The 57,671-nt window shown below is 44.1% G+C and carries 53 protein-coding genes (2 of these 53 running past the window's edge); 21 read left to right on the forward strand and 32 right to left on the reverse strand.

Features of this window, described 5'->3' with window-relative positions; all coding sequences use genetic code 11:
* The 4 genes from gspG to H9W84_RS08090 all read right to left on the reverse strand — a co-directional run.
* Positions 1 to 424 carry the 5' portion of a type II secretion system major pseudopilin GspG gene (gspG, locus tag H9W84_RS08075; RefSeq protein ID WP_420846653.1) on the reverse strand. It extends 14 nt beyond the left edge of the window, so only the first 424 of its 438 coding nucleotides appear in the window; it begins with the start codon at positions 422 to 424; its stop codon lies beyond the left edge, outside the window.
* A gap of 152 nt (positions 425 to 576) precedes the next feature.
* The gene (gene gspF / locus H9W84_RS08080; RefSeq protein WP_239742920.1) at positions 577 to 1,782 is read right to left on the reverse strand and encodes a type II secretion system inner membrane protein GspF; all 1,206 of its coding nucleotides are present in this window, start codon (positions 1,780 to 1,782) and stop codon (positions 577 to 579) included.
* Positions 1,783 to 1,809: 27 nt separating this feature from the next.
* Positions 1,810 to 2,706, reverse strand: a complete 897-nt coding sequence (locus H9W84_RS08085; protein ID WP_239742921.1) for a hypothetical protein — start codon at positions 2,704 to 2,706, stop codon at positions 1,810 to 1,812.
* A gap of 218 nt (positions 2,707 to 2,924) precedes the next feature.
* The gene (locus H9W84_RS08090; RefSeq protein WP_239742923.1) at positions 2,925 to 3,908 is read right to left on the reverse strand and encodes an AraC family transcriptional regulator; all 984 of its coding nucleotides are present in this window, start codon (positions 3,906 to 3,908) and stop codon (positions 2,925 to 2,927) included.
* 472 nt (positions 3,909 to 4,380) lie between these two features.
* On the opposite strand from H9W84_RS08090, the gene H9W84_RS08095 reads away from it, so the two are divergent.
* The 3 genes from H9W84_RS08095 (at position 4,381) to lon (ending at position 7,974) form a co-directional block, all read left to right on the forward strand.
* Entirely contained in the window at positions 4,381 to 4,986 is a 606-nt protein-coding gene (locus tag H9W84_RS08095; RefSeq protein ID WP_239742925.1) for a 5-formyltetrahydrofolate cyclo-ligase, read from the forward strand.
* A gap of 15 nt (positions 4,987 to 5,001) precedes the next feature.
* Positions 5,002 to 5,202, forward strand: coding sequence for a hypothetical protein (locus H9W84_RS08100; protein ID WP_050325827.1), 201 nt, complete (start codon positions 5,002 to 5,004; stop codon positions 5,200 to 5,202).
* A 291-nt stretch (positions 5,203 to 5,493) separates the two neighbouring features.
* Positions 5,494 to 7,974: an endopeptidase La gene (lon, locus tag H9W84_RS08105; protein WP_239742926.1), complete on the forward strand. Its 2,481-nt coding sequence runs from the start codon at positions 5,494 to 5,496 to the stop codon at positions 7,972 to 7,974.
* A 103-nt stretch (positions 7,975 to 8,077) separates the two neighbouring features.
* Here lon and H9W84_RS08110 read toward each other — a convergent pair whose 3' ends face one another.
* Both H9W84_RS08110 and H9W84_RS08115 read right to left on the reverse strand, forming a co-directional pair.
* Positions 8,078 to 8,626 (reverse strand): ferritin, encoded by a 549-nt coding sequence (locus tag H9W84_RS08110; protein ID WP_007116475.1) that lies wholly within the window; start codon positions 8,624 to 8,626, stop codon positions 8,078 to 8,080.
* 312 nt (positions 8,627 to 8,938) lie between these two features.
* The gene (locus tag H9W84_RS08115; RefSeq protein ID WP_239742929.1) at positions 8,939 to 10,225 is read right to left on the reverse strand and encodes an MFS transporter; all 1,287 of its coding nucleotides are present in this window, start codon (positions 10,223 to 10,225) and stop codon (positions 8,939 to 8,941) included.
* A gap of 363 nt (positions 10,226 to 10,588) precedes the next feature.
* Between H9W84_RS08115 and hisC the strand changes: the two genes are divergently transcribed.
* Both hisC and H9W84_RS08125 read left to right on the forward strand, forming a co-directional pair.
* Positions 10,589 to 11,713, forward strand: a complete 1,125-nt coding sequence (hisC, locus tag H9W84_RS08120; protein ID WP_065253275.1) for a histidinol-phosphate transaminase — start codon at positions 10,589 to 10,591, stop codon at positions 11,711 to 11,713.
* Between the two features lie 5 nt (positions 11,714 to 11,718).
* Positions 11,719 to 11,970, forward strand: a complete 252-nt coding sequence (locus H9W84_RS08125) for a hypothetical protein (protein ID WP_239742931.1) — start codon at positions 11,719 to 11,721, stop codon at positions 11,968 to 11,970.
* A gap of 2 nt (positions 11,971 to 11,972) precedes the next feature.
* On the opposite strand, the gene H9W84_RS08130 is transcribed toward H9W84_RS08125, so the two are convergent.
* Together H9W84_RS08130 and H9W84_RS08135 are read right to left on the reverse strand one after the other, a co-directional pair.
* On the reverse strand, positions 11,973 to 13,487 hold the full coding sequence (locus H9W84_RS08130; RefSeq protein ID WP_239742933.1) for an anthranilate synthase component I family protein: 1,515 nt from the start codon (positions 13,485 to 13,487) through the stop codon (positions 11,973 to 11,975).
* Between the two features lie 96 nt (positions 13,488 to 13,583).
* A complete protein-coding gene (locus H9W84_RS08135; RefSeq protein WP_219331570.1) occupies positions 13,584 to 14,810 on the reverse strand; it encodes a beta-ketoacyl synthase N-terminal-like domain-containing protein in 1,227 nt (408 codons plus the stop codon).
* A 302-nt stretch (positions 14,811 to 15,112) separates the two neighbouring features.
* Between H9W84_RS08135 and H9W84_RS08140 the strand changes: the two genes are divergently transcribed.
* From H9W84_RS08140 to tuf, 5 genes are all read left to right on the forward strand, one after another.
* A complete protein-coding gene (locus tag H9W84_RS08140; RefSeq protein ID WP_239742935.1) occupies positions 15,113 to 16,030 on the forward strand; it encodes an EcsC family protein in 918 nt (305 codons plus the stop codon).
* A gap of 756 nt (positions 16,031 to 16,786) precedes the next feature.
* The gene (gene rpsL, locus H9W84_RS08145) at positions 16,787 to 17,161 is read left to right on the forward strand and encodes a 30S ribosomal protein S12 (protein ID WP_007116468.1); all 375 of its coding nucleotides are present in this window, start codon (positions 16,787 to 16,789) and stop codon (positions 17,159 to 17,161) included.
* 133 nt (positions 17,162 to 17,294) lie between these two features.
* Positions 17,295 to 17,768, forward strand: coding sequence for a 30S ribosomal protein S7 (gene rpsG, locus H9W84_RS08150; protein WP_007116467.1), 474 nt, complete (start codon positions 17,295 to 17,297; stop codon positions 17,766 to 17,768).
* 293 nt (positions 17,769 to 18,061) lie between these two features.
* Positions 18,062 to 20,188: an elongation factor G gene (gene fusA, locus H9W84_RS08155; protein ID WP_201665938.1), complete on the forward strand. Its 2,127-nt coding sequence runs from the start codon at positions 18,062 to 18,064 to the stop codon at positions 20,186 to 20,188.
* Positions 20,189 to 20,376: 188 nt separating this feature from the next.
* On the forward strand, positions 20,377 to 21,567 hold the full coding sequence (gene tuf / locus H9W84_RS08160) for an elongation factor Tu (RefSeq protein ID WP_007117403.1): 1,191 nt from the start codon (positions 20,377 to 20,379) through the stop codon (positions 21,565 to 21,567).
* A gap of 172 nt (positions 21,568 to 21,739) precedes the next feature.
* Here tuf and H9W84_RS08165 read toward each other — a convergent pair whose 3' ends face one another.
* Positions 21,740 to 22,408, reverse strand: coding sequence for a c-type cytochrome (locus H9W84_RS08165; RefSeq protein ID WP_239742937.1), 669 nt, complete (start codon positions 22,406 to 22,408; stop codon positions 21,740 to 21,742).
* Between the two features lie 492 nt (positions 22,409 to 22,900).
* On the opposite strand from H9W84_RS08165, the gene yihA reads away from it, so the two are divergent.
* Complete coding sequence (yihA, locus tag H9W84_RS08170) at positions 22,901 to 23,602, forward strand: ribosome biogenesis GTP-binding protein YihA/YsxC (RefSeq protein ID WP_239742939.1); 702 nt, start codon at positions 22,901 to 22,903, stop codon at positions 23,600 to 23,602.
* Between the two features lie 3 nt (positions 23,603 to 23,605).
* Here the strand turns inward: yihA and H9W84_RS08175 are convergent, their stop codons facing one another.
* On the reverse strand, positions 23,606 to 25,225 hold the full coding sequence (locus H9W84_RS08175) for a M48 family metalloprotease (RefSeq protein ID WP_239742941.1): 1,620 nt from the start codon (positions 25,223 to 25,225) through the stop codon (positions 23,606 to 23,608).
* Positions 25,226 to 25,513: 288 nt separating this feature from the next.
* Here H9W84_RS08175 and H9W84_RS08180 point away from each other — a divergent pair, with 288 nt between their 5' ends.
* From H9W84_RS08180 to thiS, 4 genes are all read left to right on the forward strand, one after another.
* Positions 25,514 to 25,876, forward strand: coding sequence for a sulfurtransferase TusA family protein (locus H9W84_RS08180; protein ID WP_099834301.1), 363 nt, complete (start codon positions 25,514 to 25,516; stop codon positions 25,874 to 25,876).
* 74 nt (positions 25,877 to 25,950) lie between these two features.
* On the forward strand, positions 25,951 to 27,132 hold the full coding sequence (gene rpoH / locus H9W84_RS08185; protein ID WP_239742943.1) for an RNA polymerase sigma factor RpoH: 1,182 nt from the start codon (positions 25,951 to 25,953) through the stop codon (positions 27,130 to 27,132).
* A 5-nt stretch (positions 27,133 to 27,137) separates the two neighbouring features.
* A complete protein-coding gene (locus H9W84_RS08190; RefSeq protein WP_239742945.1) occupies positions 27,138 to 27,506 on the forward strand; it encodes a DUF423 domain-containing protein in 369 nt (122 codons plus the stop codon).
* 47 nt (positions 27,507 to 27,553) lie between these two features.
* Positions 27,554 to 27,754, forward strand: coding sequence for a sulfur carrier protein ThiS (gene thiS, locus H9W84_RS08195; protein WP_060995472.1), 201 nt, complete (start codon positions 27,554 to 27,556; stop codon positions 27,752 to 27,754).
* A 56-nt stretch (positions 27,755 to 27,810) separates the two neighbouring features.
* Here thiS and H9W84_RS08200 read toward each other — a convergent pair whose 3' ends face one another.
* Positions 27,811 to 29,085, reverse strand: a complete 1,275-nt coding sequence (locus H9W84_RS08200; protein ID WP_239742947.1) for a cation:proton antiporter — start codon at positions 29,083 to 29,085, stop codon at positions 27,811 to 27,813.
* A 212-nt stretch (positions 29,086 to 29,297) separates the two neighbouring features.
* Entirely contained in the window at positions 29,298 to 31,091 is a 1,794-nt protein-coding gene (locus H9W84_RS08205) for an RNA polymerase factor sigma-54 (RefSeq protein WP_239742949.1), read from the reverse strand.
* 213 nt (positions 31,092 to 31,304) lie between these two features.
* Between H9W84_RS08205 and H9W84_RS08210 the strand changes: the two genes are divergently transcribed.
* Together H9W84_RS08210 and H9W84_RS08215 are read left to right on the forward strand one after the other, a co-directional pair.
* A complete protein-coding gene (locus H9W84_RS08210) occupies positions 31,305 to 32,342 on the forward strand; it encodes a nitrilase-related carbon-nitrogen hydrolase (protein ID WP_096489229.1) in 1,038 nt (345 codons plus the stop codon).
* Positions 32,343 to 32,359: 17 nt separating this feature from the next.
* Positions 32,360 to 32,818, forward strand: a complete 459-nt coding sequence (locus tag H9W84_RS08215) for a cyclic nucleotide-binding domain-containing protein (protein ID WP_138018622.1) — start codon at positions 32,360 to 32,362, stop codon at positions 32,816 to 32,818.
* An 86-nt stretch (positions 32,819 to 32,904) separates the two neighbouring features.
* On the opposite strand, the gene H9W84_RS08220 is transcribed toward H9W84_RS08215, so the two are convergent.
* From H9W84_RS08220 to lptM, 4 genes are all read right to left on the reverse strand, one after another.
* Entirely contained in the window at positions 32,905 to 33,939 is a 1,035-nt protein-coding gene (locus H9W84_RS08220; protein WP_083710692.1) for a tyrosine recombinase XerC, read from the reverse strand.
* A 24-nt stretch (positions 33,940 to 33,963) separates the two neighbouring features.
* On the reverse strand, positions 33,964 to 34,896 hold the full coding sequence (gene dapF, locus H9W84_RS08225) for a diaminopimelate epimerase (RefSeq protein WP_076773989.1): 933 nt from the start codon (positions 34,894 to 34,896) through the stop codon (positions 33,964 to 33,966).
* Between the two features lie 205 nt (positions 34,897 to 35,101).
* Positions 35,102 to 36,409: a diaminopimelate decarboxylase gene (lysA, locus tag H9W84_RS08230; protein WP_420846654.1), complete on the reverse strand. Its 1,308-nt coding sequence runs from the start codon at positions 36,407 to 36,409 to the stop codon at positions 35,102 to 35,104.
* Positions 36,399 to 36,701: an LPS translocon maturation chaperone LptM gene (gene lptM / locus H9W84_RS08235; protein ID WP_239742951.1), complete on the reverse strand. Its 303-nt coding sequence runs from the start codon at positions 36,699 to 36,701 to the stop codon at positions 36,399 to 36,401. The genes lysA and lptM overlap by 11 nt, the downstream gene beginning before the upstream one ends.
* 337 nt (positions 36,702 to 37,038) lie before the next feature.
* Here lptM and H9W84_RS08240 point away from each other — a divergent pair, with 337 nt between their 5' ends.
* From H9W84_RS08240 to rsfS, 4 genes are all read left to right on the forward strand, one after another.
* Entirely contained in the window at positions 37,039 to 38,214 is a 1,176-nt protein-coding gene (locus H9W84_RS08240; protein ID WP_099834310.1) for an acetate/propionate family kinase, read from the forward strand.
* A 64-nt stretch (positions 38,215 to 38,278) separates the two neighbouring features.
* Positions 38,279 to 40,423 carry a phosphate acetyltransferase gene (gene pta, locus H9W84_RS08245; protein WP_239742954.1) on the forward strand — a complete coding sequence of 715 codons (2,145 nt, stop codon included), beginning with the start codon at positions 38,279 to 38,281 and terminating at the stop codon, positions 40,421 to 40,423.
* Between the two features lie 286 nt (positions 40,424 to 40,709).
* Entirely contained in the window at positions 40,710 to 41,462 is a 753-nt protein-coding gene (nadD, locus tag H9W84_RS08250; RefSeq protein ID WP_239742956.1) for a nicotinate (nicotinamide) nucleotide adenylyltransferase, read from the forward strand.
* Positions 41,463 to 41,606: 144 nt separating this feature from the next.
* A complete protein-coding gene (rsfS, locus tag H9W84_RS08255) occupies positions 41,607 to 42,008 on the forward strand; it encodes a ribosome silencing factor (protein WP_239742958.1) in 402 nt (133 codons plus the stop codon).
* Positions 42,009 to 42,132: 124 nt separating this feature from the next.
* Here the strand turns inward: rsfS and H9W84_RS08260 are convergent, their stop codons facing one another.
* The 16 genes from H9W84_RS08260 to H9W84_RS08335 all read right to left on the reverse strand — a co-directional run.
* Positions 42,133 to 43,929, reverse strand: a complete 1,797-nt coding sequence (locus tag H9W84_RS08260; RefSeq protein ID WP_239742960.1) for an FTR1 family iron permease — start codon at positions 43,927 to 43,929, stop codon at positions 42,133 to 42,135.
* A gap of 106 nt (positions 43,930 to 44,035) precedes the next feature.
* Complete coding sequence (gene efeB / locus H9W84_RS08265; RefSeq protein WP_239742961.1) at positions 44,036 to 45,376, reverse strand: iron uptake transporter deferrochelatase/peroxidase subunit; 1,341 nt, start codon at positions 45,374 to 45,376, stop codon at positions 44,036 to 44,038.
* Between the two features lie 79 nt (positions 45,377 to 45,455).
* Positions 45,456 to 46,358, reverse strand: coding sequence for an iron uptake system protein EfeO (gene efeO, locus H9W84_RS08270; RefSeq protein WP_239742964.1), 903 nt, complete (start codon positions 46,356 to 46,358; stop codon positions 45,456 to 45,458).
* A 203-nt stretch (positions 46,359 to 46,561) separates the two neighbouring features.
* On the reverse strand, positions 46,562 to 47,317 hold the full coding sequence (pstB, locus tag H9W84_RS08275) for a phosphate ABC transporter ATP-binding protein PstB (protein WP_159375112.1): 756 nt from the start codon (positions 47,315 to 47,317) through the stop codon (positions 46,562 to 46,564).
* Positions 47,318 to 47,378: 61 nt separating this feature from the next.
* Positions 47,379 to 48,248: a phosphate ABC transporter permease PstA gene (gene pstA, locus H9W84_RS08280; protein ID WP_188874750.1), complete on the reverse strand. Its 870-nt coding sequence runs from the start codon at positions 48,246 to 48,248 to the stop codon at positions 47,379 to 47,381.
* 17 nt (positions 48,249 to 48,265) lie between these two features.
* Positions 48,266 to 49,216: a phosphate ABC transporter permease subunit PstC gene (gene pstC / locus H9W84_RS08285; RefSeq protein ID WP_096489239.1), complete on the reverse strand. Its 951-nt coding sequence runs from the start codon at positions 49,214 to 49,216 to the stop codon at positions 48,266 to 48,268.
* Between the two features lie 140 nt (positions 49,217 to 49,356).
* On the reverse strand, positions 49,357 to 50,517 hold the full coding sequence (pstS, locus tag H9W84_RS08290) for a phosphate ABC transporter substrate-binding protein PstS (RefSeq protein WP_050324751.1): 1,161 nt from the start codon (positions 50,515 to 50,517) through the stop codon (positions 49,357 to 49,359).
* Positions 50,518 to 50,899: 382 nt separating this feature from the next.
* On the reverse strand, positions 50,900 to 51,262 hold the full coding sequence (crcB, locus tag H9W84_RS08295) for a fluoride efflux transporter CrcB (RefSeq protein WP_239742966.1): 363 nt from the start codon (positions 51,260 to 51,262) through the stop codon (positions 50,900 to 50,902).
* Positions 51,263 to 51,281: 19 nt separating this feature from the next.
* Positions 51,282 to 52,343 (reverse strand): tRNA (adenosine(37)-N6)-threonylcarbamoyltransferase complex transferase subunit TsaD, encoded by a 1,062-nt coding sequence (gene tsaD / locus H9W84_RS08300; RefSeq protein ID WP_239742968.1) that lies wholly within the window; start codon positions 52,341 to 52,343, stop codon positions 51,282 to 51,284.
* Between the two features lie 50 nt (positions 52,344 to 52,393).
* Positions 52,394 to 52,966 (reverse strand): hypothetical protein, encoded by a 573-nt coding sequence (locus tag H9W84_RS08305; RefSeq protein ID WP_239742971.1) that lies wholly within the window; start codon positions 52,964 to 52,966, stop codon positions 52,394 to 52,396.
* Positions 52,967 to 53,023: 57 nt separating this feature from the next.
* Positions 53,024 to 53,749 carry an ABC transporter permease gene (locus H9W84_RS08310; protein WP_096489243.1) on the reverse strand — a complete coding sequence of 242 codons (726 nt, stop codon included), beginning with the start codon at positions 53,747 to 53,749 and terminating at the stop codon, positions 53,024 to 53,026.
* An 11-nt stretch (positions 53,750 to 53,760) separates the two neighbouring features.
* A complete protein-coding gene (locus tag H9W84_RS08315; RefSeq protein WP_007117180.1) occupies positions 53,761 to 54,480 on the reverse strand; it encodes an ABC transporter permease in 720 nt (239 codons plus the stop codon).
* Positions 54,481 to 54,709: 229 nt separating this feature from the next.
* Positions 54,710 to 55,633, reverse strand: a complete 924-nt coding sequence (locus tag H9W84_RS08320) for a transporter substrate-binding domain-containing protein (protein ID WP_239742974.1) — start codon at positions 55,631 to 55,633, stop codon at positions 54,710 to 54,712.
* An 89-nt stretch (positions 55,634 to 55,722) separates the two neighbouring features.
* Positions 55,723 to 56,529 carry an ABC transporter substrate-binding protein gene (locus H9W84_RS08325; RefSeq protein WP_239742976.1) on the reverse strand — a complete coding sequence of 269 codons (807 nt, stop codon included), beginning with the start codon at positions 56,527 to 56,529 and terminating at the stop codon, positions 55,723 to 55,725.
* Positions 56,530 to 56,605: 76 nt separating this feature from the next.
* A complete protein-coding gene (locus H9W84_RS08330) occupies positions 56,606 to 57,412 on the reverse strand; it encodes a transporter substrate-binding domain-containing protein (RefSeq protein WP_239742979.1) in 807 nt (268 codons plus the stop codon).
* Positions 57,413 to 57,667: 255 nt separating this feature from the next.
* Positions 57,668 to 57,671: the final stretch of an ABC transporter ATP-binding protein gene (locus H9W84_RS08335; protein ID WP_186303395.1), read on the reverse strand. The gene runs 791 nt beyond the window's last position; the window shows 4 of its 795 coding nt (coding positions 792–795); its start codon lies beyond the right edge, outside the window — the gene reads right to left on this strand; its stop codon occupies positions 57,668 to 57,670.

A 57,671-nucleotide genomic window follows, 5' to 3' on the forward strand; every position in this document is an offset into this window, starting at 1 on the left:
AAATGTCTGCGTCTTGACCTTCGCCGCCTTCTTTGCCATCAGCGCCCAATGAGAACAAATCATAGGTTCTGCCTTCGGTACCTGGGATAACGTATTGTAGGTCATTATCCCAGCCATCTTTCGGGAAACCGCCTTTAATATACCCGCCCTCTGGCCAGTTTTTGGCGCCTTGTGGTGGTTTATTTAAGGCTTCTAAGCCTTCTTGGGTGGTGGGATAGCGACCATTGTCCACTTTAAACATATCAATGGCATTTGAGGTGGTGGATAATGCCGTTTCGGTGGTTTTGACGCGGGCTTTGTCACTTTGACCCACCACTTTGGGTACCACAAGACCGGCCAAAATTGCCAAAATGACAATCACCACCATGACTTCAATTAAGGTAAAACCCGATTGACGATTTTTTGATACATGAGTACAACACATACGAATTTCCATTTTTTAAATTTTTAGCGCTTTTGATAAGGTGTTAGGATTTTACACGGCTTTTTTGACAATTTGCATACCGATTTGGTTAATTTTGTCGGATGATTTAGCCATTAATTATTTGGCGATTAATTGTTTGGCGATTTTAGGGTTTAGCCTGCCAAATCATTCATATTGATAATCGGTAGCATTACTGCCATCACAATGGTCATGACAATCACCCCCATCAGTACCAACATCAGCGGCTCAAGTAGCGACAATAGCGTGCTAATCATATTGGTGGCTTCATTTTGCTGCATCGCTGCTGCACGCGTCAGCATGTCATCAAGCTCGCCTGAATTTTCACCGCTTTTAATCATCTGTACCATCATCGGCGGAAAATAATTACTGCGCTCAAGCTGGCTTGATAGGCTCGCGCCTTCGGTGACTTTTTCTGTGGCGTTCACGATGGTATGTTTGATATGGGTATTGGTGGTGACTGCCGCGCCGATGGCTAGTGCTTCCACCAACGGCACCCCTGAACGTACCAAAATCGCTAACGTACTGGCAAAACGTGATGCGTTCAGATTTCGCGATAATCTGCCAAACACCGGCAACCGCAAGATAAATTGGTCAAAAGTGGCTTTGCCTGCCACCGTTTTAATAAACTTCACAAATAAAAAAACCGCACCGATTAGCCCGCTTAATATCAGCCACCACCATTGGGTTAAGAGGTTAGACAATGTCAACACCACTTGGGTGATCCATGGCAGCGCTTGCTCGGATTGTTCAAACACTTTGACAATTTTTGGCACGACAAAGCTCATCAAGCCCACCACCACTGTCACCGCCATCATCAGCAAGATTATCGGATACACCATCGCGCCTTGTACCTTTTTTTGCATGGCAAAGCGATTTTCGGTGTAATCGGCTAACTGGTTTAAAATCAAATCCAAATGTCCCGAGCGCTCACCTGCGGCAATGGTGGCGATATAAATCGCTGGAAAATTACCAGAGTCTTGTAGCGCGCTCGCTAGGCTATAGCCTTCCAATACTTTGCCGCGTACGCCATGCATCAACGCTTTGACATGCGGTTTTTCGCTTTGTTTGGCAATCGCTTGCAACGCTTGTTCAATCGGTATGGACGCTGCCAACAACACCGACAATTGGCGGGTGATTAATGCCAAATCATACGCACCCACCCCTTTTTGCCACAATCGGTTGCGACTGACATCGGTTTTTTGTACAGGTGAGACTTCGACAGGCAGTAAATTTTTATCGCGCAGTTGTTGGCGGATTAGCCTAGCAGAATCGCCCTCAAGAATACCTTGGTGTGACTTGCCTTGGGTATCCATGGCTTTGTACTGAAATGCGGGCATGTGAGTTCCCAACGGGTAAAATTAGCGTTATTTTAAAGGCTTAATAGGCTGAAATAAAGACTCGTTTTCATTGGAATCATATTGTACCAACACCGATAGCTCATCGCGCAAGTCTTGTTTGTTAAAGCTATTGACCTCAGTAATCAGCATTTTTTCGATTCGTTTGTCAACGGCGTATTCACTGATTTGCGCACAATAGATGGCTAATTGATAAACTTGCGCTTTGAGTGACTCATCGAGTGATTGCAATAGTCTCACCAATTCTGCCACATTGATGACTTGGTAAGGGTAATTGAGAATCGCCGCCTCTTTTAATGGCGTGACTGAATAGTTGACACCGAGATGGGCAAAATAATAACAACTAAATAAATAACCTAGAATATGCCCCACAAAATAACCCCGGTCGTTGTGATAGCACGCCACGCCCAAAAACTGAATCACGGTTGCCGCCAAACTATGCTCAAGACCGCGAAATTCAGCGGATGATGGCATCAAGCCTACGGTTGGTAAGTTCATTAAATTTTTGTTTTGGCTGACAACCTGCCAACCAATCGGTCGCTGCGGCGGTAAATGATGGCTAATCGACATCACCAAATCATCGACGATATGTAAATTATTGAACAAATGCTGCAGTTGCATCAGCCCAACATTATCGCGCATGTTTAAATATTTGGCGACTTGCAGTTTTTTAGTTTCAATAAACTGGGATTTTTTACTGGAAATATAAAATAACAGTTGGTTGGGATGGGAGTGCTCAAAATACTGGGTTACCGCGTTTTCTTGGGCATGAAACACGGCCGTATATTGGCTGGTCACATCCATTGGGTTAACACCACGATGGTCCATCGCAGGGTCTTCTGGATTGGGCTTGATGTGCAAGCCATGTGCTTCGACAGGTTGACCTTTGGTAGTTGAAGTTTCCATGTTGGCAATCGCAGCTGATAAAATATGGGACAGTGCTTGTCACTATATCATACCCCTATCGACATAACCTAACAGATATTGCTATGAAAATAGACTGGGCATTCTTAGTTGCGATAAAACTCGTCATAAGACATAGAGCTTGCTATAAAAGTAGCGATAACCACAAAACCGCAGCAAACCTGCTTTTTTGTGGTTACTCAGGGTTCTCGACTACCGACTTATTCCTCGCTCAAGCTATCAGCAAAATGTACACCATCGATTCGAAACGACTGGCGATATTTTCGTGGTGACATTTTATAGACGCGTTTGAATGCTTGGCTAAAGGTACTATCGGAGGCATAACCCACTAACTCACTGATACGGCTGATGCTATTTTCTTGTAGCCGTAAATAACGCGCCGCAAGACGAAGTCGATAGTCCGTTAAATAAGTTAACGGCGGCACCCCCACCACTTCACGAAAATGCTCGGCAAAACTACTGCGTGACATCCCGGCGACTTCAGCTAACTTATGAATGGTCCAATTGGTCTCAGGTCGATCATGCATGACTGCCAACGCCTTGGCAAGGTAAGGATCTTTCACAGCTTTTAGCCAATTATCCGTCGCTTCGGGCAAGTCCTCAATATAATTGCGCACACACTCAATCATCAAAATACTGGCGATACGATTGATAATGGTCATTTTACCAAGTCGGTTCTGCTCAGACTCTAATGCCAAAAATTTGACACCCAAATCAAGCATAATCATTTTTTGCTCATCGTTTGATTCGCTTTCTGGCAAAATTTCTGGTAAAGCGCTGAGTAACGGGCGCGTAATCTCTCGATCGTAATGGCACACAATCGCCACCATTTCAGTTGTTTGCGCTGGCTCATCACCTTTGCTATGAATGGCGGGTTTACCCAAGTTGATAGTTTCAACAGTCTGGTTGCTTAATAACGGAGCAATGTCAATTGATGGGATATCCGATTGCCCCACACCACAAATAAGGTGTTTTTTGCCGCCTGGCACCATGACCACATCGCGCGCGCGTGCGTTGCGATATACATCATCGACTTTAATACTAATCCCACCTGTGGTAACCAAATAAAACACGATACAATCTTTTTTATCTAACTCAAACGACCACTCCCCAGTGGCGTGTATATAGTGATACTGAGTTTGATACAAATGTATATCTTCAAGCAACATACTGAGTGCATCCATTAATTTTTCCTAAGTTATCAACACAGCAATTTAAAAAAATGCAACATAAACTACAAACCAGCTAACTTACAAGCCAAACTTTAGTAATTGGACTTGAGATAAAAATTTAAAGACGTATACATAAACCGTCATCCTCGTTATCAGCAATCATATCATCTTTTACAGGCGCTGCTAGTTAAGTTTGAGTCCGTAGGGCTACTAAAACTCAGTATCACCGTCCGCAAAAATGCTTTATTTTTCAAATATTTCAAAGGGAATGGCATAACAGGTAGTGGACACTTGTTATGGGTTGTACACTATCGGTAGGATGTTTGGGTGTTTAAGCAAATAAATAAGTGAATAAATAGCTAAGCAACTAAACCTAATTAGCCAAATCAGCCATTTGGCTTTCTTTTGATTTTGATTTATTATCATGCTTTATTATCAATGGCTTAACTATAATCTATAACCATTACATCATCGCTGTGAATCTATGAATGCTCATCACTTGCGTAAACAGTTACGTCAACAACGTCTACGCTTATCCAAGCGCCACCGTAATCGCGCCGCTTATCAAGCACGACGAGGTTTAAACCGACTACAGCATCCTGCTTTAACTGGCAAAAACGTCAAGATCGGGATTTTTGCAGATGCCTTTGGGGAGATGCCTACCCAACCGCTGATGGATTGGGCAAGGCAGCGCGGTTATCGTATTTATTTACCTGTCGTCACCGGCAAACATCAGCCGCTTGTATTTATCGAGTTTACTCAAAAAACTTGGCGACAATCTCGCCTACCCAAACATCCACTGGGTATGCGCCAACCTGAGAAAGGAAAAATGCTTAACGTAGCGGCGCTTGATGTATTATTTATGCCGTTAGTGGCAGCGGATAAAATTGGCAATCGTATGGGGATGGGTGGTGGTTACTATGACCGCACCTTAGCCAAGGTTAAAAGCAAACCGCTTAAAATTGGCTGGGCTTATGATTTTCAATTGGTTGAAAAATTAAATGCTAATCCTTGGGATATCAGGCTTGATGCCCTTATCACGCCGAGTAACCTATGGATATTCCGACGCTATTTGGTGTCTAAACAATAAATGGATAATAATTAGATGAACGACAAAAAAAACAATGACAGCATTCCAACTACCGCTTCAGACTCACCAACTAATAATGCCGAATTAACTGAAAATCTTAATGAATTAAGCGATGCAGAAATTGCCAGTGTCATGAATCCCGCTAGATTAACGCAACTTTTAACCCAAGCTGATGCCTTTACCCGAGTGAATTCTGAAGACTTGGACGACTTTTAGATACGTATAAGCTAGACATGCATAAATTAAAGACGTATCAACTAGCCTAAAAAATTAGATAAATATAAATCAATATTACAGCGGCATTAGGCTCAGTGCACGATTGCGGTGGTTATTTTTAGCACTTGTTTACCATTTTATCGCCCTTGGCTGGTCGTTTTTTCCCCCTTTGTGTGACCAGCCTTGCAATTTTTTGCATTGACGCCATTTATATTTTTAAGTCTATCAGCAAGCCATCATTTGCTCACAAATGGTCAGTTGCTTGTTGTGTTATTTAAGGGGACATAGTATATGCAAGATGATGTTTTAATGACAAATCCAGAATCATCTGAATCGCAAGAATTCACTACGCTACCATTGTTAGCTTTACGTGACGTTGTGGTGTATCCACAAATGCAAATTGCTTTATTTGTGGGTCGTACGCCTTCAGTCAAAGCAGTCGAGCTTGCGCAGAATGAATTTGACAATAAAGTATTGGTGGTGGCACAAAAAGACTCACTATCTGAAGACATTGATGCCAGTAATCTATTTGAATATGGTACGGTGTGCCGTGTGGTCAATACCATGCCACATGAAAATGACGAAAATTGCATCAAAGTGCTGATTGAAGGTCTGTACCGTGCCAAATTGGTCGATATCCAAGACAGCGATGAGGAAGAAGCGGTATTACTGGCCGATTTTGAAAAAGCGCCTATCACCGTGGATATGACGGCTAAAACGCAAAAATCGCACAAAGAAGCGTTAGTTGCTTTGTTTAGCAAATACGCAGAAAATCGCCTACGTAACTCACGCGAGTTGATTCGTGTGGCTGAGCGCATCACGCAACTTGAAGAGTTGGTATATTTCATTGCGACGCGTGTCTCACTCAATTTATCGATTAAACAAAACTTTTTGGAAGTCGATGATTTGACTGCGCATATCAAAGAGTTGTCAGACTATTTGATTCAGCAAAGTGCCGAGCACAATATCGAGCAAGAATTACAAGAAGCGGTACGTCGCCAGATGGAAAACAACCAGCGTGAGTATTTCTTAAATGAAAAAATGAAAGCGATAAAATCTGAGCTTTCTGACCTTCATGAAGAACGCGGTGAAAATTATGAAGATGATGACATTGCTGAGCTAGAAAAACGCTTAGCGGAAGCTGATTTGCCAGAAGCAGTGCGTAAAAAAGCAGAAAATGAGTTTCGTAAACTCAAAACCATGCCTGCTGCCTCTTCTGAATCATCGGTCGTACGCAACTATGTCGAGTGGATTTTAGATACGCCTTGGAACAAAACCAGCGATGTCTCAATTGACCTCAATAAAGCCCATGACGTGCTTGACACTGACCATTATGGTTTACAAGACGTGAAAGACCGCATCTTGGAGTTTTTGGCAGTGCAATCTCGCGTGGATACCTTAAAAGGTCCGATTCTCTGCTTAGTAGGTCCGCCTGGGGTGGGTAAAACTTCTTTAGGTGAATCTATTGCCCGTGCGACAGGTCGTGAGTTTATCCGTATGGCATTGGGCGGCGTGCGAGATGAAGCCGAAATTCGTGGGCACCGACGTACCTATATCGGCGCTATGCCAGGTAAAATCGTACAATCACTTTCAAAAGTGGGCGTAAAAAATCCGCTATTTTTACTCGATGAAATCGATAAAATGGCGCAAGACTTTCGTGGTGACCCTGCTTCAGCGTTGCTTGAAGTGTTAGACCCATCGCAAAATCATAGCTTTAACGATCACTACTTGGATATGGATTTAGACTTATCACAAGTGATGTTTATCTGTACCGCCAATAGTATGGATATTCCGCCTGCCCTACTTGACCGTATGGAAGTGATTCGTCTGCCAGGTTACACCGAAGATGAAAAAATCAGCATCGCGGATAAATACTTAGTACCAAAAGCGATTCAGCAAAACGGCTTAAGTGATACTGAAATTGATATCACCGATGAGGCACTCAAAGCGATCGTACAGCGTTATACCCGTGAAGCAGGTGTGCGTAACCTTGAACGTGAAATCAACAAAATCGCCCGCAAAGTGGTGAAACAAAACGTTGAATCATTAGGCAAAGACAAAGCGGAAGATAAAACCGCGGCACACAAATTAACAGTCGATAGTTCAAATGTCGCTGATTACTTGGGTGTGTACCAATTCGATTATGGTTTGGCGGAGCAAGAACCTGAAGTCGGCCGTGTCACAGGTTTGGCTTGGACACAAGTCGGTGGTGAGCTATTGACCATTGAAGCGGTTGCGGTGCAAGGTAAGGGTGAACTAAGTTTTACAGGTTCACTAGGCGATGTGATGAAAGAGTCAATTCGTGCGGCGATGACGGTAGTTCGCGCCCGTGCTGATAGCTTAGGCGTCAGCTACGATAAGCTCAAAGGCACAGATATCCACGTGCATATGCCAGAAGGTGCGACCCCCAAAGACGGTCCATCCGCCGGTATTGCGTTAACGCTTGCGTTAGCCTCTGCGATGACGGGTATTGCTATTCGCCCCGATATTGCCATGACGGGTGAGGTTACTTTGCGTGGCAAAGTGCTACGTATCGGTGGCTTGAAGGAGAAACTGCTTGCAGCGCATCGTGGCGGTATCAAACACGTGTTGATTCCAAAATCCAATGAGCGTGACTTGATTGATATTCCTGACAATGTCAAACAGGGCCTAAGCATCCAGCCAGTAGAAACGATTGATGAAGTATTTAAAGCGGCGTTGGTATCACAGCCTGTGGCATTAAAACCCAATCAATTGCCAGTCGATGCCAGTGACGTTAGTTTAAAAAGTTAATTCACAAAGCTAAGCTCACACTGAAGTAAAAACTGAAATTAAATAATAATGAAATACAAAAAAAGCTGAGATTGATTCTCAGCTTTTTTTATGCAGGCAAAAATTATTCCACCGATTTTTCACGCGGCAAATCACCTTCTTGAGAGGCTGATGCCATGTCTTTATCCAACTCATAGAAGTTTTGATTATCCGCCTTATCTTTTGATGCCAAGGCAAATTTATCACGTAGATTATTGATTAACGCTTCTTCTTCGATTTGTTCTTTGACAAACCATTGTAAAAAATTAAACGTTGCCCAATCGCGCTCTGCCATGGCTTGGTCCACAAGTGCATAGATTTTTTTTGAATTTTCTAACTCATGTTGCCAGACGTCTTCGATACAGGTTTCAAGACTGACAGGGTTGTCACGCGGTGCGGGAATCGCTTCAATTTTAGCTTCGCCACCACGCTCGTTGATATAAGCTAAAAATTTGAACATATGATTACGTTCTTCAGCCGAATGCTTGTAGAAAAAATCTGCAATACCTGGGTAATTATTCACTTCCGCCCAGCTACCTAGCGCAATATACGCCTGCGCTTGTGTGGCTTCTTCCATCATTTGCTTGTTTAGCGCTTGTTCCATTGCGTCTGAAATACGTTTATCGTTTGACATATTATTTTCCTCTGATGATTTTTTTTGTGGCTAATTTTATAAGATGGCTAATCTTGACTAGACAACGTTATCGCCTGATTGGCTATCATGGCTGGCTACCAAGATTGGCTATATAGTTGTTAAAGATAAAATAGAGCATTACCAATACTATTGCCGTTGTTTGCCGTTAATTGCATTGGTAATGACGCTCACAGTATAGATAAAAAGCTGGCAATAAACAGGATTTTTTACTCAATTTAGCTGAAAGATACACAAGCCTTTAACATAAAAATACGAGGTAAAACGCGCAAGGTTACCGCAAATTTTTACTTGCTATTCAATCGCTTTGTTTTGTGTTGCCAACCAACTAAACACACAATTAAGTACCATTAAAATCGTTAAAAACCCCATCGATAGTGTCCAAGTATGACTCAAGTCTTTAAGCCACCCTGTCACAATCGGACCGGTTATCGCGATACTATAACCCACTGTTTGTGCCATCCCCGACAGTTCAGCGGCTTGTTGACTATCCTTTGATTTTAAGGTAAAAATCATCATACATAAGGTGAAAATCACCCCACATCCAAAGCCTGATGCAATACTCCAAACCCATACCCAGCCTTGCAGGGGCAAAAACCCAAAGCCAAACACACCCACCAAGTTTCCCACTGCGGCAAGCAACGCTAACGTGCGTAAATTCCACTGACTAGAGACCCATTTGGTCAATAGTAAAATCGAAGGAAAAGCGACCAATTGAAACACCATGCCCACATTGCCGGCTTGCGCTTTGCTCAGCCCTTTATCAATGAGTAACGACGGTAAAAAACTGGCGAGCGTATAATAAAGTAGTGATTGCAAACCCATAAACGCACTAATCCACCACGCCATCGGGATTTTCCAGACTGATTTTCGGCTTGGTTGTGCTGCTTCGGCAACCGCTTGATTAATGACTTGAGCATCATGGGTGCTAATTTTTTGCCGTAACCGCAAATGAGCGACCATTAGCCAAGCCGCTACCGCTGCCACGGATACCCAGCCCCATACACCCAGTGCAAATTGCCAATTGGACAAGCTGACAAGCCACATCGCAATGCCTGACGCAAAGCCAGCAAATACCGACAAAAACATCGAATAGCTTCCCATCACCAGCCCAATGTGATTGGGAGTGTATTTTTTGATGACGGCAGGGATTAATACATTGCCGAGTGAAATCGCCAACGATAGCAGCACCGTGCCCGCTAGCAAAAACCCTAATTGCGGATGCGCCACTCGCACAAAAATACCGATGGCAAGCAAACTGGTTGCCAAAATCATGGTGTTTTCTAAGCCAATCCGCCGTGACAGCATAGGCGCAACAAACGAACTCGATGCAAATGCCATGACAGGAATCGTACCAATCAAACCAATGGTTTTGGTCGTTAACCCCAAATCCTGCTGAACCAGTTTTGCTACCGCACCAAACCCAATAATGGGCGCGCGCATATTGATAGCGAGGAGTAAAATGGCAATGACTACCGTGATAATTAATGCCTTGGTCGGGGCAGTCGCTACCGAAATCTGAGACGCGTTAGCAGCAGGGTGAATATTCGACTCGCTCGATTGCGACGCTGAGAATTTCATACATCTTCCAAAATTTTAACTAGGTAATCTATTAGCACGGGTGATTTAGTAAGCTTATTTTCATGGGCTTAATTTAACGGGCTTGATTTAAAAGGTTATCTTTTAACACATTCGTCAAGCCAGCGCACGGTTTATTCACATAACGGCTAAAAATTCACTGTCTATCAGCCTTGCTCAACCGTTAGCCCAAATTTTATAATATCAGTGGACTACGATGGATAAATTTTCAACCAATTTATGCTACTATGTATTGTTTGTGCCAGCCTTTGGCGCATTGGTTTGGTAACTTAATTTGGTAAATTGACTTAGCAAATTGACTGGCCACATTGATTTAACACATTGATTATCTTGTAAGGATTTGTCATGGTGGATACGCTTACTTCAAACGCAGATGCAACGCCCGAAATCAACACTCGACTATGGAGCACTTTGATTCGCAACCTAACGCCCTATACACCGGGTGAACAGCCCAAGCATGACAATTTGTGTAAGCTTAATACCAATGAAAACCCTTTTCCACCTTCCCCCAAAGTCGCTGAAGCCATCGCACAAGTTTTGCTCAATCAAGCCGATCATTTAAAGCGTTACCCTGCCCCAGAATCCGATGAACTACGTGCGGTGATGGCACAAGTTTATGATGTAGCCCCCAATCAAATTTTTGTCGGTAATGGCTCTGATGAAGTTTTGGCGCATATTTTTGCTTGTTTTTTTGTCAAAGACCGTTCGGTATTAACCCCTGATATTGGTTATAGTTTTTATCCTGTGTATGCCGATACTTTCCATGTGAACTTGGTGACCATTGCGCTCAAAGCCGATTTTAGCATTGATGTCGATGACTATCGCCGCCCGTGTAGTGGCATTATTATTGCCAATCCCAATGCACCAACGGGCGTGCTTTTGCCGCTAGCGGATATTGAAAAACTTCTACAAGAACATCGCAATGCGGTCATTGTGATTGATGAAGCGTATATTGATTTTGCAGACACAGCCAATGCCTCTGCGGTCAGTTTGATTAACAAATATGATAACTTAGTGGTAACCCAAACCTTTTCAAAGTCTCGCTCATTAGCAGGGCTGCGTGTCGGCATGGCGTTTGCCAATCACTCACTCATTGAAGCGTTAAATCGGTATAAAAATAGTTTTAACAGCTATCCCCTAGACCGTCTTGCCCAAGCAGGCGCAGTTGCTAGCTTGCAAGATAACGACTATTTTGTTGCCTGCAACCAAAAAGTCATCGCACTACGCCATGATGTCACTCAAGCTTTGACCCAATTAGGCTTTACTGTCTTGCCTTCACAAGCCAATTTTTTGTTTGCCAAACCACCTGCTTCAATGGGGGAAACCATACAGGTATTTGAAAAATTGCGGGCGCAAGGGGTGATTGTTCGTCATTTTAACAAGCCAAAAATTAGCGATTATTTGCGTATTACCATCGGCACGGCAGAACAAAATCAGCGCTTACTAGATACCTTAACAAATTTGGTTTGACCGTCATGAGTGACCCTATTATGCAGTTTTTTATCAAATGCCAAAATATCGAAACAGGCGAGGTGGTGACTTATCGCTTCGCGCATCAATCTGCATTATTGGCATTTAGCCCGCAATTGGGTCGCAAAAAATTGGCGATTGTGGATACCCATATCGCCTTTTATGATATTGACCTAGTGTTTAATCTATTTGAGGGCGAAAGCGTGCCCATCAGTGCAGCTGAACTCAATACCGCACTTGATGGCAGGTTGTTGTAACTTTACTGGTGCAATATTTTTAGTAAATTTCCTACTTTATCAAAACATTCTTGGTATTCTGCATCACAGTCTGACGCAATCGTGATGCCGCCGCCTGCCCACAGACTGACATTACTATCTGAAGCTTGTAGCGTACGAATCAGCACATTCCATTGCCCTGTGCCATCAAAATTGAGATACCCCATGGTACCACAGTAAGCCCCGCGCGGCTTAGCTTCCAATTCATTGATGATTTCTACGGCGCGCTTTTTGGGTGTACCCGTGATTGAGCCCGCGGGCAGACTTTCAAACAATACCGTCCAAGGGCTAATGTCATCTTTGAGGGTGGCGGTAATGGTGCTCACCATATGGTGCACATTGCTAAAACTTTCGATATCAAACAGTTTTGGGACTTTTACCGTCCCAGTCTTGGCATATTTGCCCAAATCATTGCGCAGCAAATCGACAATCATGACATTTTCGGCGATGTCTTTTTCGCTGCTAGCAAGTTCATTTTTATTGGCTTGGTCAGCAGCTACGTTTTGTCCGCGTGGGCGCGTGCCTTTTATCGGTTTGGTAATGATGCAATTTTCGCCTTGCGCGTTTTTTGCAAAGGTAAAAAACAACTCTGGCGAGCAGCTTAGTAACTCGTAATTGCCGAGTGCTAGATATCCTGCAAACGGCGCCTGGGTGGACTGATGCAAGCTTGGCAAATAATCGACCAACTGCTGATTGGATAACTCACCTTGCCAGCACTGGGTTAAATTAATCTGGTAACAGTCCCCTGCTGTTAGGTAGTCTTGGATTTTGTTAAAAGCTTGGTGGTACGCAGATTTTTGCCATAAAGGTAACAAGCTAAGCGGCTTTGGTGTAGGAAGCTTGACGTCACTGACTAAATCATTTAGCCAGTTTTCGATGGTGGCGGCTTGCGCCATGGCTTCCTCAGTGGTTGTATGTAAATGCCACTTCTGGTGCTGATAGGTCAAATAAATATCGTAATGTCCCAAAAATAGCTGCGGCTGATTGGGCGTTAAGTAACTAGATTCTACGTGATGTGCCCTTGTTTGCATGTGGTTTGCATTTGCTACACGGTTTGCATTTGCTAAATGATACGCTGATAAATCGTAGCTAATAAATCCCATCAAGCCATCTTGGTAGCCCACATTAGCCGTATGTTGGCTAGCAGACTGTTTAAGTGATAGCTGTTGATAAGCCTCAAGCGCAGCAGTTAATTCGCTAATATCAACACCCTTAGCTGCCCTATTAGCGGTAGTATTAGTCGCAGTATCAGCCCTAGTATTAATCACGATATCATAGTACCCAAAATCATCGAATGGGCAATTTTGACGTTGCTTTTGGGTAAGCTGATTTTGAGAATGTATTTCAAAAATTGTTTTTGGCAATAAACCGATGACATTTTGACCCTCGTTATTGAGCCAAATCGGATAGATTGCATGATTATTGGTCGTATTAAACTGCTGTAACAGGGTGATGAGTTGAGAGGGCGCAAGATGTTGTAAACTTGGCATTGGGTACATGCTTTACCTTTATGATTATATTTAGCGTCAAAAAAGCGATAACAATCGGGTAACTGTCATCGCCTATTTTTATCAATTATGATCGTCCATCAGTATTTATTCAACAAACTTTTTGATGATTAAACTTGCATTGGTACCACCAAAGCCAAAGCTATTGGTCATTATAGTGTTTAAATTGACTTGACGCGTTTCACGGACGATATCAAAATCTGTGGCTTTCTCATCCAAGGTTTCAATATTGATATTGGGCGCAATAAAGCCTTGATTGAGCATCAATAAACAATAAATCAATTCTTGCACCCCTACCGCACCCAAGCTATGACCTGTCATTGATTTGGTCGAGCTAATCGGTGGCAACTCACTTCCAAACACTTGGCGAATCGCTTCAAGCTCAGTGATATCCCCAATGGGGGTACTAGTGCCATGAGTATTGATATAGTCAACGGAGTTTAAGCCTGCTTGTTTAAGCGCTTGTTTCATACAGTTGACCGCACCTACCCCACTGGGTGCCACCATATCCGCCCCATCAGAGCTTGCGCCATAGCCAACAATCTCTGCCAAAATAGTCGCGCCGCGTTGTTTCGCAGAGTCTAGGCTCTCAATCACCACCATGCCACCACCGCCGGCAATCACAAAGCCGTCTCGATCTGCATCGTAAGGGCGACTGGCGAGTTGCGGCTTGTCATTATATTGTGTGCTCATCGCACCCATACCATCAAACATACAAGATTGTGTCCAGTCTTCTTGCTCGCCGCCCCCTGCAATCACGATGTCTTGCTTACCCAATTGAATCAGCTCCATGGCATGACCCACACAATGCGTTGAGGTCGCGCAAGCTGATGCAATAGAGTAGCTAACCCCGCCAATCTTTAATCCCGTTGCAACACTGGCTGATACCGTACTTGCCATGGTTTTTGGCACTGCCATGGCGCCGACACCGCGCAAGCCTTTTTCGCGCATTGCATCAACCGCTGCCGCCACATCGGCACTCGATGCCCCACCCGAACCTGCTACCACGCCGATATTAGTGTTATGAGCAATATCTGTTAATGACAATCCTGCTTGCTCGATTGCTTGTAGCGCACTTAGATAGGCGTATAAACTGGCTTTTGACAGAAAGCGTTTAAGTTTGCGATCGATATGCGAGGTATCTAGGTTATCGTCATCAATACTACCTGAGATACAGGCTTTAAAGCCTTTTTCTTGATAAATGGGATTAAATACCAACCCCGATTTGCCTTGCTGTAGCGACTCGCTGACTGTGGCTAAGTCATTACCAATACATGAGATAAGTCCTGCCCCTGTGATTACAACGCGCTGCATATACCATTCCTTTTGGTTTAATCAATTGATGATAAATATCATGCTATTGTACCCCTCTCGATTTCACCTGCCTAGTTTTTCCCCAAAAATGTTACAAAATATTTCTTAGACCACGACTATGGTTAGTTATGTTGTCTTAATCCAATATAGCTACACGCACAACATTCAACTAAATCGACAAAAGATATCATTGTGTAACGTCTCTTTACGCATTAAAGTTGAAAAGTGCGGTCACTTTCTTTACGCTGTTTTACTACGACAGTATTTCCCAATAAAAAAGCATAATATTAAGGATAACTCTCATGTCAGCCTCCACTTCTATTAGCCGCCGTGTCTTTGAAGCGCTAGGTCATAAATTAGCACAACTGAGCGCAAAAGATACGATACAAAACAAACCATTAGCGGATATTGATTTTGATAGCCTTCAACAAGCGTTATCAAATGATAAAAATGCGTTTCATGAGCATATTCCCAAACTATCAAAAAAACTACTTGGTAAAACCCCATTTGGCAGCTATAGCAAAATGGCAACCTCACTAATCCCCAAGGCGATTTTTGATAAAGCAACGGATGCGGTTTTTTCCCAAGTCGGTAAACTGTCGCAAAATTGGGCGAATTTTGATTTGGCGCGTGATGGGCGTTTTAAAGACACTTTGGTTGCTAGTGAGCGACAAGCCCTAGCCCGCAGTATTGGCGATCAAAACCGTGTTTTAGCTACCTTGGGTGGACTTAGTAATTTGGCGGGTTTGCCCGGTATTTTGGTAGATACAATGTGGTTGTTGGCGGTGTGTTTGCGGACGATTTTCCAAATCAGTGCAATCTATGACCGTCCGTTGACGGGACAACAAGGTATCGCCATCGCTTATGAAATTTTAGCTAAAGTGGATCTCAATAAATTGCAAGAAAAGCAAACTTTGCTGGCAGGCTTGGGTATATTTGAAGCGATGACCGACCAGTCGATTGAAGAGTATAGAACGGCAGTACTTGCCGAAGAAGACAGCCAATCAGCGATGGGCATATTAACCAAACTAGAAGAACTATCGACGCAGTTTAATATTAACATTGAGCAGTTTAATTTCGGTTTTTTACATAAAGTCATTCCACTCACTGCGGTTGGTTTGGGTACGGCTTACAACAATATTATTATCAATGAAGTGATTGAAATTGCGATGTCGGTATTTGCCCCCGCGCCAAAGTTGACCCATATGACTGAAGAATAATTTTGCGCTCATATAACAAGGTAAAAGCTAGCTGTCTGGCTTTTGCCTTTTTTATTAGTTTTAGCTAGTGCTTATTAATTTAAGGCTAGTTACGATAAAGTTCGTTACTTTAAGTCATGTTACACAAACTTTTACACAACCCGTCAGCAACGTCACATTTTTAGTTATCAATATCAACGTTATTCACCAAACCTAAAAAGACTAACCCGCTTAAATTTGGCAAAATAGCTTTAACAACGGATGACAAGCTTAATAACCAATAACGATGATAACCCCAATAAATAAAAATAAAATGTCAGTACATCACGTTGTTAATTTAAAAAAATTATAAAAAAAATAAGAAATTTAAAATTACAATTATTTAAAATCACCATCATTAAATTGAATTTTTTGGAATCATTGAATAACAACAATAAATAATAACTGAGCTAGAACCGATGCGTTGACTTTTAACCGATAAGTTTCTTAAGGTTTTCAAAGTTAACGCATTGGTTCTTTTAGTTTTAGTCTTTTTTATTTTAATCTGTTGTGATGTAATTCACAGTGGGCTTGAACCCAGTATGCTTGATAAACACAATGTTTGATGATTTGCCTTCCCCTACTTTTCTTCAAATTTTGCTAATAATCATCATCTACATTATCTAGGTGATTTTTTAGTTGATAAAACCAACAAAAATCTCTATAATACGCTGTCCTAAAAATAGCTTATTAGCGGTTTTTAGAGATTTTTTGACAACAAACGGGAGAGAGTGCCTTATGGCAACTACAAATCAATTAATTCGTAAAGGTCGCAATACCATTACTGAAAAATCAAAAGTGCCAGCTTTAAAAGCTTGCCCACAACGCCGTGGCGTGTGTACCCGTGTATACACTACCACACCAAAAAAACCAAACTCAGCGATGCGTAAAGTATGCCGTGTGCGTTTGACGTCAGGTTTTGAAGTATCAAGCTACATCGGTGGTGAAGGTCACAACCTACAAGAGCACAGTGTTGTACTTATCCGTGGTGGTCGTGTAAAAGACTTACCAGGTGTTCGTTACCATACCGTTCGTGGCGCACTTGACTGTGCAGGCGTAAAAGATCGTAAACAAGGCCGCTCAAAATACGGCGCAAAACGTCCTAAAGCATAATTTTAGCCGTTTTTAACCCCATTTTTTAACATTGTTTGCATAGTTGATTATAGTTTTACAACACTATGCAGTAAGGCTGGTGAAAAGCAACCGCTTAGCTACCAGACTACCCTGAATACACAAGGAAATTATCATGCCTAGACGTCGTGTCATCGCTGCCCGTGAAATCCTACCAGATCCTAAATTTGGTAGCAAAACACTTGCTAAATTCATCAACCATGTAATGGTTGACGGTAAAAAATCAGTTGCAGAATCAATCGTATACGGTGCATTAGACCGTGTTGTAGAAAAAAACTCGGGCGTTGATCCTGTCCAGTTTTTTGAAGATACGTTAGAAAGAGTTCGCCCAATGGTGGAAGTAAAAGCTCGCCGTGTGGGTGGTGCTACCTACCAAGTTCCTATGGAAGTACGTCCCTCCCGTCGTACTGCATTAGCAATGCGTTGGTTAGTTGATGCGGCTGCAAAACGTTCTGAAAAATCTATGGCTTTACGTTTAGCAGGTGAATTGCTAGACGCGGCTGATGGCAAAGGTAATGCACTGAAAAAACGTGACGAAGTTCACCGTATGGCTGACGCAAATAAAGCGTTCTCACACTATCGTTTCTAATTGATACTGATTGCTATCACCTAGGTAGCAATTAGCTTATAATAGATAGATGATATTGGGCGACTTGAAGTTTGCAAATTTAGCCCAATATTGCATATTGAAAAAGAAGCTTGTCATGCATTTGTCATGGCAAGCTCTTATCATACAGCACTTATGTCAAGAGTAAGGCTTTCTTTTATCTAGTTGGTTGTCGATCTTTCAATCAAACGTTAAAACTAATTATTATTCATGTTAAGACATAACTGTTTATTGATAATGGAATAATTTTAATCTTTAGTCCTTAGGAATTAACTATGGCACGTACAACACCCTTGAATCGCTACCGTAATATCGGTATCTCTGCACATATTGATGCGGGTAAAACGACAACAACTGAACGTATTTTGTTTTATACAGGTAAAAACCATAAGCTAGGTGAAGTGCATGAAGGTGCTGCAACCATGGACTGGATGGAACAAGAGCAAGAGCGTGGTATTACTATTACCTCAGCGGCAACGACTTGTTTCTGGTCTGGTATGGGTCATCAATTCCCAGAGCATCGCATTAACATCATTGACACCCCCGGTCACGTTGACTTCACTATTGAAGTAGAACGTTCAATGCGTGTACTTGACGGTGCCTGTATGGTTTACTGTGCAGTTGGTGGTGTACAGCCTCAGTCAGAAACAGTATGGCGTCAAGCAAACAAATATAAAGTACCACGTCTTGCGTTCGTAAACAAAATGGACCGCACAGGGGCAAATTTCTTCCGCGTTGTTGACCAAGTAAAACAACGTCTTGGTGGTAACCCAGTACCTGTGGTTGTGCCAATCGGTGCAGAAGATACCTTTGAAGGGGTTGTTGACCTTCTAGAGATGAAAGCCATCATTTGGGATGTGGCTTCTCAAGGTATGAAATTTGAATATGCAGAAATTCCTGCTGACTTGGTTGATACCGTCGATGAATGGCGCAACAACATGGTTGAGGCAGCTGCTGAATCTTCAGAAGAGTTGATGGATAAATACCTAGAAGAAGGTGATTTATCACGTGAAGATATCGTAGCAGGTTTACGTGCACGTACCTTAGCGGGCGAAATTCAACCAATGCTTTGTGGTACTGCGTTTAAAAACAAAGGCGTACAACGTATGCTTGACGCGGTTATCGAATTCTTACCAGCACCAAATGACGTTGATGCGATCAAAGGTGTGTTAGATGACAAAGCTGAAACTGAAGCAACTCGTGAATCATCGGATGATGCACCATTTGCTGGTCTTGCGTTCAAAATTATGAATGACAAATACGTGGGTAACTTAACTTTCGTCCGTGTATATTCAGGTGTTGCTAAACAAGGTGATTCTGTTTATAACCCAGTGAAAATGAAACGTGAACGTATTGGCCGTATCGTTGAGATGCACGCTAACTCACAAAAAGAAGTGGATGAAGTTCGCGCAGGTGACATCGTTGCATTTGTAGGTCTAAAAGATGTAACCACAGGTGATACCCTATGTGACGAAAACAATATCATTACGCTTGAGCGCATGGAATTCCCAGATCCTGTTATTTCATTGGCAGTGGAACCAAAAACCAAAGCTGACCAAGAAAAAATGTCAATCGCGCTTAACCGTTTGGCAAAAGAAGACCCTTCATTCCGTGTTCACACCGATGAAGAATCTGGTCAGACTATCATCAGCGGTATGGGTGAGCTTCACTTAGAAATTCTTGTTGACCGTATGAAACGTGAGTTTAGCGTTGAAGCCAACGTGGGTGCACCACAAGTCGCTTACCGTGAAACGATTCGTAACACCGTTGAGCAAGAAGGCAAATTCGTACGCCAAACTGGTGGTCGTGGTAAATTCGGTCATGTATGGTTACGTCTTGAGCCACTTGACACAGCTGATGGCAAAGAATATGAATTTGCTGAAGAAGTTGTTGGTGGCGTGGTACCAAAAGAGTACTTTGGTGCGGTAGACAAAGGTATTCAAGAACGTATGAAAAATGGTGTTCTTGCAGGTTACCCAGTCGTTGGTATTAAAGCGACACTGTATGACGGTTCATACCATGACGTTGACTCAGATGAGCTGTCGTTCAAAATGGCAGGTTCAATGGCATTCCGTAAAGGCTTTATGAATGCAAACCCTGTTCTACTTGAGCCAGTCATGAAAGTAGAAGTTGAAACACCTGAAGACTACATGGGTGATATCATGGGTGACTTAAACCGTCGCCGCGGTATGGTGCAAGGTATGGATGATATGTTTGGCGGCGTTAAACAAATCCGTGCTGAAGTGCCACTAGCCGAGATGTTTGGTTATGCAACCCAATTACGTTCAATGTCTCAAGGTCGTGCAACCTACTCAATGGAGTTTGCAAAATACGCTGAGACACCACGCAACGTTGCTGATGAAATCATCAAAAAATTCACTCATAAAGATGATGACGAATAAATTTGATGGGCAATTTGATTGTTAAAACCAGTCAAATTCTTCTATCCTATTCGACACTGAAAAAAATTATAAGTTAGCTAATTTGACCTGTTAAATTTAATGGGTCAAATTTTCATAACCTATAAGCGTTGATAATAAAGTAAATGACCTAAGACATTGGGTTAATATTAACAAAAGAGGATTAAATTATGGCAAAGGCCAAGTTTGAACGTACTAAACCACACGTTAACGTAGGCACCATTGGACACGTTGACCATGGTAAAACGACCCTAACAGCTGCGATTGCAACCGTAGCAGCAAAACACAACGGTGGTGAAGCCAAAGACTACGCGTCAATTGACTCAGCCCCTGAAGAAAAAGCCCGTGGTATCACCATCAACACCTCACACATTGAATATGACACCCAAGCACGTCACTACGCACACGTAGACTGTCCTGGCCATGCTGACTATGTTAAAAACATGATCACCGGTGCAGCACAGATGGACGGCGCTATCCTAGTTGTATCAGCCACTGACGGCCCAATGCCACAAACCCGTGAACACATCCTACTATCACGCCAAGTAGGTGTACCATACATCATGGTATTCATGAACAAATGTGACATGGTTGATGACGAAGAACTACTAGAACTCGTAGAAATGGAAGTACGTGAACTACTATCAAGCTACGACTTCCCTGGCGATGACACCCCGATCATCAAAGGTTCTGCCCTAGAAGCCCTAAACGGCGGCGAAGGCAAATACGGTGAACCAGCCGTACTAGAACTACTTGACACCCTAGACAGCTACATCCCAGAACCAGAACGTGCGATTGACAAACCATTCTTGATGCCAATCGAAGACGTATTCTCAATCTCTGGTCGTGGTACAGTGGTAACTGGTCGTGTAGAATCAGGCGTCATCAAAGTTGGTGAAGAAATTGAAATCGTTGGTATCAAACCAACCGCAAAAACCACCTGTACTGGCGTTGAAATGTTCCGTAAACTGCTAGACGAAGGTCGTGCAGGCGAGAACTGTGGTGTACTACTACGTGGTACCAAACGTGAAGACGTACAACGTGGTCAAGTATTGGCTAAACCAGGTTCAATCAAACCACACACCAAATTTGACGCAGAAGTATACGTACTATCAAAAGAAGAAGGTGGTCGTCACACCCCATTCTTAAATGGTTACCGTCCACAATTCTACTTCCGTACTACTGACGTAACTGGCGCAATCCAATTACCAGAAGGTACAGAGATGGTAATGCCTGGCGATAACGTTGAAATGAACGTAGAGCTAATCCACCCAATCGCAATGGACCAAGGCTTACGCTTTGCAATCCGTGAAGGTGGCCGTACTGTAGGTGCGGGTGTTGTTGCTAAAGTTAACGACTAATCGTTAGTAAGCATACAAAAGAGTCACTTCGGTGGCTCTTTTTTTATGCCTAAGCTTTTGTTAACAGGTTAATTTGCCACCAAAATTTACTATTGGTTAATATTGGTTTAGGTGGTTTTAGACAATAAAAAAGCCAAGCGCTAAGCTTGGCTAAATGATATACCGCTAAATACTAGTGTAGACCGCTGATATAGTCAGACAATACTTTAATGTCATTGTCTGATAACTTTGATGCCACGATTTGCATCATGCCTTTATCGCCTTTTTTAGCGGCATCATTCATACGCGTTTGTGAGGGGTCGGTCACCTCGTCTTCACGGCCTGCCGCACGGAATAGTTTTAATTGGGTTGCGATATAAGCTGAATGTTGACCCCCAATACGTGGGAAAGCGGCTAAATCGTTGCCATTGGCTTTACCACCGTGACAGCCTGCACAAGGAATCACACCGCGTTTGCTATTACCACCATAATACAATTTTTGCGCTGTTGCTGCGTAAGCAGGATTGGCATAACCTACCCCCCAACGTGGTTGGCTTGCATAATAACCTGCCACATTCGCCATGTCTTGGTCATTTAATTTTGCCACTTGCGCTGACATGATAGGGTTGACACGCGCGCCTGATTTGAATTCGGTTAGCTGTTTGTAGAGATACTTAACATTTTGTCCGCCAAGGTTAGGCTGTGCAGGAACAGTGCTAACGCCATTGACGCCATGACAAGCACCACAAACTGATTCAGCCATAACCTTACCTTTGGCAATGTCATATTTTGGTACGGTAACAGCTGCAGAACCGCTTACGCTGGCAATTAAAAGGCTTGCGGCAGTGAGTATTTTTTTCATCGGTAACAATTCCTACTAAAGCGTGTTGGTTATGACTCACAATGAGCTAGCGACAAAGGCATTACTTACAATATCAAAGCAACACCCAGTTATCATCATACATATTTATTGCTTTAACACGGGTGAATGTATCTACTAAGTTACAATATTATAGCAAGACAACCATGCGCTTGTCTGCAAAATTTGTAGGCTACCCCACTAATAATGAACACTAATCATGTGGCTAATACGACATTTAAGTTAGCTAAATGATTTTAAAACACCGAGGGTTTTGTCGATTACAGGGATGGCGATGATTAAAACCATAATCGAATAATTGATATGGCTGATTATTATGCCATAACTCAATAATCATGTAAAAGTCATTTGCACGTTGGCAAGCGGGTTCCACTACAAAAAATATCTCACAAAACAGCAGTAGCAAGTGCTCAAAATTTTGGGTTATGGGTATTTGCTGATACAATAGCGCTTTAACATTAAGATTATGTGCTGATGATGGATTCTACTAACACCCTTGCGCCAACTGCGATTACTGACGATAGTGATGCAGCAAAACGCTGGTTGCATCAAACCCAATTTATGCTGTCTGCCCCTACCTTTAAATTGTGTCCTGCCGATACGGGTCGCGAAGTTGCTTTCGCTGGCCGCTCAAATGCTGGTAAGTCCTCTTGCATTAATGCGTTGACCCAACAGCGCCAGTTAGCCCGTTCGTCCAAAACCCCAGGTCGCACCCAAATGATTAACTTTTTTAATATGGGCAATTTGGATCAGCGTTTAGTGGATTTGCCAGGGTATGGTTATGCTGCCGTGCCCGAGTCGATGAAAAAAGAATGGCAGTCAGAGCTGGAAAAATACCTAATTTCGCGTAAAAGCCTCGCCGGTTTAGTGCTGCTCACAGACATTCGCCATCCACTAAAATTCTTTGATGAACAAATGCTACACTGGGCAAAAGATGGTGAGCTTGAGGTTCATGTGCTATTAACCAAAGCAGATAAGCTCAAATACGGCGCTGCCAAAAACACGCTGCAGCAAACCCGCAATCAGCTTAATAAATTAAAATTGCCGTTTAGTATTCAATTATTTTCCGCCCAAGATAGAATTGGTCTCGAAGAACTGTCACTTAAACTTGCCAGTTGGTTAGCGTTACCCGAGCAGGATGAGCCAACGGATAATGAACCTACGTTAGCCTTCTAATGGTTAAGATGGTTTAAATTGATTGGCGTCTTGTACTTGGTTGATTTGCTGATTCAGCAGTGCTAGCAAAGATTGGTTACTAGGTAGCTGCTTTGCTAACGATTTGGCTTGGGTCAGTGATGTCACCGCATCTTTTAGCTCATTGCGCCATAACTCGCCATACGCGCGATAGCGTAACGTATTGATGCGATGAATCAGTTTTTCATTGCCGCTACCATGTTTTGCGAGTAGTTGACTGGCTTGTTGCAATCGATCCCACACCATGACGTCACGGGGATTTTGCTTGGATAAGGGTTGAAGCAGCGCTAATACTTTTTGACCACTCTCTGCAGTAGGTCGATATTTTAAATAAATGTCACTTAGATAGCGTGGCACATCTGTGCGCTCAGGATACACAGAGGCGAGTTGCTGCAATTTAGCGATTGCCACATCGACATTGCCTTGCTGCGCAGCTAACTGACTAAATGTCACGACTGCCAGCGGATTGGCGAGCGTGTTGATGTCCTTGTCAAAATCCTGCATTAAGCTTTGTGCCGCTTTGGGTTGTCCGTTATCGAGATAATAATTAATCAGCGCAAGCTTGGCACCTTCACTCGTTTTTGCCCCTTGTTCCAAATCGGCTTTGTTGACTAGATAGCCATAGTAGCGAGCACGCCACTGGATTTGTTCAAACAGTTGCGCGCGCTGCTGTTGAATAGATTGATAACGGTTTGACGCCATATTAGCCTGGCTATCACGCTTATAAGTTGCGACTCGCGCCCTTGCTTCACTAATTCTATCTGCGGTGAGCGGATGGCTTAAAATAAAACTGGGAATTAAGGTGTTACTTTTGACAGGGTTTTGTTGGTCTAGGGTGGCAAAGAAACTGGGCATGGCATTGACATCATAGCCCGCTTGGTTCATGATTTGCATGCCAATACGGTCAGCTTCTCGCTCTTGCCCACGGCTATAGGAGGCAGCAGCGTTGGCTGACATCGCCTGAGAGCCTAGCATGACAGCAGCGGCGGCATCACCATCTCCGACTTTGGATGCTGCGACGCCCGCCAAAAGACCGCCTGCCTGCATCAGTAGCTGTTTGGTTTTTTCATCATTGCGATGTTGATAATGGCGCTGGCTAACATGGGCAATCTCATGCGCGACGACGCTCACTATTTCATCGAGACTTTTTGCTTTATCCAACAAACCGACATTGATGCCGATAAGCCCAGACGGTACTGCAAAGGCATTGATTTGCTTGTCATTGATAATCACCAATCCCATAGGTGCGTTGAGACCTGCCACCGCATTGATTTGCCACACAATTTGTTCAAGCGATTGCTGCAACCAAGGGTCTTGTATCAGCGCCGCATTACCGTTGATTTGTCGAAGTGCCCACTCACCGACTTGACGATTTTGCTCGGTATCGATGAGCGCTTGCCCATTGTCCATAGAGGCTAATTGGCTATTCACCTTGGTAGGCTCAGCACTTGCAATCATGACTGGATTAAAAGCAGGCGCACTTTGATAGGAGAAGTTATCTAACGCAAAAACCGCTGTTGATAGGGTACTTAATATAGCTACTATGAGCGTTTTTCTTAATAAATAACTAGCAGATAAATAACTAGCAAGTGGATTGATGGGCATGCGCGACCTTTGACAGCGAATTTGCTTAGAATGATGTTTAAAAAAATGGTGTTTAAAAAAAGGTAAATGCTAAATAATACTGCTCAATATACAAATTTCAGCAGCTTTAAAAAGCCAAATTTTGTAATGATATCTTGCTACAATCTACCGACTACTGAATGCAGGATAAAGGTTAAATTTTCAAAAATATAATACTAACTTTGATTTATCTCAATCGTCTACACTTGTAATTTAGCCTATAATAACCATCTAACACACTTTGAATTTTCCAGTAGCGATTTTATTACCATGACGGATTCTTCTCAGATTACGCTAAATCCTGCCTTACTATCGGATGGCGCCTTTTGCCAAGATTGGGGATTGTTTCGCTCAGGCGAACATAACGATATCCACATCAATGCTCAAATTGAGCACTATGTAGATGGTAAAGGACTCGCCTGCCCGATGCCGCTACTTAAACTTAAAATGGCACTAAAAAAAACCGCGTTGGGTCATGCGGTGTATGTGACTGCAACCGACCCCAATAGCAAGCGTGACATCGCAGCTTTTTGTCAGCATGCCGGATATACTCTGGTGCAACAGACATCAATCACACCGTCTGAAAATACAACAGACACAATCTTTCACTCGATCATAACCAAAAATTGCTAAACGCCTCTTACAAAAAAGCTGGCTTTAAGGCATACTAAATAACAGAAATTAAAGGACAATTGACAGGCTATTTCATGGCTACAAAGACCAGAACAACGACAATAAAAAAGACTGCCAACGCAAAAAAATCGACCAAGCTTGACGCTAAGCTGGGTGACGATCCAAACACTGAATTTGATGACATCGACGATGACGAACTCGATGAATTTGATGAGCCAGACTTTGATAGCTTAGGTGACGACGATATCGACCTTACACAGCTCCCTGATAGTTATGATGACTATGATGAATTAGTGGATGAGGCTGATGACGACTATGACGATGAGTTTGCTGAAAAACCACGAAAGACTGCATCGCGATCCCGTCAAAAGAAAGCCATGGCTAATGCCCTTGTTCCTACCATGCCGACTGCGTTATCTGCCCCTGGAGTGAATTTAGGCGCGTATATCAACGCGGTTCATCAAATTCCTATTTTGACAGCAGAGCAAGAACAGGAGCTAGCGCATCGTTATACCGATGAAGGGGATGTAGAAGCAGCGCGGTTGCTGGTTATGTCGCATCTGCGATTTGTGATTCACATTGCGCGCAGCTACTCTGGCTATGGCTTGCCACAAGGCGATTTGATTCAAGAAGGCAATGTCGGCTTAATGAAAGCGGTGAAACGTTTTGACCCAAACAAAGGTGTGCGTTTGGTGTCTTTTGCTGTGCATTGGATCAAAGCTGAAATCCATGAATTTGTGATTCGTAACTGGCGTATCGTCAAAGTCGCAACCACCAAAGCGCACCGCAAGCTATTTTTTAACTTGCGCTCACTGAAAAAAACCAACAACCAGTTAACGCTCGAAGAAGCCGAAGCGATTGCCAAAGACTTAAATGTTACCGTCAAACAAGTGCTAGAGATGGAAAGCCGTCTGACTTCGTATGATGCATCGTTTGAAGCACAAAGTGATGATGAAGACGAAGGTCGCTATGCACCGCAGTATTTTTTAGAAGATGCGGCTGACCCTGCCGATATGGTAGAAGATGCTGATTGGGAAGAAAATAACAATTCGGCCCTGATGGAAGCGATGGAGGACTTAGACGATCGTTCGCGGGATATCGTACAGCAGCGCTGGCTCAATGAGCAAAAAGCGACCTTGCACGAGTTGGCGGCGGAGTATAATATCTCAGCGGAACGGGTACGCCAAATTGAAAAAAATGCCATGGATAAAATCAAAGAAGCCATGTTAGCCAATACCCATTTGCAGTTGGATTAACCTTCATGAATTGGATAAGTATTGGCGCGATAAATATGGCAGTGGCGGTCGCCTGTGGGGCGTTTGCCGCACATGGGCTTAAACCGCGTTTGTCAGCCGAGCAAATGGCTTGGTGGCAGACAGGTACGCAATACTTTTTTTATCACGCGCTTGGATTGTTGATTGTGGGTATGTTACTGCGTCTAAGCCTCATATCCCCTACTATCGCGTGGGTGATGCAACTGGGTATTGTGCTTTTTACAGGTTCGCTGTACTTGATGGCTTTGGGTATGCCACGTTGGCTCGGTGCCATTACCCCGATTGGCGGCACGCTGTTTATTATTGCATGGATTTGGCTTGCGATCAGTGTTGCTAAGCACACTTCATCAGTTTAACCCTATTTAACCATGACAGAAAGTGTAACAAAACAGGAAATGTAATAATGCCACAAGTGACTTTAAATGGTGACGTCAAACAAACGTTACATCAAAATCTCTTACAACTATTGGATGAAATGGGGCAAACCCAAGGTCGTTTTGCTGTTGAAATCAACGGTGAATTGATTCCAAAAAGCCAATTGGCTAATGTCACCTTGCAAGATGGTATGAACATTGAAGTGGTGCAAGCGGTGGGTGGTGGCTAATCATATTAGCGTAAAAAAAGCGGGTAACTTACCCGCTTTTTTATTTTTGCATTACGCTAATTTTTGGTCATGGCTAATAAGCGATTGGCGGTTAGCCCATGTAAAAACACCGACATTGCAATCGTTACCACACAAATCACCCAAATTTTTAGCGCTTCATCACTGGTAAATACGCCTTTATTCATCGCATAGGCGATATAATACAAGGTGCCAATCCCGCGAATGCCCAATCCTGCCGTTACCCAGCGTTCATTGCGACTCATCCCCAGTTTACCTAGACTAAAATAACCCACGATGGGACGTATCAAAAATATAAACGCCAAACATACCACATACACTTGCCAGCTAAGGGTAACATCACTCGCCAACGCTTGACCCACCAATAGTCCCAAAAATACCATTACAAGCGACATCAGCAAACCTTCAATTTGCTCAGCAAAATCATGCAAGCCTTCATGATATTCATGTTCACATTCTGAACGCCGAAAAGTTAAGGCCGCCACAAATACTGCAATAAAACCATAACCATGCACAAACTCTGCGATGCTATAAGCTAGTAACATCAAGGCTAATACCATATAACTTTGCTCGACTTTATCGGGATGTGTCTTGGTAAATAGCCAATTTGCCAAAAACTTACCGACACAGTAACCCGCCGCCACCCCTGCAATGATTCGCCATAACACGTCATAGCCCAACCAATGCAGCCAATCTTCTGCACCAAAACCCTGATTGAGTGACACTGCCGTAGCAATCGCTACGGCTAAATAAATGAATGGAAATGCCAGTCCATCATTGAGACCTGCCTCTGACGTGAGGGTAAATCGGGTCACATCTTCCTGTCGTTTGGAGTTGGGTGGACCGACTTGGATGCTTGCCGCTAGTACAGGGTCGGTTGGCGCCAGCACCGCACCGAGCAAAATAGCCGCTGCCATACTGAGTCCAAAAATATAATGCCCCATCAATGCCATCGCGGCGATACCCACTGGCATCACAATCACCAACAACCTTAAGGTCGGTTGCCAAGTTTTCCAATTGAGCGGACTATCGAGCTTGATACCACAACCGACCAACGAAATCAGCACCACCACTTCTGTAACTTTCTCGATAGCAACCCCATAATTAAGCGGATTAATTGTAGGCAGCCCCATAAAAAAATACCCTAGCAGTGCGCCAAAGGTAATTTGTATCATAGGCAGGGATATCGAAAGCTTGCGCGGTAGCACAGGAAAGAATGCCCCGATTAAAAATGCCAACCCCAAAAAAAGTAAAATCAAATTATAGTTTTCAAGCATACCTGTGTACCAAGAGTAAGTTGCTAAAAGAGCCACGTTATTGCGTAAAAGGTTTATCCCTTATGAATCTATTATGCAAAAAGGTGGGTATGCTATCAACCATTGGTGTTTAGCAAAATACCAAGAGATTTGTTAACAGTTCGAGAGTTGAGTTAAATTTGAAAGTTGAGTTATATTTGACATCTTAGTTAAATTTAAAAATTCAGCTAGAAAAGATTTTGACTGACCTTCTAATCACAACATTGCTATCAAAACCGCACTTTACGCTGCGTAGAAGAACCGATGTTCATACCTTCTCGGTATTTGGTCACGGTACGACGGGCAATATCAATACCTTTATCTTGCAGGTTCTTCATAATACTACTATCAGATAGCGGCTTTTTGGGGTCTTCTGCTTCAATCATTTGCTTGATCATCGCGCTGATAGCGGTTGAAGAAACGCCTTCACCCTCATCACTACTGACTTGACTTGAAAAGAAATATTTTAGGCTAAATAGCCCTTTGGGGGTAACGATGGTTTTGCTGGTAGTGATACGAGAAACGGTTGACTCATGCAAGCCCACTTCATCTGCCACATCTTTGAGTACCATCGGCTGCATTGCCATGACGCCTTGCTCAAAAAAAGCCTGCTGACGTTTGACGATACAGGTTGCAACTTTTAGTAGATTTTGATTACGCTCTTCGATACTACGGATAAACAGCCGCGCATCATACAGCTGCTCTTTTAGATAAACGCCTTGCTCGCTGTTGTCATTGCGACTGACAAGTTTGGCATACACTTGGTTAATACGCAGTTTTGGCAAAGTCTCTGGGTTTAGGCTGACTTCCCAATGCTGTCCACGCTGCACCACAATGACATCAGGAATGTCGTAGCTTTCAATGCCTTTATCTAGCTGGCGCTGTGATTTCTCATAAGACAGTGCAGGATTGGGGTTTAATGTGCGCAATAAGGCAAGCGCAGGCTGAATCTCAGAGACGTCGAGATTGGATGATTTAAGCAGTGCATTGATGTTATTGTTGGCAAAAAACTCTGAATGCATCAAAATTTGCTTGGCTGCTTGCCAAGCGGGGGTATCACTCGGTAATTTATTGAGCTGAATCAGCAAGCATTCTGCCAAATTTCTCGCGCCAACGCCCAGTGGCTCGCAGTTTTGTATTTGCTTAACCACAAGCTCAATGTCTTCTAGCGCCAAGTCCACGTTTTCAACTTGATAAAATGACAACATGGTATCAAAACTTTGAAATAGCTCATCATTTGATAACGTGATAAAACCGCGCTCGTCCATGCTATCAATCAGATACTCCGCTATCAGCATATCGATGGTGGAGAGCCGTCTTAAATTCAGTTGCCAACGGACATAATCTTGAATATTTCCTTGCGTAGCAAGCTTATAATCATCCTGACTGTCTTCGCTATCAATGCCCGTGGCTGCCGAAGATTCATAGCTATAAATATCATCCCACTGTGCATCCACCGGCATGTCGACTTGCTGGCTGCTAAGATGCTCGCTACTATCAATGCCATCTAAGCCATATTCCTCATCATAGCGATAATCGCTGTCTGCATCACTGTCCCTATGCTTGTCATCATAACTGTCGCTGTAACTATCACTTGGGCTATGACTGGCATACTCATGCACTGCCGAGGGTTCACTGTGCTCGGGATAATCTTGGCTAGCAGAAGCAGCATAAAAATCATCCGATGCTAGATAATCTTCCAACACCTCAGTTTCATGACGGGTATAATCATCAAAATCAGCTTCAGACAACTCGACACCTTCTACTTTATAGTCATCTTCGTCATAGTCATAGTCGTCATTTGTATCGTGTTCTGGATAGTTTTCGCCATCAGGTAGGTTATCAGCGTCTTCATAAGACGTCTCCCACTCTTCTTCACGCTCAAGCATGGGGTTGCTATCGAGTTTAAGCTGCACTTCTTGTTCAAGTTCAAGACTCGATAATTGCAGCAAGCGAATTGCCTGCTGCATTTGCGGGGTGAGTGTCATCCCCGTCGTTAGCTTTGCCCCAATACCAATTTTCATAACGCGTTTTTTCAAGCCTTATTCTAGTGAGGTTAGTTTAGATGGTGTGTCTATGGTGTGTTCATGCTCTGCTAGGTTGCTAGTTTAGTATTGTTTCAACAAGATATGCTAGTATTTTTTGACATTCAGCCGTATATTAATTATCTGCACTTAGCTTTACTTAGCTGCAGCACCCAAAAATTTTCCTAAATTTTTTGCTTACGAAATCAAACCATGACGAAACTGACAAAATTTGCGATTGTTGAACTCAATAGCCAGACCGACATCTTAGCAAATCTTCAATCTATTGAAGTAGGCATTAAAATTGCCAGTGAACGCGGCACCCGCATGGTGATTTTGCCAGAAAACGCTTTTTGTTTTGGCAAACAGGGCTTTGCCAGTCAATATTTTGATGCCTTAAAAGATTGGTCGGCACAGGCTGCCCGCCACTACAGTGTGTATCTGCTGGCAGGTACCTTGCCCTGCCCGTATCGACCTGACGGTACGCCTGTGGCTGACGGCAAACTTCGGCAAAGCTCACTATTATTTGACCCGGCAGGCGATTGCTTAGCGCGCTATGACAAAATTCATTTGTTCAAAGCCACCGTCAATGATAGCACAGGCAACTATGATGAAGGTAGAACCTTCGAAGCCGGTAATGAGCTTATTGTGGCAGATACCGAGTTTGGCAAGGTCGGCATGATGGTATGTTTTGATATTCGTTTCCCCACCCTTGCGGTCAAACTACGCGAACTAGGCGCAGATATATTGACCGCGCCTTCGGCGTTTACCTACCAAACAGGTAAAGCACATTGGCATGCGCTACTCACCGCAAGGGCGCTCGATAGTCAGTGCATGGTCATTGGCGCAGGTCAGACGGGTGACCATGTGGTCAATCCCTCAGCGCCTAGCAACGTTCGCAGCACTTGGGGGCATAGCGAATTTATCAGCAGCGATGGTGAGCGCGTTTTCACCCAAATAATCGACGCAGCAAACGACATAGTAAACGACGCAGTAACCCGAGATTTTGATATCACCAACAATTTAGCTAATTTACCTTTATCTGCCAAAGCAGCAAGCTGGCTGCCTAAGTCAGATAGTCGCCCCGAGCTTGACAAAAATGCTGTCCAAAATACTAATAAAACAACCCTATTACAGCAAGCGCCGAGCGTGATTTTTGCCGACTTTGATGCGGATGCGCAGCAAATAACTCGGCAGAATATTGCGTTGCTCGAATGTCAAAAATTGACTATCATGGCAAATAATATCTAACGACCCTGAAGCGAAAAATGGATAATCCACTTTTTGAATATTTAAAGAATAGCCCAATTTTTAGCCGTCTTGATCCTTATATGTTTCAAGTGGTCGAAAACTCACTACATTTTAAACAGTTGAGTCCGCAAGAAGTGTTATTTACGGAAGGCGAGCATGGCGATTTTATGGCGTTTTTGCTGATTGGGGAGCTATCAGTCATTAAATACAGCCCTTCAGGGACAGAAATTAAAGTCGGTGAAATTCGGGCGGGCGAAAGTACGGGTGAAATGGCACTGTTAGATTTATTAACTCGCTCCGCTACCATTAAAGCCGCCAGCCTATGTGCGCTTGTCACCTTATCCCGAGCTGATTTTGAACGACTTTTGTCAGATTATCCTCGTATCGGTGTTGAGATGCTGCGTGGCTTAGCGATTATCTTGAGCCTTAATCTTCGCCGTACTTCTGAGCATTTGACCCGCGCGGTAAATGCTTAAGATGGCTAAGGCTGATGTGGCTAGGCTTAAGCTTAATATTTTTTTTCGTGCCTAATATTAGTGCTTAACCTGCCTATTATTGTGCGCTATCGTCGTGAGCGGGGATGCGCTTTGTCATACACTTGCGATAAATGCCCAAAATCCAAATGGGTATAAATCTGTGTGGTACTGATATCACTGTGTCCTAGCAGTTCTTGAACGCCACGCAAATCACCACTATCACTTAAAATATGTGACGCAAAACAGTGTCTAAGTAGATGTGGGTATAAATCTTGTGCGATACCGGCACGTTTGGCCTGTAGCTTGATACGCAGCTGCACGGTGCGTGTTGAGATACGCGTCCCATAACGCTCACTGACAAATACCGCAGGGTCTTGCTCTTCCACCCATAGCGAGCGATGCGGCAAATAGTTGATGAGTGCCTGCCAGGCTTTTTCGCCAATCGGTACGATGCGCGTTTTTCCACCTTTACCCAGTACTCGCAACAGCCGCTGTGATTTGTCGATATCAGACATATTAAGTCCTACTAGCTCGCCGACCCGTAAACCACTGCCATATAGTAATTCTAGCATGGCTTTATCGCGAATCCATAACCGCGCTTCATGGCTATCTTCTGGCGCAGCTTGGTCTAATAACTGGGATAATACATCGATATCAAGTAATGTGGGCAAGGGTCTCGGGGCGCGTTTGAGACGTATGGTTATGGTGGGATTTAGTGTCATCAGCTGCTGAGCAATCAACCATTTGTAAAGTTGACGCAACACGGTCAGTTCATATTGACTACTGGATTTGGATATTTTATCGACATCCAATCGTTGGATTAGGAAGTCTGATAATTGCTGACGGGTGATGTGACAAAGCTCGGTATGTTGCTCATAGCAATACGCCAAAAAAGGCTGTAGCGCTTGGCGATAACTTTTGATAGTCGCCACGCTATAACGCTTACTACTTAGCTCAGCAAGCCAGCGATCTACCAAAGCTTGATCATCGGTATTGAGCACAGTTTCTGCCGCATGCGGTATTAAGTGGGTGGGCAAATCATCGTTTGCTGATTTGCCTACACGGCTGCGCTTTTTCCCTTGACTATTTTTCCCTTGACTTAGGCTACGGCTAGTTGGCATAGTGTCAGTTAGCGAGGTTGGGTGCTATTCATGGTAAGGATGCCCCTCATCTGAGCGATATTCCTCACTTGATTGTGCTGGCGCAAATTTCAGCCCCGCACCTGCCATTAAACCCTCAGGACTAAATACCCCTTCATACACAAAGGTCGCAGGACCCGTCATATACACAGGATAGCCTTCTTGCCAACGAATCACCAAACTGCCACCATACAACTGGGCGCGAATATCCACGCCTTCATCTAGCCAGCCTTCACGCACCCCTATCGCAACGGCAGCACACGCGCCCGTGCCGCAAGCTTGCGTTTCGCCCACGCCGCGCTCATAGACGCGTAGCCTGATATGGCGATTATTCATCACCTGCATAAACCCGACATTGACGCGCTCCGGAAATGCAGGGTGGCTCTCAATCGCTTTACCAAGTTTTTCCACCTCGGCGGTCAACACATCATCTACTTTGATGATGGCATGGGGATTGCCCATATTCGCCACATAGAGTGTCACAGGCGTACCATCCACATTGAGCCGATATGAGTTTTGAACTTTGGTAATGGTTTTGGGGGTAAAAGGAATCTCATCAGGCTCAAATTTTGGTTTACCCATATGCACTTTTACCCAGCCATAATCGTCGGTGCTAAGGGTGATAATACCGCTGGCGGTTTCTACCCGAATACGCTGTTTAAATGACAACTTACGCGCTTGTACAAAGCGGGCAAAACATCTAGCGCCATTGCCGCATTGCTGCACTTCACTGCCATCTTTGTTAAAAATACGATAGCGAAAATCGACATCAGGGCGGCTTGGCGGCTCAACAATCAGCAACTGGTCAAAGCCAATGCCTAAGTGTCTATCCCCTAACAACGCTACCAACTCTTTGGTCAAGTGAAGCCGCTGTGTGACTAGGTCAATGACCATAAAGTCATTCCCCAGTCCATGCATTTTGGTAAATTCAATTAACATTGTTATTCCTTAAAATTATTTTGATTTATGCACGCTATCTTATCATGATAGCTAATTTTTTATAAGGTAATTGGGGAACAAAAAAACCTTAGCAAGTCAAGCAAATTTGGGCTCGGTTGCTAAGGTTTTGGTTTCAGTTGCTAAGGTTTTGGGCTCAGAGGAATCAATAAGGCTTAGCGTTGCCAGCAAACCTTACAGGATAGATTTAATCTACCAATTTTTCGTTTTGCCAAAGGCTCTCAACCGTTTCACGCTCGCGAATGACATGGGCGTGACCCTCTTTGACTAAAATTTCACAAGCACGTGGGCGGCTATTATAATTGCTCGACATGACAAACCCATACGCCCCTGCGCCTGTGATGGCTAGGATATCATTATCAGCCAATGCCAACACACGGTTTTTTGCCAAAAAATCGCCCGTCTCACAAATCGCCCCGACCATATCCCATACTTTGGGTTCAACCGGTGAGTTCAACTGTGTGGGGATGACTGCCATCTCTGACTGATAAAGTGCCGGACGAATCAAATCATTCATCGCCGCATCGACAATGGCAAAATTTTTGTGTTCGGTAGGTTTTAAAATATCCACGCGGGTCAACAATACGCCTGCATTGGCAACGATACTACGACCTGGCTCTAGGTACAGGGTTAAGCCTAGAGTTTTCAGTTTTGGTAACAGTAACTGCGCAAATTGTTGAATACTTGCAACGTCTTCGTCAATATACTGCACACCCAAGCCACCCCCCAAATCAATATGCTCAAGCGCAATACCTTGCTTGGCAAGTGCGTGAATCATCTCAATGACTTTATCCAATGCATCCATAAAAGGCTGAACTTGGGTCAACTGCGAGCCAATATGGCAATCAATACCAACGATTTTTAGGTGCGGTAAGTCATGGGCAATTTGGTAGATACGGGGCGCATCTTCATGGGTAATGCCGAATTTATTTTCTTTGAGCCCTGTGGAGATATACGGATGGGTTTGCGCGTCGACATTGGGATTGACGCGTAGCGAAATAGGCGCTTGTTTTTGTAATTTGCCTGCCACGGCATTGATACGGTACAGCTCAGCTTCTGATTCGACATTAAAGCAAGCAATCCCTACTTCAAGGGCACTGCGGATATCTTCGGCGGTTTTGCCAAGTCCTGAAAATACGATTTTTTTGGGGTCACCGCCCGCAGCCAACACCCGCGCAAGCTCGCCCCCTGTGACAATATCAAACCCTGACCCTGCTTTAGCAAGTTCGTTTAATACCGCAAGGTTACTATTGGCTTTTACCGCATAACAAATCTGATGGTCAATCTCAGCAAAACTATCATCATAAGCTTTATAGGCTGCCAAAATCGCCTGCTGACTATACACATAGGTCGGTGTACCGAAGGTCTTTGCGATATCCGCAAGACTGACGCCATCCATCATCAAGGCAGTGCCATCATAACTCAGACAGTTGCTTGACTTGACGTGTTCGGTCGGATTGATTGCTAAGCTTTTGGCTACATCATCAGTAATCATTTTTACCTCCAACCGATGGCACAGATGGCGTAGTCGCTGAGTGAGGCGCTGATTGTGGCGCTTGGGCTGCGTTATTGTCGATCATGACGTTGGGGTCTTGGATGTTGACATCAACTTTGGTATCAGAGGCATTGGCAGTGGTGCTAGTTGGTTTGGCGGCAGCATCGACTACTTGTTGGCTATTGTTGCTGGGTAGGTACAATGCCCCTTTTTGCCCACATCCTGTCAGCATATGGGTTGCCAACATCACCGTCAGCACGGCGATTGTTGGGGATAGTTTTGAAATTTGCATGAATGCCCTTAAGTTTAAGAATAAAATAAGTGTAAAAATAGAATTTGCGATGGGGTTATTGTAGCTGTTTTTGCGTTTTATAAGCAATTATCTCACCTTATTAAAGATGAGCATTAAATCGATGATTTTTGTTAATTTTTCATTTTGTTGACACCCTCATTGTTGTGGTATGCTTTTTCGCTATCATGATGACAACAAAAATTTGGCAAAAAATTACCACAATATAATTTTTTTAATCTACAATAAATTACTGAAGGCAAGGATAGCTTAAAATTTAATCCAGTTAGGAAGGGGCTTGTTGCAAGGAATGCACAAGATCTTGTCTAAAGGAACAGCCATGCAAAATCCGATCTTAGTACTTAATTGTGGGTCTTCGTCAATCAAATACGCGTTATTAAGCAATGACAGCAGCGAGCGCGTTGCCGGTCTTGCGGAAAACTTGGGCTTAGATACAGCGCGTATCAAACACACCGACCTCAATGGGGAAAAAGTCGAAATCTCTTTGGCAGGCGCCAATCACCAATGGGCACTGCAAAAAATATTAGGTTTATTAGCAGCTTACAAACCCGTTGCCGTGGGTCACCGTGTGGTGCATGGCGGACGTGAATTTTCTCATGCTGAAAAAGTCAACGACCATGTCTTGGCGGAAGTCAAACGGCTAAAAGTATTGGCGCCCCTGCACAACCCCGCCCATGCCTTAGGTATTGAAGCGGTGGAAAAAATCTACCCAGATTTACCGCAAGTGGTCGTGTTTGATACCGCCTTTCACCAAACCATGCCCGCCAAAGCCTACCGCTACGCCATTCCAAAAGATTTGTACAATGAGCATTACATCCGTCGCTATGGTTTTCATGGTAGCTCGCACGCCTATGTCAGCCACCGCGCTGACAGCCTAGCCCCTCATGACCAAGCCAATGGTTGGATTACGGTGCATTTGGGTAATGGTTGCTCGTTAACCGCCGTGTATGATGGCAAAAGCTTGGACACTAGCATGGGTCTGACCCCGCTGGAAGGTGTGGTCATGGGTACGCGCAGTGGTGATGTTGACCCAAGTTTGCATATTCATTTACACCGTATTTTGGGCTATAGCCTTGACCAAATTGATACGATTTTAAATAAACAAAGTGGATTGTTGGGCATTTCAGGTATCTCAAGTGATATGCGCACGGTGGAGCAAGCCGCCAACGAAGGCAATGAAGATGCCAAACTTGCCATCGAAATTTTCTGTTATAAGGCAGCCCGTTATATCGCTTCACTCAGCTGTGCATTACCGACCTTCACTGGCTTGGTATTTACCGGCGGTATCGGTGAAAACAGCGCCTCAATTCGCCAAAAAATCTTACAAAACTTGCCGCATTTTGGCATCAAAGCGAACCTTGACAAAAATGCCGAGCTCTCTCGCGGTGCCGAAGGTAGTTTCCACCAAGCCGACAGCCAACTGCAATTGTGGGTGATTCCGACCGATGAAGAATACCAAATCGCCAAAGAAACCAAAGAAGTCTTAGGTTTATAAACCCTCTCACCCTGATGACCCATCAGGGTTTTTAGTTTGAATAAAATAACAAATAGGAACTATCATGCAAACGATTTTATTTGTGCCTACCAGTAGCGGCATTGGCTTGACCTCAGCTTGTTTGGGTTTTATCCGTGCACTGGATTATATCGGGCTAAAAGCAGGATTTTTAAAACCTTTTAGCCAAAATACCACCGCCAATCATGAGAGTGATGACAGCTCAAGTGTGCTTGCAAAACATGCCTTTAACTTAAACCCGCCAACATCCATTGACCGTAGCCGCTTAGAGCGCGTGATTGGGGATGGTCAGTTAGATGACTTGATGGAAGAAGTGGTTGCCAAACACCAAGCATTGGCTGAGCAATATGACGTTATCGTCTGTGAAGGTCTGGCTGCCGACAATGATTCAAGTTATGCGGAATTGGTGAATTTAGCTATCGTCAACGCGCTAGATGCCAAAGTCATCTTGGTCAGTAGTGGCGATATTGCAAACCCTGATAGTTTGGTAGACAAGTTAGATATTTTTGCCCGTGATTTTGGCGGTATGGCAAGCGAGCGTACATTAGGCACGATTTTGATGCGCGTCAAAAACGTGGACAACCATTATGATGAAGCACCCGTCGCGCCTGGTAAAGCCAAAGTTGATTTGGCAGCGGAGCAGTTACAGGCGATTAAATCCCACTCGCCTTATTTTGACTCCGATAAATTTCGCTTGATTGGCGTAGTGCCTTTTAGTAACACCTTAAGTGTCCCCCGTACCTGGGATGTGGCTCGTGAGCTTGATGCCAAATGGCTCAATGAAGGCGACGCCAAAAACCGTCGTGTGCTCAATACTTTACTAGTTGCGCGTACCGTTGCCAATATTGAAGATTCTTTCACCCGTGGTAACTTACTGGTGACGGCAGGCGACCGTGATGACTTAATTTTGGCAACTGCGCTTAGCACCATGAATGGTGTACCGCTAGCAGGTCTTATTCTGACAGGCGGTATCGTGCCGAACCAAAAGATTATCAATCTGTGTCGCCCCGCGCTAAAAACGGGGATTCCTGTGATGCTGGTTGACACTGACAGCTTTGATACCGTCACCAAACTTAACCATATCAGCCATGAAATCCCCGCAGATGATACCACTCGCGCCAGTGAAGTCACCGATTTTGTCGCCGCGCATTTGGATTTGGACTGGATCAAAACCACTTTTAGTCAAGGCAACAACAACCGCAAACTCTCGCCTTCGGCTTTTCGTCATACCTTGGTCAAAAAAGCCCAAGCTGCCAAAAAAACCATCGTACTGCCTGAAGGCAATGAGCCCCGTACCGTTGAAGCGGCGGTCATCTGTCAAAATCGTGGTATTGCCCATTGTATCTTACTTGCCAAACGCAGTGAGGTCGAAGAGGTTGCCAAGAACTTGGGGCTCACCCTACCTGAAGGCCTGCAGATTCTTGACCCAGAGACCTTGATTGATAAGTATGTCAAACCCATGGTTGAGCGCCGTAAAGGCAAACTCGATGAACTGCAAGCCCATGAACAGCTCAAAGACACCGTCGTGCTGGGTACGATGATGCTGCACTTGGGTGAAGTCGATGGTCTGGTATCTGGCGCCGTACATACCACTGCCAATACCGTCCGCCCTGCGTTTCAGTTAATTAAAACAGCGCCGCAGTATTCACTGGTTTCGTCAATTTTCTTTATGCTACTGCCTGAGCAAGTGGTGGTATATGGTGACTGTGCCATCAACCCAGACCCTAGCGCAGAACAGCTGGCTGAAATCGCCCTACAATCCGCCCAATCTGCCAAAGCGTTTGGTATCGAACCCAAAGTTGCCATGATTAGTTACTCGACGGGTTCATCAGGTGAAGGCGCAGACGTGGATAAAGTGCGTCAAGCCACCGAAATCGCCAAAGCCAAAGCACCTGATTTACTCATTGATGGTCCGTTACAATATGACGCTGCCAGTGTCGCAAGCGTGGCGAAATCAAAAGCGCCAAACTCGCTGGTGGCAGGTCAAGCCAATGTGTTTATCTTCCCAGATTTGAATACTGGCAATACCACCTATAAAGCGGTGCAGCGCTCTGCCAACGTGGTGAGCGTCGGTCCTATGCTGCAAGGCTTAAATAAGCCTGTGAATGACTTGTCGCGTGGCGCCTTGGTTGAAGATATTGTCTATACCATTGCGCTCACAGCCGTTCAAGCCGATAGCGGTGAGTTTTAAGCTTTTATGTTTAAAAAAAGGTGAGTTTGACACTCACCTTTTTGTTGTCTATCGCCACTGCCTGTCACACAGGATAGCGGCTTGAATGCAATGCTAGGTTATTTTAACTAGGCTATTGTTCCATAATCTGTTATGCCCAAAAATTGCTTTATGGTAAAATTCTGCACAAAGTAATTTTTGTGCGCAATTTACCAACCGATGAACCACCAAACCAACCGTAAGATGTGTCAGTGATGATGAAGGATGTTAGTTTTCTTTACCCTAAACTTTTATTGGGCTTGTGGTTATGACAATGCCTCGCTGTATTCGTGTCTGGTTGGGTGGCTCATTTGATCCGATACATTTGGCGCATTTACAGATGATTACGCATGTGTACCATGAGCTCATGCGCGCTTTCCCCAACGTTGATATCATGGCCAAATTACTGCCCACGGCGGGTTCGCCCTTAAAAACCAAGCCAACCTCCAACCAGCAGCGCCTTGAGATGCTTAGGCTTGCGATTGGCGATGTGCCTTTTTTGTCGATTGATGAGACTGAGCTGCAGTGTCAGCCACCTGTGTATAGCTTTCATACCTTGAGTGAGTTTAAACAGCGTTATCCCAATGACCTACTGATTTTTATCCTTGGACAAGACAGTGTTGAACAACTTGATAAATGGTATCGCGGCTTTGAGCTACTTTCGCTGACCAATCTATGGGTGCTCCCCCGTCCTGCCTTGGGCAGCCTCAGCCCCACTTTAAACCACGCTTTAGACAAAAATTTAAACCAAAATGCTTTAACCAATACGGATAAACCCCCTAGTATAAATATTGATAATCGGTTAGTGCCTTTTATCATTCATTCGCCAAAAGACTTGATAAATCAAACCACTAACCATATTTATATTGATAAGTTTGTCGTGCCTGATATTGCCAGTCGTGATATCAGGGCTTGGATCTATAGCACAGAAGCTCGGCAACGACAGCAAGCGCGGCTAAGTTTACCGAGTCAAGTTTATCGGTATATTGTTGAGCATCAGTTATATGCCCCAGACGTTTAGCCTGATATTGATTTACATTTTTTGATAACCTGTTCGTTAGATTTTTGTTAAAATAGCACACTTTTTTTAGGATTGTCATGATCCTATTTTAAGCTACCCTTATAACCCAATCATTATGACCCAATTAATGGAACCCACGCATTTATGACCGATACCCAATTTGCTAGTTTAGTCAATCAACACCCTGCCCACCAACAGTTAACCACTTGTCTTGATATCGTTCAAGATGCTTTGGATGATTTAAAAGCCAAAAACATTACCGTACTCGATGTTGCTGATATGACTGAAGTCATGGAGCGTATCGTGATTGCCGAAGGGACATCTACCCGCCACCTTAAAGCGGTTGCCGACCATGTCGCGATGAAAGCGAAGCAAGCAGGATTTAATCCGATTGGTGTGGAAGGTCAAGGCACCAGTGATTGGACCTTGATTGATTTGGGCGCTGTGGTGGTGCATGTGATGATGCCACAAGCCCGCACGTTTTATGACCTAGAAGGCTTATGGCAAGGTCAAGCGCAGCGCGAGCGTATGGAAAAAACGGCGTAGTGTAGTCTATAGCTTAGTTTAGACTATGTTATGCAAACTATGCGTTATAAACTAGACGCCAAAACCAAATGGGTAAACAAGTTTTACCCATTTTTTTATGGCGTTAATTATCTTTGATTAAAGGTTATGCCAATGCAGCCGTTTGCTGACGTTGATGGTTTTTCATCCAAAGATTGATACCGATAAGGATAATAATATAGCCGATTTGTGCCAAAAATGTCTGTAGTGTTGGGTAAAATCCTAGCCATTCAATCGCTGGCAAGCCGCTCATGGCAGTCATCGGTAGATACCCTGTCAATTGCAGCGCGTGCAAACTAACGCCTAAAATCTTAAAGCCCAGTAAGTAAATCACCCAAGTTAATAGTTTAAATAACTGTGGAATCGGTAATTTAACCGAGGTTTTTAGCATCACCCAAGCCACTGCTGCCAGTGCTACAAGCGCCAAACCAATCCCGGTTAAAAAATTACTCATGCTGATATTGGGTAATATACCGACGTAAAACAATATGGTCTCTGCGCCTTCTCGAAACACGGATAAAAAGCTCAATCCAAATAACGACACAAAGCTACCTGCCGTCATGGCTTGTCCCATATGACGCTTGATATAAGCATTCCATGATTGGACGGATGATTTGCTATGCAGCCACGCGCCAATGCCAATCATCATAATCACCGCAACGATGCCTATCACCCCTTCAAACATCTCACGATTTGCGGCAGAAGTCACCGCAGGGAATAGTAGCTGTAATGCCATCGCGCCTGCGATACTGGCAAGTAAGCCAAAAGCCACACCAGCATACACCCATTTTTTGGCTTTGACTTGTTTGGCAGCGGTTAAAGCCGATAACAGCGAGATGACAATCAATAAGGCTTCCAACCCTTCTCGAAGCAAAATCAGCATCGAGTCAACCGCGGTATATTGGGCTGTTGGATTGATTGCTGCCAATTCATTGATAATCGATTGCAGTGTTTGCTGCTGTTTAGGGTCTTGCCCCTTCGCCATCGCTAGCGGAATTTGACTTTCCACCCGATTATATAAACTGGGGTTACGCGTGCTGACATCGCCTTCCACCATTGGCCAAATACTAATAAACTCGCCTAACTTGGCTTGACCAGTCGCTTCATCGTTTGTTTTAAACGCCTGTAAACCATCGCGCAGTAACTGGATACTATCCGCCAAGGTGACAGTTTGTGTGGTTTGTACAGCAGCTACGTCACCCTTGTTATAACTGTCAATGGCATCTTTTAGGGCGGCAGATTGGGTTTTGATTTGCGCCATATTGATGGGTTGGGTTTCAATTGCCACTCGCATCAGCGCCATGGATGTTTCGATTTTGCCGTAGTGCCCCATACTGGTATTGCGCACGACCCGCTCATTACCTAGCCAAACTGCATTAAACTGGTTGTAAGCCGCCCGTAATGCTTCGACATCTGTCGCTGCTGCACCTTGTATGACTTGATTAAGATTGTCATACGCCGGTACCATTTTTTTGGCAAACTCTTTTCGCTTACCGCTGTAATCTACAGGATTTTGTTCTTTTTCAAAAGCATATAATGCATTTGACACGGCTGATAAATTGGCTTCTGTGGGGTTGCTGATGGCTTGCCCAATCGCTTGGCTTGCCTGTTGCCCAAGCGTGGAATTTTTTGCCGTTGCATCAATGGCATCAAAGGCTGTTTGAATTTGCACAAGGGTGTCCTTGGCTTTCGGGGTATCATTGGCTTTAATCGCCGCCATCGCGTCTGATAGGTTGATAAAAATAGGGCTTAAATTCAACTTTTTGCTGGCTGGTTGACTGGCTTGCGTCGCTATCTGTGCACTTGCAGGCATTGGTTGCTGCGCTTGTAAGCCTTGAGTGGTGATGAGCAGCGAACTTGCTAGGCCAAAACTTAGCAAGGTTTTTTGAGTGATGTTTATCATGAGTAGCTTTTTAACCGTCTGTTTTTAAGCGTGTTTTTTGAACCGCCTATTTTTAAGCGTGTGTTTTGAACCGTCTATTTTAAGTGATGGATGTTGCATTTGAACCTTAAGCTTCAAATAATGCTTGTCCAATATAGCCACCCTGCGGAATACCACCGAAGCAAGCAAATAAGCCACTGCCAATGTGGGTGGTGTATTCATTCATTTTATCAAGACGACCTAGGGCATTTTGGATGATGGTAAATTGCTCGGGCGATTTCTGAAATGAAATAAACAGCAGCCCTGAATCAAACTGCCCAGTGGCTGGGTTAATGCCGCTACTGTAAGAATACGAACGGCGTAGCATTTCCACGCCTGTGCGTTTTGCCAGTCCCACGTGGGAATTTTCAGGTATCACTGCTTTACCCTGCGCGTCTTTGGCATTCACATCAAAGGTGTCAAATTCGCCTTTTTGTCCAATCGCCGCGCCGCTATCACGATGTCGACCAAAGGTGTCTTCTTGACCCTTAAGTGAGGTGCGATCCCAAGTTTCAAGATGCATTTGGATGACACGGGTGACCAAATAAGTGCCGCCTTTCATCCAATCAGGCGCATCCGCCCATAAGTTTTTGTCCACAGCTTTGATGGTGCTTTGGTTGGCAGTGCCGTCTTTAAAACCGAATAAATTACGCGGCGTTTGATTGCCGGTATCAAACCCAACAAAACCTGACTGACTCCAACGCATGGTGATATTAGAACGCGCTTGCCGAACCAGTTGCCGTACCGCATGGAACGCCACTTGGGCATCTTCGGCGCAGGCTTGAATACAGATATCACCCCCCGTCAAATTTTCTCGTAATTGATCGCGCGGGAACTTGGGCAAGTCTTGGAATTCTTTGGGCTGCTTATGGGTAAGTCCCATTTTTTTTAGAAAACTTGGGCTAATCCCAAAGGTCAACGTCAATCCGTACGCGCCCATACTGTCTGCTTCGCCTGTGTCGGTTGGGGGCACAAACGGGTTCTTTTCATACGCTTTGATGTTTTTACCTTGCGTCAAATTGGCCGCATAGGTTGTCCAGTCTTTGAACATCTGTTTGACATCATCAAGCTTATCGGTATGTAAATCCATCACCAAAAAATAAATATTACGCTGTGACGGCGTGGTAATGCCTGCTTGGTGTTCGCCATAAAAATCATATTTGACATCCGCAAAACTATTTTTGGTAGTATTGGCATCACTACCGGCATGTTTAGGATTTTCGTTTTTATCGCTATCTTTGGACTGATTGCCATCTAAAGCTTGCAAGTTAGGTAAGTTTTCGCTTGGTTTTTGCTGACAGGCCGACACGGCTAAACCTGCGCCTGCGACACTGAGCGCACCAAATTGGCGTAAAAAACTGCGACGATTTGACGTTTTTAATCCCACCCCTGTTTCTTGCGCTTGCTTATCTAATTTACTATGTTTCATACTGCCCCTAACACCGTACTGACCTTTTTATGCCACCCTAAAACCGTAAAGTGAAGCAATTTTTTGCTTCACCTTTGACTTATTGCAATACAATGCCCATCTGCGCTAAGGGTTCACCAAGTTTATTCACCGCCTCAGCTAGCGCTTTGGTATCTGCAGGGGTTAGCTCTTTATAGGATTTATAATCTTGTTGCCCGACTTGGTGCTTGGCAAGTAGTTGGTTGACTGCGCCAAATTTTTGCTCAAGCTCCGTGACTAACGCCGGGTTTTTGGCTTGGATTTTTGGTTTTAAAATGGCAAATATTTTCTCGGCGCCTTCAATATTGGCTTTAAAATCATACAAGTCTGTGTGCGAGAAAATTTCTTCTTCGCCGGTGATTTTGCTTGTTGATACTTCATTGAGCAAATCTACTGAACCTTGTACCATCAAGTCGCCTGTGACCTCTGCCGTTGGAATTTTGGCGTGCAATTCTTTGACATCTGCAATCAGTTGTTTACCCAGTTTTTCAGTGCCTTTGGTGGTATTTTGTGTCCACAAGATTTTTTCAATCGCATGGAACCCTGTCCATACTTCATTGGGCTCAAGGTCGGCTTCACGGTTGTCGATACGTGGGTCAAGGTCGCCAAAACTTTCAGCAATCGGCTCTGAGCGCTCATAATACATGCGTACTTTTGGGTATAACGCCTTCGCCTCTTCTAATTTACCCGCTTCGAGCAGTGCGACAAATTTTTGGGTATCGGCGAGCAAGCTATCAATTTGGGTTTGTACCCAAGCTTTGTATTCCGCCGTTTCTTTACTCAAATCAACTGAGCTCTGCGCCGACGCTGTGACTGCAGAAGCATTGCTCGTTGCAGGCGCTGTTGCGGCACTACTTGCAGCAGCTGCTACGTCGGTTTTTTGCTCGGTTTTTTGGCAAGCCGTCAAGAGTAATGCAGATATCGTCAGGGGTAATATTGATAAAGTAAAAGTACGGCTCAACATAAAACATCCTTAAAAGTAAACACCAATAAATAATAAAAAAAATAATGACAATTTGCGAATTATAGTGTAAATGAGAATCGTTATCAATATTTATTTTGCTTTGATTGCGCTTAGAAGTTTAAGCAAAAAAATACCCCGCACCAGCGAGGTAGCGAGGTATTGTGATTGGCTATGACGCGCAGATCGCCTAATAACAAAATAGCCTAGCCGAATTTACCGGTGATGTATTCTTCAGTTTCTTTACGGTCTGGGTTGGTGAACATTTTATCAGTATCCCCCATTTCCATCATTTCGCCCAAGTACATAAACGCGGTATAGTCAGACACCCGTGCCGCTTGCTGCATGTTGTGGGTGACGATGGCGATGGTGTAATCATTTTTTAGGTCTGAAATCAAATCTTCAATTGAGCCTGTTGAAATAGGGTCAAGGGCCGAGGTGGGTTCATCTAGTAGCAATACTTCAGGACGGGTTGCCACACCGCGGGCGATACACAGACGCTGCTGCTGACCACCGGACAATGACAGACCCGATGCTTTAAGTTTATCTTTGACTTCATTCCATAGTGCCGATTTTTTGAGCGCCCATTCAACGCGCTCGTCTAGCTCAGCACGGCTTAAGCTTTCGTACAGACGCACACCAAATGCCACGTTGTCATAAATTGACATCGGAAATGGCGTTGGTTTTTGGAATACCATACCCACGCGAGCACGCAGCAAGTTGACGTCCACCGATTTATCCAAGATGTTTTGTCCATCTAGGTTAATTTCACCCGTGGCACTCATGCCTGGGTATAGGTCATACATACGGTTGAAGGTACGCAGTAACGTTGATTTACCACAACCTGACGGTCCAATAAACGCGGTGACTTTTTTGTCAGCGATATCGATGTTGATATTTTTAAGGGCTAAAAATTTACCGTAATAAAACTGTAGATTACGAATTTGCATTTTTGCGGTCATGATGAATACCTTAATAAATTTTGTTTGATACTAGCAAATAGTTTTAATCTTCTATTGATCATCAATGTGATGATTGCTCTTTACCACTGAGCGCACGTGCCAAAATATTCAATGTTAATACTGCCAAGGTGATGAGTAACGCACCTGCCCAAGCCAATTGGTTTGAAATAGGGTATGGTTGGCTGGCGTATTGATAAATCACGTTTGGTAAGTTGGCAATGGGCTGACCCATATCGGTACTAAAGAATTGGTTATTGAGCGCGGTAAATAGTAATGGCGCGGTCTCACCCGAGATACGCGCAAATGCCAGTAAGATACCTGTTAACACCCCAGTTTTGGCAGCACGTAAAGTAACGGATGTTACCAGTTTCCATTTTGGCGTCCCTAACGCATAAGCCGCTTCACGCAATGTATTGGGGATTAGACGCAGCATATTTTCGGTGGTACGTACCACCACAGGAATAACCAATAGCGCTAAAGCCATTGCACCTGCCCAACCTGAGAAGTTACGACCTTGTACCATCAACGCAAAAATAAATAGACCAATCACAATCGAGGGTGCGGATAGCAAAATGTCGTTCATAAAACGGGTGACTTTACCAAGCCAGCTGTTTTCGGCAAATTCAGCAAGATAAATACCTGCCATGACACCAATCGGTGTGCCGACTACAAGCCCTAATCCTGTCACCATGATTGAGCCGATAATCGCATTGCGAAGACCACCGATTTCGTTTGGCGATGGGGTGTCTTGAGTAAAAATAGGCATGGTCAATAACGCATGCGAGCCTGATAAAAACAATTTGAATAAAATTAAGCCTAAGAAGGTCAAGCCAAATACAATGGACAAACCGGCGAATACCAGTCCTAAAGCATTGCTTAGACGGCGGCGTTTGTAAATGGCATTGTTACGATTCATGTTGGTAGTAGTCATAGTATTCCCCAGCGTCCTTATTTCGTACCCGCATTTTTATCCATACGACTGAGCATCAATTTTGAAATCACCAGTACAATAAAGGTAATGATAAATAGTAAGAAACCTAAGTGTAATAGCGATGATTGGTGCAAGCCTTCAGACTCTGCAAATTCATTTGCCAATGCCGAAGTGATTGACACCCCTGACTGGAACAAACTTGGACTGACATTATAAGCGTTACCAATAACAAAGGTGACTGCCATCGTTTCACCCAATGCGCGACCCAATCCCAAAATGATACCGCCCATCACACCGGCTTTGGTATAAGGCAACACCACGTATCGCATCACTTCCCAAGTGGTTGAACCCAAACCATAGGCAGATTCTTTAAGCATCTTTGGCGTAATGGAGAAAACGTCACGCATGACCGATGCAATAAACGGGATAATCATGACTGCCAAAATCAAACTTGCAGTGAACAGACCAATACCCATCGGCGCACCTTGGAATAAACGACCCACATAAGGCACATCCCCTAAATGGTCAATCAGCCAAGGCTGTACATGTTCTGAAAACCAAGGTGCAAATACGAAAAATCCCCACATACCATAAATAATTGAAGGGATACCCGCTAATAACTCAATGGCAATACCCAAAGGACGTTTTAAAAAATTTGGGCAAAGCTCGGTCAAAAACATGGCAATACCAAAACTTACAGGCACCGCAATCAAAATAGCAATGATAGAAGTCACTAGCGTACCATAGATTGGTGCGAGTGCGCCGTATACATCCATCCCTGTATCCCAGTCTTTACTGGTATAAAAGTTAATGCCAAACGCCTTCATACTTGGCAATGCACCAAGAAATAGTGAGATTAAGATACCACCTAACAACAACAGCACGATAAACGCAAAAAGACGAGTCGCGTTGACAAACAACCAGTCTAATTGTTTTTGCTTTGCGAGTTTTGCGTGTAAATCCGACATAAGAACCCAGCCATCAAAAAATAGTTTTAGTTTACTAATTCTAGAAATTTGAAAAAAAAACGTAGAGCATTAACTTGTTTATTGCTCTACGTATCGTTTGACATGCTTAACCCTGTTAACTGTTAACCATCATCATGAGATTATTTTGCCGCTGACGCAGTTGCTGTAGCAGCATCTGAGCTAAATAGTGGCTTACCATCAGCCCCTACAACTTTTTTCCACTCTTCACGGAAGATAGCTTTGCTTTCTGCTGAAAATGGTACAAAGTCCAATGATTTTGCTAGTTCATCACCGCTTGAATACGCCCAGTCAAAGAATTTAAGGGTATTTTTGACGTTTTCTGGGTTGGTTGGTTTAGTATGGATTAAGATGAATGTTGCCGCAGAGATTGGCCAGGCATTTGGGTCTGCTTGGTTAGTCAATACAATATTAAAGCCTGGGGTACCTTTCCAATCTGCATTACCCGCAGCGGCAAAGCTTTCAGCCGATGGTTGTACAAAGTTACCTGCTGCATTTTTCAACTGAGTATGCGACATTTTGTTTTGTTTTGCGTAAGCGTACTCAACATAACCGATAGAGTTTTTGGCACGAGCGACGTTACTTGCCACGCCTTCGTTACCTTTACCACCTGCACCTGTCGCAGCGGTTGGCCATTTAATGGATTTGTCTACACCTGGACCTGCTTTCCATTCTGGTGATACAGCCGCTAAGTAGCTTGCAAAGTTAAAGGTTGTACCTGAACCATCTGAACGGAAAATCGTCGTGATTGGCGCATCTGGTAGTGTGACGCCTGCGTTTAATGCGGTAATCGCTGGGTCATTCCATTTAGTGATTTTACCCAAGTAGATATTGGCAAGGGTGGCACCGTCTAGTTTTAATTGACCTGGTGCAACACCATCGATATTAACAACCGGTACAACCCCACCGATAACGGTTGGAAACTGGATTAAACCGCTTTTATCCAACTCTTCTTTGCTTAAAGGCGCATCCGACGCACCAAAGTCAACGGTATTGGCTTGGATTTGTTTGATACCACCTGATGAACCGATTGATTGGTAATTTACTTGACCGCCAGTGGCGTTTTTGAACTCACCTGCCCATTTAGCATAGATAGGTTGTGGAAAAGAGGCGCCTGCACCTGTGATAGTAAATACGGCGTTTTTATCGCTACCTGCCGCGCTTGTAGTCGCAGTGCTTGACGTCGCTGAGGCACCCGCTGCTTGATTGTCTGCTTGTTTGTTACCACAAGCGGTTAATGCTAACGTTGATGCTACAACAACACTTAATAATGAATAACGCATGGATAGCTCCTAAAAACATTTTTTGAGTTTACGATGAAACTGCCTGAATGAAATAAATGTCACGAACCGTACGATTTAACCTTTTTTGGCTATTTTCACTATGATAGGTCAAAGCTGATATCAATCAAAGTTGGCCGCTTCAGGTATCCTAATAATAACCATATTTCGGTTTGTATAAAAATTGTGTATATGATTACAAAGAAATGTGACAGTATCATGACAGTTTGATGGCTGACGGATGGCACACGCTGCTATAGGTGAGACGCGATAAGGGAATTTAAGATTAAATTCGCTTATCGATTCGCAAAGCCTTGAGCAGCTTTAGAACTTTTAGCATGAACAAGAAGTGAAAAGGTGAAAAAGTTAACAAGTTGAAAAGTTATCAATAATTTAACAATTTAAGACAATAAAAACCAATGGCAGTCGCAACCAAGGTTAAAAACACATGGACGCCAATCAAGGCTAAACCTTGCCATACCTTGCCGCTATTCAACAAAGTAAACACTTCGGCACTAAACGTACTAAACGTTGTCAGTCCCCCCAAAAACCCGGTGGTAATAAACAGTCGTAAGTTTGGGTGCATCTTTTGGGTGAGTATCAAGGCAAATCCCATCAACAGCCCGCCTAATACATTGGCAGATAGTGTGCCATAGGGCAACCAAGGATGTACGCTATTGATTCTGGCTAACCACCAGCGCAGCATTGCCCCCAATGCCGCCCCCAATCCTATCCACAGCCATGGCATCTTCAAGTCCTTGTGGTGGTTATGGTTTAGCTAGGTTGACAGCAGGCAGCGATGTCATATCCCAACGCGGCAAGCAGCTAACCGCTAGCTCATCGTGTTGACCGGCATTCAAGCGCTGCCACCCAGCGAAGGCAATCATGGCGCCATTGTCGGTACACAAGGCAGGCGGTGCATAATGCACAGTGGCATTGATTCTGGCTAATGCCTCGGCTAACGATTCTCGTAGTTGTTGATTGGCACTCACCCCGCCTGCGATTACTAGACGTTTCATGCCTGTTTGCTGCAAGGCTTTGACGCATTTTTTCACCAACGTATCGACCATCGCATATTGAAAACTTGCTGCAATATCGGCGCGCGTCTGGGCATGCTCAGGATTATGGCTATCGGTTGGATGGTCTTTAATCAAATTATGCACGGCGGTTTTCATACCACTAAAAGAAAAATCCAATCCTTTGCCGAGCATCGGGCGCGGTAATTCATAAGCTAACGGATTGCCTGTTTGCGCCAAGCGGGCAATATTAGGCCCACCAGGATAAGGCAACTCTAGCATTTTAGCGGCTTTATCAAAGCACTCGCCTGCAGCATCGTCTATCGACTCACCCAATATTTCATATTGCCCGATGCCTTTGACCGCCACCAACATGGTATGTCCACCCGACACCAGCAACGCGACAAACGGAAAATCGGGCGGATTGGCGCCTAATAGCGGCGCGAGTAAGTGTCCTTCCATGTGATGTACGCCAATCGCAGGAATATTAAGTGCCATCGCCAAACTGCGCCCAAACAATGCCCCAATCATCAACGCGCCCACCAGTCCAGGACCTTTGGTAAAGGCAATTGCATCGATATCGGTTTTGTTGAGTTGGCAGTCATCCAGCAGTTGCTGCAACAAGGGCACTAATTTACGGATATGATCGCGGCTTGCAAGTTCAGGGACTACCCCACCATATGTCGCATGTAGCGCGATTTGACTGTATAGCACTTGCCCGACCAAACCTTGATTGGGTTGGTGACGTTGGTCACTATCAAAAATGGCTAATCCCGTTTCATCGCAGGATGTTTCCAGTCCTAGCACACGCATGGTATTTCCTTAAACGATAAATAAACGTCAACATACCGATGGCAACTTAGTTATTTTTTGCCATCATTGATAATTTTGACAGGAATGGTTAACCCTTTGGCAAAGGGCTCGGCAAAGACATAAGTGTATTGACTCGGGGCAATTTGCTGGGTGGTATGAATGACAAACGCGCTGTTTTTACCGGCTGTGAGTTCATGTGACACATAGGCAGTACCCAGCTGGTCGAGCACTTTGGATAAGACTTCATTGACTGCCATACCCACCGTTAAATTGTAGCGGGAGGTTTCATTATCCACATGATACATCTCAGCATACGCTTTGACAGGCTCGCTATCGATCGCAAACGGGTATTTAAAGCTAGCTTTATCGACTGGCTTAACGCCCGAATCCACCAATGCCCAGTTGACTTGTTTGAGCACACCGTTTTGGGCGGTTTGGGAGGATACGGTACTGGCGACAGCTACACTGGCAACGTGATGCGGACTTTGAACGCTAGACACTGTGGCACTTACTGTGGCACTTGCTGTGCTGTTTTGCTGTGGCTTGTTATCACTGGCAGGTTGACAAGCCGAGAGTAACACCCCACCCATCAGCAAACTTGATGTTATAACTGCTTGTTTCATTGGCACGCCTCCAATACATCCAAACTCTTTATTTAGCTTAGCCTAACTTAGCCTAGCTTAGGCAGTGACGCCCCCATCACTGATGGGCTGATAAGAAAGATGACGATTGATGCGTTTTTCTGCCAATCGAAACATCCCAATCAATAGCCAAGACAATAACAAATAAATGATACCTGAGGCAAAGAACAACTCAAAAACGGTATAAGTTTTTGACATAATCGTCGTTGCCACACCGGTGATATCCATCAAAGTGATGGTCGATGCCAGCGCACTGCCTTTGAGCATAAAAATCACTTCATTGCCATAAGCCGGCAGCATGATGCCAAAGGCACGAGGAAAAATAATTCGGCGCAATTTTTGGCTATACGACATGCCAATGGCGTCGGCAGCTTCATTCTCGCCTTTGGGGATGGACTTGATAGCACCGCGGATGATTTCTGCGGTATAAGCTGCCGTATTGAGGGTAAAAGCGATGATAGCGCACCAAAATGGACTCGCTAACACACCCGATTTCCACAGCACAGACTCGGTCACCCATTTAAATTGTGACAAACCATAATAAATCAAAAAGATTTGCACCAGTAGCGGCGTACCACGAAAAAAGAAAATATATGCAAACGGCAATGCCTGCACCCAAGGTTTTTTCGACAGCCTAGCCAGTGCTAGCGGCACTGCCAACATAAACCCCAATAAACCCGACAACACCACAAGCTCAATGGTGATAATACTGCCTTGCAGCAGTTTTGGGATACTATCAATAATAATTTGCCAATTCCAGTTCATTGATGAATCCCCTATTTTGCCATGCCGATTTTTTGTAGGCGTTTTGCATAACGCTCTGCTGGGTTATTGACCCACTCTAGCCACATAATCACACCCGTGATGATGACGGTCAGACTCAAGTACAACAATGCTGCTGCCATATAAAAAGTAAACGGGCTTTGGGTGGAAGTCGCCGCCGTTTTAGCATGGCGCATGATATCTTCAAGCCCGACCACAGAAACCAACGCAGTATCTTTGAGCAGTACCAAAAACAAATTCCCCAGTCCTGGCAGTGCAATACGCCAGACTTGTGGCAACGTCACTCGCCAAAGGATTTGAAATTTTTTCATGCCAATCGCTTGCGCCGCTTCGGCTTGACCTTTTGGAATCTCTTGAAATGCCATACGAAAAGTTTCGGTCGCATACGCACCAAATGCCACAGACAGCGCCGTAACCCCCGCCCAAAACGGACTGACATCCACATATCCCGTATTGCCAAATTGCGATAGAATAAGACCCATCAACATCGAGCCGCCAAAGTAAATAAACATGACTGACAGCAGTTCTGGAATACCACGGATAATCGTGGTGTAAGCGGTGGCGATGGCGTTGAGCACTTTAAACCGTGACATCTTAGCAGTCGCGCCCAATAATCCCAAAATCAGCCCAATGACCAAACTAGTCAGTGCCAGTTTGATGGTGACCCAAGCACCACTTAATAATAGCTGCCCAAAACCTTGTAGATCTAACACAATATCGATACCCTGTCTTTTTAACTCTGTTTGTTGACCTATTACCCAAAAAATGCTTAAAACCCAGTTTCACCGTCGCCTAGACAAAAGGTGATAACGGATATAACCTTTTGCTTTGTTTTTTGCAGGGTGCAATTTTACGTGATTGCCCTATCAAAAACCATCAAAAAAACAAAAAACTGAGTGACTTTTCACCCAGTTTTTGACTAAACCCAAGCGCTTGGTTAAGTTACTTGCTGGTACTTGCCACAGTCGTCGTGGTCGTTGTGGTACTAGAGACCGTAACTGCCACGCTGCTTGCCGCCGCTGTTGTGGTGTTTGCACTGCCAAAATATTGATTATAGATTTTGTCATACGTGCCATTTGATTTTAACGTGGCTATCGCTTTGTTAAATTCTAAACGCAGTGGGTCGCCTTTACGCACGATAATACCCATTTTGTCATTGACATCAATTTCTTTACCTTTGATTTCAAAACCCTTACCTTCTGGCGTGGTCAGCCAATAAGCCGCCGGGGCTTTATCCGAAATCATCAGATCCGAACGCCCTGCTGCCAAGTCCATAAAAGCATTGTCCAAACCTTCATACAGGTTTAGCTGGGCTTTTGGGTGATTTTTTTCCATCCACTGGGTCGATAGCGTTGAACGCTGCGCCGCAACTGTATGGCTGTCAATTTGGGCAGGGTCATCCGGATTGATAGGACTACCTTGTTTGGTCAAAAATACCAACGTATTGGTAAAATAGGGGTCGGTAAAATCGACCTGCGCTTGACGTTCTGGGGTGATAGACATCGCATCAATTACCACGTCATATTTTTTTGCCATCAAGCCTGGTAATAAACCATCCCAATCTTGTGGCTTGATTTCACAGTTGGCTTTCATTTCTGCACATAAGGCCCGAATAAAATCCACATCAAAACCTGTCAAACTGCCATCCGCTTTGGTGATGCTAAAGGGTTTATAAGTGCCTTCAGTGGCGATGCGAATGGTTTTGCCAGCCATACTGCTCGATGTCTCTGTGCTGCTACTCACCGTTGTAGAAGCGGCTGTGCTATTCGCCGTCGTTGCCGCCGTTTTTTCTGCAGGTTTTTGACAACCCACCAGCGCTAGACCTGCCAATGCCAAGCTACCCAATAATGAAATATTTGCTTTCACCTGATACTCCTAATTTTTAACGTCTAACACATGACAATTTTTGCTTGTGAGTTGTAAGAAAACGAACACTTAATCAGTTATTTAACGGCTTATTTTGGCACATCTGCAAAATATTTTTGGCTGATTTTATCGTAAGTACCATTGGCTTTTAGCGCCGCCAGTGCGGTGTTGAATTTGCCAATCAATGGATCATTTTGACGAAGAGCAATGGCAATTTTGTCATCAATATTGATCGGTTGACCTTTGACTTCAAAGCCTTGACCTTTGGCAGTTTTTAACCATGATAAGGCTGGGGCACTATCAGAAATCATCAAATCTGTACGGCCCGATTCTAGGTCAAGATAGGCATTATCTTGGGTGTCATACAGTTTTGGGGTGGCTTTTGGGAAGTTTTTGGCTAAGTACTCAGCGGCAGTCGTTGAACGCTGCGCACCCACGGATTTGCCCGCTAGGTCATCAGCGCCTTTTTCTACCCCTTTTTTGCCAATCACAACGAGGTTATTGGTAAAGTATGGGTCGCTAAATGCCACCACTTGGCGACGCTCTGCGGTGTCTGACATGCCCGCCATGATGGCATTGTATTTTTGTGCTTGTAGCCCTGGAATGAGACCATCCCAATCTTGGGAAATCACTTCACATTTGAGTTTGGCTTCACTACATAACGCATCTGCCAAATCAATCTCAAAGCCGATTAATTTGCCATTGGCATCTTTATAACTAAAGGGGACAAAGCTTGATTCGGTAGCGATACGAATCTGTGGCATATCTGCGTTTGCTGCGGTGGTTGCGCTACTTGCTGCTGCCGTGTCTGCTTCTTTTTGGGCAGGTTTTTGACAGGCAGTTACCCCCATCAAAATGGCTAACGACGATACACCCAAAACCGATAACTGTTTCATAACAACACCTTTTGTCAAAATTTGAGGGTCACCCACATCTATTGTGTAAATTTTAAAACGATCGATACAACGTCAATTAATTACCAAAATGTTGCTTTTGTAATTTTGCCAACTCGCCATTACTTTGTAGTGCATCTAAGGCTTTATCAAATTCTGCTTTTAGTGGATCGCCTTTACGAATGGCCATTGCGATGTTGTCACCATTATCCATCTCACTGCCTACGAGTTGGTAGTTGCTGTTTTGTTTTAGCCATTCGCTAGCGGTTACTTTTTCAGACAGCACTGAATCGATACGACCTGATTTTAGGTCAATGTAGGCGTTGTCATAGTTGTCATACAATTTGATTTCGTTGGTTTTGCTCAGTTTATCTTGAAGGTACTGCGCCATGGTGGTTGAGCGTTGACCGCCAATTTTTAGCCCTGAAATCGCTTGTGGGTTGAATTTGCCACCTTTGGCAGCGACCCAAACCATGGTGTTTTTAAAATAAGGCGTGGTGAAATCCACTTGCGCCGAACGCTCTGGGGTAATTGACATACCCGCGGCAACCGCGTCGTATTTTCTCGCCATCAAGCCTGGCAAAATACCGTCCCAATCTTGCGCTACGATTTCGCAGTCGAGTTTCGCTTGGGCACACAAGGCTTTGGCAACATCCACGTCATAACCACCTAACGTGCCATCGGCATTGGTATAGTTAAATGGTTTGTAGGCGCCTTCAGTGGCAATACGAATTTTTTTGCCTGTGCTGGCACTGGCAGCGGGTTGGCTGGCGGCTGCACCTTCTGTTTTTTCAGCAGGTTTTTGACAGGCGGTTAATCCCATGCTAACTGCACATACCGTTGCCAAGGCGAGTTTTGAGTAGGTTGAATTCAAGGTTGATTGCATGGATGTTCCTTACAAATGAAATTTTTGAGTAAAAAGCGATTTAATATCAGGTTTCGCTTTCAGCGATTTCAATATTTAAAATCAATGCGACTAAAATCAATGCGAGTTTACAATTTAGTTAAAATTAACATAAATTAACATTTTTGCAAGTGAAAAACGTATTCAGCAACAATTAAATCAAATAAATTTTTTCTGATGCCTAAAACTACAAAACCGCCAATCGCATAGCAATTGACGGCTCATAGGTTGATTGAATTAT

The organism is Moraxella tetraodonis (assembly GCF_022359095.1).
GTDB lineage: Bacteria > Pseudomonadota > Gammaproteobacteria > Pseudomonadales > Moraxellaceae > Faucicola > Faucicola tetraodonis.

Bases quoted from the DNA above. Each gene is read 5' to 3' on its own strand.
- pstC (WP_096489239.1), bottom strand. From the start codon at position 49,216: ATGTCGGATTTACACGCAAAACTCGCAAAGCAAAAACAATTAGACTGG.
- H9W84_RS08095 (WP_239742925.1), top strand. From the start codon at position 4,381: ATGAATGCTCATCACTTGCGTAAACAGTTACGTCAACAACGTCTACGC.
- H9W84_RS08125 (WP_239742931.1), top strand. From the start codon at position 11,719: ATGAGTGACCCTATTATGCAGTTTTTTATCAAATGCCAAAATATCGAA.
- nadD (WP_239742956.1), top strand. From the start codon at position 40,710: ATGACAATGCCTCGCTGTATTCGTGTCTGGTTGGGTGGCTCATTTGAT.
- H9W84_RS08210 (WP_096489229.1), top strand. From the start codon at position 31,305: ATGACGAAACTGACAAAATTTGCGATTGTTGAACTCAATAGCCAGACC.
- H9W84_RS08305 (WP_239742971.1), bottom strand. From the start codon at position 52,966: ATGAAACAAGCAGTTATAACATCAAGTTTGCTGATGGGTGGGGTGTTA.
- lon (WP_239742926.1), top strand. From the start codon at position 5,494: ATGCAAGATGATGTTTTAATGACAAATCCAGAATCATCTGAATCGCAA.
- H9W84_RS08310 (WP_096489243.1), bottom strand. From the start codon at position 53,749: ATGAACTGGAATTGGCAAATTATTATTGATAGTATCCCAAAACTGCTG.
- crcB (WP_239742966.1), bottom strand. From the start codon at position 51,262: ATGCCATGGCTGTGGATAGGATTGGGGGCGGCATTGGGGGCAATGCTG.
- H9W84_RS08135 (WP_219331570.1), bottom strand. From the start codon at position 14,810: ATGCAGCGCGTTGTAATCACAGGGGCAGGACTTATCTCATGTATTGGT.
- pta (WP_239742954.1), top strand. From the start codon at position 38,279: ATGCAAACGATTTTATTTGTGCCTACCAGTAGCGGCATTGGCTTGACC.
- rsfS (WP_239742958.1), top strand. From the start codon at position 41,607: ATGACCGATACCCAATTTGCTAGTTTAGTCAATCAACACCCTGCCCAC.
- pstS (WP_050324751.1), bottom strand. From the start codon at position 50,517: ATGCGTTATTCATTATTAAGTGTTGTTGTAGCATCAACGTTAGCATTA.
- H9W84_RS08140 (WP_239742935.1), top strand. From the start codon at position 15,113: ATGTCAGCCTCCACTTCTATTAGCCGCCGTGTCTTTGAAGCGCTAGGT.
- thiS (WP_060995472.1), top strand. From the start codon at position 27,554: ATGCCACAAGTGACTTTAAATGGTGACGTCAAACAAACGTTACATCAA.
- H9W84_RS08260 (WP_239742960.1), bottom strand. From the start codon at position 43,929: ATGATAAACATCACTCAAAAAACCTTGCTAAGTTTTGGCCTAGCAAGT.
- H9W84_RS08085 (WP_239742921.1), bottom strand. From the start codon at position 2,706: ATGGAAACTTCAACTACCAAAGGTCAACCTGTCGAAGCACATGGCTTG.
- H9W84_RS08090 (WP_239742923.1), bottom strand. From the start codon at position 3,908: ATGGATGCACTCAGTATGTTGCTTGAAGATATACATTTGTATCAAACT.
- pstA (WP_188874750.1), bottom strand. From the start codon at position 48,248: ATGACTACTACCAACATGAATCGTAACAATGCCATTTACAAACGCCGC.
- hisC (WP_065253275.1), top strand. From the start codon at position 10,589: ATGGTGGATACGCTTACTTCAAACGCAGATGCAACGCCCGAAATCAAC.
- tsaD (WP_239742968.1), bottom strand. From the start codon at position 52,343: ATGCGTGTGCTAGGACTGGAAACATCCTGCGATGAAACGGGATTAGCC.
- H9W84_RS08115 (WP_239742929.1), bottom strand. From the start codon at position 10,225: ATGAAATTCTCAGCGTCGCAATCGAGCGAGTCGAATATTCACCCTGCT.
- H9W84_RS08130 (WP_239742933.1), bottom strand. From the start codon at position 13,487: ATGTACCCAATGCCAAGTTTACAACATCTTGCGCCCTCTCAACTCATC.
- efeB (WP_239742961.1), bottom strand. From the start codon at position 45,376: ATGAAACATAGTAAATTAGATAAGCAAGCGCAAGAAACAGGGGTGGGA.
- rpoH (WP_239742943.1), top strand. From the start codon at position 25,951: ATGGCTACAAAGACCAGAACAACGACAATAAAAAAGACTGCCAACGCA.
- rpsG (WP_007116467.1), top strand. From the start codon at position 17,295: ATGCCTAGACGTCGTGTCATCGCTGCCCGTGAAATCCTACCAGATCCT.
- lptM (WP_239742951.1), bottom strand. From the start codon at position 36,701: ATGCAAATTTCAAAACTATCCCCAACAATCGCCGTGCTGACGGTGATG.
- dapF (WP_076773989.1), bottom strand. From the start codon at position 34,896: ATGTTAATTGAATTTACCAAAATGCATGGACTGGGGAATGACTTTATG.
- H9W84_RS08325 (WP_239742976.1), bottom strand. From the start codon at position 56,529: ATGAAACAGTTATCGGTTTTGGGTGTATCGTCGTTAGCCATTTTGATG.
- H9W84_RS08220 (WP_083710692.1), bottom strand. From the start codon at position 33,939: ATGCCAACTAGCCGTAGCCTAAGTCAAGGGAAAAATAGTCAAGGGAAA.
- tuf (WP_007117403.1), top strand. From the start codon at position 20,377: ATGGCAAAGGCCAAGTTTGAACGTACTAAACCACACGTTAACGTAGGC.
- H9W84_RS08205 (WP_239742949.1), bottom strand. From the start codon at position 31,091: ATGAAAATTGGTATTGGGGCAAAGCTAACGACGGGGATGACACTCACC.
- H9W84_RS08240 (WP_099834310.1), top strand. From the start codon at position 37,039: ATGCAAAATCCGATCTTAGTACTTAATTGTGGGTCTTCGTCAATCAAA.
- rpsL (WP_007116468.1), top strand. From the start codon at position 16,787: ATGGCAACTACAAATCAATTAATTCGTAAAGGTCGCAATACCATTACT.
- H9W84_RS08330 (WP_239742979.1), bottom strand. From the start codon at position 57,412: ATGCAATCAACCTTGAATTCAACCTACTCAAAACTCGCCTTGGCAACG.
- H9W84_RS08180 (WP_099834301.1), top strand. From the start codon at position 25,514: ATGACGGATTCTTCTCAGATTACGCTAAATCCTGCCTTACTATCGGAT.
- pstB (WP_159375112.1), bottom strand. From the start codon at position 47,317: ATGACCGCAAAAATGCAAATTCGTAATCTACAGTTTTATTACGGTAAA.
- gspF (WP_239742920.1), bottom strand. From the start codon at position 1,782: ATGCCCGCATTTCAGTACAAAGCCATGGATACCCAAGGCAAGTCACAC.
- H9W84_RS08175 (WP_239742941.1), bottom strand. From the start codon at position 25,225: ATGCCCATCAATCCACTTGCTAGTTATTTATCTGCTAGTTATTTATTA.
- efeO (WP_239742964.1), bottom strand. From the start codon at position 46,358: ATGTTGAGCCGTACTTTTACTTTATCAATATTACCCCTGACGATATCT.
- H9W84_RS08165 (WP_239742937.1), bottom strand. From the start codon at position 22,408: ATGAAAAAAATACTCACTGCCGCAAGCCTTTTAATTGCCAGCGTAAGC.
- H9W84_RS08110 (WP_007116475.1), bottom strand. From the start codon at position 8,626: ATGTCAAACGATAAACGTATTTCAGACGCAATGGAACAAGCGCTAAAC.
- H9W84_RS08190 (WP_239742945.1), top strand. From the start codon at position 27,138: ATGAATTGGATAAGTATTGGCGCGATAAATATGGCAGTGGCGGTCGCC.
- yihA (WP_239742939.1), top strand. From the start codon at position 22,901: ATGATGGATTCTACTAACACCCTTGCGCCAACTGCGATTACTGACGAT.
- lysA (WP_420846654.1), bottom strand. From the start codon at position 36,409: ATGATTACTGATGATGTAGCCAAAAGCTTAGCAATCAATCCGACCGAA.
- H9W84_RS08100 (WP_050325827.1), top strand. From the start codon at position 5,002: ATGAACGACAAAAAAAACAATGACAGCATTCCAACTACCGCTTCAGAC.
- fusA (WP_201665938.1), top strand. From the start codon at position 18,062: ATGGCACGTACAACACCCTTGAATCGCTACCGTAATATCGGTATCTCT.
- H9W84_RS08215 (WP_138018622.1), top strand. From the start codon at position 32,360: ATGGATAATCCACTTTTTGAATATTTAAAGAATAGCCCAATTTTTAGC.